At 59.0% G+C, this 57,671-nt stretch carries 41 protein-coding genes, 6 tRNA genes and 4 pseudogenes (1 of these 51 running past the window's edge); 5 read left to right on the top strand and 46 right to left on the bottom strand.

What is annotated here, in order from left to right; translation table 11 throughout:
- From tnpC to ACFO3A_RS13835, 32 genes and pseudogenes are all read right to left on the bottom strand, one after another.
- Window positions 1-581: pseudogene (gene tnpC, locus ACFO3A_RS13990) on the bottom strand (IS66 family transposase) (it extends 961 nt beyond the left edge of the window).
- A gap of 65 nt (window positions 582-646) precedes the next feature.
- Window positions 647-976, bottom strand: coding sequence for an IS66 family insertion sequence element accessory protein TnpB (gene tnpB / locus ACFO3A_RS13985; protein WP_377727542.1), 330 nt, complete (start codon window positions 974-976; stop codon window positions 647-649).
- Window positions 973-1,374: an IS66-like element accessory protein TnpA gene (gene tnpA, locus ACFO3A_RS13980; protein ID WP_377727540.1), complete on the bottom strand. Its 402-nt coding sequence runs from the start codon at window positions 1,372-1,374 to the stop codon at window positions 973-975. Before tnpA ends, tnpB begins: the two co-directional genes overlap by 4 nt.
- Before the next feature lie 263 nt (window positions 1,375-1,637).
- Window positions 1,638-1,799: a DUF3024 domain-containing protein gene (locus tag ACFO3A_RS13975; RefSeq protein ID WP_377727557.1), complete on the bottom strand. Its 162-nt coding sequence runs from the start codon at window positions 1,797-1,799 to the stop codon at window positions 1,638-1,640.
- 387 nt (window positions 1,800-2,186) lie between these two features.
- Window positions 2,187-3,365, bottom strand: coding sequence for a hypothetical protein (locus ACFO3A_RS13970; RefSeq protein WP_377727537.1), 1,179 nt, complete (start codon window positions 3,363-3,365; stop codon window positions 2,187-2,189).
- A gap of 444 nt (window positions 3,366-3,809) precedes the next feature.
- Window positions 3,810-5,648, bottom strand: coding sequence for a Z1 domain-containing protein (locus ACFO3A_RS13965; protein WP_377727534.1), 1,839 nt, complete (start codon window positions 5,646-5,648; stop codon window positions 3,810-3,812).
- Window positions 5,649-6,116: 468 nt separating this feature from the next.
- Window positions 6,117-6,296, bottom strand: coding sequence for an IS3 family transposase (locus tag ACFO3A_RS13960; RefSeq protein ID WP_377727532.1), 180 nt, complete (start codon window positions 6,294-6,296; stop codon window positions 6,117-6,119).
- A 29-nt stretch (window positions 6,297-6,325) separates the two neighbouring features.
- The gene (locus ACFO3A_RS13955; RefSeq protein WP_377727555.1) at window positions 6,326-6,541 is read right to left on the bottom strand and encodes a hypothetical protein; all 216 of its coding nucleotides are present in this window, start codon (window positions 6,539-6,541) and stop codon (window positions 6,326-6,328) included.
- Window positions 6,542-6,725: 184 nt separating this feature from the next.
- Window positions 6,726-7,885, bottom strand: a pseudogene (locus tag ACFO3A_RS13950) (IS30 family transposase).
- A gap of 106 nt (window positions 7,886-7,991) precedes the next feature.
- Window positions 7,992-9,851 (bottom strand): annotated as a pseudogene (locus ACFO3A_RS13945) (tyrosine-type recombinase/integrase).
- Between the two features lie 234 nt (window positions 9,852-10,085).
- Window positions 10,086-10,161, bottom strand: a tRNA-Gly gene (locus ACFO3A_RS13935).
- A 6-nt stretch (window positions 10,162-10,167) separates the two neighbouring features.
- Window positions 10,168-10,241 (bottom strand) — tRNA-Cys (locus ACFO3A_RS13930).
- 350 nt (window positions 10,242-10,591) lie between these two features.
- Window positions 10,592-11,464, bottom strand: a complete 873-nt coding sequence (locus ACFO3A_RS13925) for a nucleotidyl transferase AbiEii/AbiGii toxin family protein (protein ID WP_377727528.1) — start codon at window positions 11,462-11,464, stop codon at window positions 10,592-10,594.
- Window positions 11,457-12,068 carry a DUF6088 family protein gene (locus tag ACFO3A_RS13920; RefSeq protein WP_377727526.1) on the bottom strand — a complete coding sequence of 204 codons (612 nt, stop codon included), beginning with the start codon at window positions 12,066-12,068 and terminating at the stop codon, window positions 11,457-11,459. Before ACFO3A_RS13920 ends, ACFO3A_RS13925 begins: the two co-directional genes overlap by 8 nt.
- Window positions 12,069-12,387: 319 nt before the next feature.
- Window positions 12,388-12,576, bottom strand: coding sequence for an AbrB/MazE/SpoVT family DNA-binding domain-containing protein (locus ACFO3A_RS13915; RefSeq protein ID WP_377727524.1), 189 nt, complete (start codon window positions 12,574-12,576; stop codon window positions 12,388-12,390).
- Between the two features lie 24 nt (window positions 12,577-12,600).
- A complete protein-coding gene (locus tag ACFO3A_RS13910; protein ID WP_377727521.1) occupies window positions 12,601-13,233 on the bottom strand; it encodes an integrase in 633 nt (210 codons plus the stop codon).
- Window positions 13,234-13,767: 534 nt separating this feature from the next.
- A complete protein-coding gene (locus ACFO3A_RS13905) occupies window positions 13,768-17,286 on the bottom strand; it encodes a DEAD/DEAH box helicase (protein WP_377727519.1) in 3,519 nt (1,172 codons plus the stop codon).
- Window positions 17,286-18,050, bottom strand: a complete 765-nt coding sequence (locus ACFO3A_RS13900; RefSeq protein WP_377727516.1) for a Hachiman antiphage defense system protein HamA — start codon at window positions 18,048-18,050, stop codon at window positions 17,286-17,288. The genes ACFO3A_RS13905 and ACFO3A_RS13900 overlap by 1 nt, the downstream gene beginning before the upstream one ends.
- Window positions 18,051-18,556: 506 nt before the next feature.
- On the bottom strand, window positions 18,557-18,829 hold the full coding sequence (locus ACFO3A_RS13895) for a hypothetical protein (RefSeq protein WP_377727513.1): 273 nt from the start codon (window positions 18,827-18,829) through the stop codon (window positions 18,557-18,559).
- A 209-nt stretch (window positions 18,830-19,038) separates the two neighbouring features.
- Window positions 19,039-22,065 (bottom strand): NERD domain-containing protein, encoded by a 3,027-nt coding sequence (locus ACFO3A_RS13890; protein ID WP_377727511.1) that lies wholly within the window; start codon window positions 22,063-22,065, stop codon window positions 19,039-19,041.
- Window positions 22,065-22,925, bottom strand: a complete 861-nt coding sequence (locus tag ACFO3A_RS13885; protein ID WP_377727508.1) for a hypothetical protein — start codon at window positions 22,923-22,925, stop codon at window positions 22,065-22,067. Before ACFO3A_RS13885 ends, ACFO3A_RS13890 begins: the two co-directional genes overlap by 1 nt.
- A gap of 97 nt (window positions 22,926-23,022) precedes the next feature.
- Window positions 23,023-24,327 carry a rubredoxin gene (locus tag ACFO3A_RS13880; RefSeq protein WP_377727505.1) on the bottom strand — a complete coding sequence of 435 codons (1,305 nt, stop codon included), beginning with the start codon at window positions 24,325-24,327 and terminating at the stop codon, window positions 23,023-23,025.
- A 347-nt stretch (window positions 24,328-24,674) separates the two neighbouring features.
- Window positions 24,675-25,820 (bottom strand): hypothetical protein, encoded by a 1,146-nt coding sequence (locus ACFO3A_RS13875; RefSeq protein ID WP_377727502.1) that lies wholly within the window; start codon window positions 25,818-25,820, stop codon window positions 24,675-24,677.
- A complete protein-coding gene (locus ACFO3A_RS13870) occupies window positions 25,817-30,733 on the bottom strand; it encodes a hypothetical protein (protein WP_377727499.1) in 4,917 nt (1,638 codons plus the stop codon). Before ACFO3A_RS13870 ends, ACFO3A_RS13875 begins: the two co-directional genes overlap by 4 nt.
- Window positions 30,730-31,530 (bottom strand): hypothetical protein, encoded by an 801-nt coding sequence (locus tag ACFO3A_RS13865; RefSeq protein WP_377727496.1) that lies wholly within the window; start codon window positions 31,528-31,530, stop codon window positions 30,730-30,732. The genes ACFO3A_RS13870 and ACFO3A_RS13865 overlap by 4 nt, the downstream gene beginning before the upstream one ends.
- The gene (locus tag ACFO3A_RS13860) at window positions 31,527-32,888 is read right to left on the bottom strand and encodes a hypothetical protein (RefSeq protein WP_377727493.1); all 1,362 of its coding nucleotides are present in this window, start codon (window positions 32,886-32,888) and stop codon (window positions 31,527-31,529) included. The genes ACFO3A_RS13865 and ACFO3A_RS13860 overlap by 4 nt, the downstream gene beginning before the upstream one ends.
- A 364-nt stretch (window positions 32,889-33,252) precedes the next feature.
- Entirely contained in the window at window positions 33,253-34,686 is a 1,434-nt protein-coding gene (locus tag ACFO3A_RS13855; protein ID WP_377727491.1) for an SMODS domain-containing nucleotidyltransferase, read from the bottom strand.
- Window positions 34,686-35,609, bottom strand: coding sequence for an S-4TM family putative pore-forming effector (locus tag ACFO3A_RS13850; RefSeq protein WP_377727488.1), 924 nt, complete (start codon window positions 35,607-35,609; stop codon window positions 34,686-34,688). Before ACFO3A_RS13850 ends, ACFO3A_RS13855 begins: the two co-directional genes overlap by 1 nt.
- A 17-nt stretch (window positions 35,610-35,626) precedes the next feature.
- A complete protein-coding gene (locus ACFO3A_RS15675; protein WP_465251382.1) occupies window positions 35,627-36,073 on the bottom strand; it encodes a hypothetical protein in 447 nt (148 codons plus the stop codon).
- Window positions 36,074-36,117: 44 nt separating this feature from the next.
- A complete protein-coding gene (locus tag ACFO3A_RS13845; RefSeq protein ID WP_377727486.1) occupies window positions 36,118-37,383 on the bottom strand; it encodes a nucleotidyltransferase domain-containing protein in 1,266 nt (421 codons plus the stop codon).
- Window positions 37,384-37,421: 38 nt separating this feature from the next.
- Window positions 37,422-37,739 (bottom strand): hypothetical protein, encoded by a 318-nt coding sequence (locus tag ACFO3A_RS13840; RefSeq protein ID WP_377727483.1) that lies wholly within the window; start codon window positions 37,737-37,739, stop codon window positions 37,422-37,424.
- 7 nt (window positions 37,740-37,746) lie between these two features.
- Window positions 37,747-37,920 carry a hypothetical protein gene (locus ACFO3A_RS13835; RefSeq protein ID WP_377727481.1) on the bottom strand — a complete coding sequence of 58 codons (174 nt, stop codon included), beginning with the start codon at window positions 37,918-37,920 and terminating at the stop codon, window positions 37,747-37,749.
- Window positions 37,921-38,020: 100 nt separating this feature from the next.
- Here ACFO3A_RS13835 and ACFO3A_RS13830 point away from each other — a divergent pair, with 100 nt between their 5' ends.
- Window positions 38,021-38,965 (top strand): WYL domain-containing protein, encoded by a 945-nt coding sequence (locus ACFO3A_RS13830; RefSeq protein WP_377727479.1) that lies wholly within the window; start codon window positions 38,021-38,023, stop codon window positions 38,963-38,965.
- Between the two features lie 94 nt (window positions 38,966-39,059).
- On the opposite strand, the gene ACFO3A_RS13825 is transcribed toward ACFO3A_RS13830, so the two are convergent.
- The 11 genes from ACFO3A_RS13825 to ACFO3A_RS13775 all read right to left on the bottom strand — a co-directional run bounded on the left by ACFO3A_RS13825 (window position 39,060) and on the right by ACFO3A_RS13775 (window position 51,953).
- The gene (locus tag ACFO3A_RS13825; RefSeq protein WP_377727477.1) at window positions 39,060-40,859 is read right to left on the bottom strand and encodes a tyrosine-type recombinase/integrase; all 1,800 of its coding nucleotides are present in this window, start codon (window positions 40,857-40,859) and stop codon (window positions 39,060-39,062) included.
- A 231-nt stretch (window positions 40,860-41,090) separates the two neighbouring features.
- Window positions 41,091-41,166 (bottom strand) — tRNA-Gly (locus ACFO3A_RS13820).
- Window positions 41,167-41,197: 31 nt separating this feature from the next.
- A tRNA-Gly gene (locus tag ACFO3A_RS13815) sits at window positions 41,198-41,273 on the bottom strand.
- A gap of 32 nt (window positions 41,274-41,305) precedes the next feature.
- Window positions 41,306-41,381: transfer RNA gene (locus ACFO3A_RS13810), tRNA-Gly, on the bottom strand.
- A gap of 112 nt (window positions 41,382-41,493) precedes the next feature.
- Window positions 41,494-43,929 carry an endopeptidase La gene (gene lon / locus ACFO3A_RS13805; RefSeq protein ID WP_377727474.1) on the bottom strand — a complete coding sequence of 812 codons (2,436 nt, stop codon included), beginning with the start codon at window positions 43,927-43,929 and terminating at the stop codon, window positions 41,494-41,496.
- Between the two features lie 73 nt (window positions 43,930-44,002).
- The gene (gene clpX, locus ACFO3A_RS13800; RefSeq protein WP_377727471.1) at window positions 44,003-45,268 is read right to left on the bottom strand and encodes an ATP-dependent Clp protease ATP-binding subunit ClpX; all 1,266 of its coding nucleotides are present in this window, start codon (window positions 45,266-45,268) and stop codon (window positions 44,003-44,005) included.
- Between the two features lie 103 nt (window positions 45,269-45,371).
- Entirely contained in the window at window positions 45,372-45,980 is a 609-nt protein-coding gene (gene clpP, locus ACFO3A_RS13795) for an ATP-dependent Clp endopeptidase proteolytic subunit ClpP (protein WP_377727468.1), read from the bottom strand.
- Between the two features lie 98 nt (window positions 45,981-46,078).
- Entirely contained in the window at window positions 46,079-47,392 is a 1,314-nt protein-coding gene (tig, locus tag ACFO3A_RS13790) for a trigger factor (RefSeq protein WP_377727465.1), read from the bottom strand.
- A 79-nt stretch (window positions 47,393-47,471) separates the two neighbouring features.
- Window positions 47,472-47,558: transfer RNA gene (locus ACFO3A_RS13785), tRNA-Leu, on the bottom strand.
- 94 nt (window positions 47,559-47,652) lie between these two features.
- Window positions 47,653-50,829, bottom strand: coding sequence for an efflux RND transporter permease subunit (locus ACFO3A_RS13780; protein ID WP_377727463.1), 3,177 nt, complete (start codon window positions 50,827-50,829; stop codon window positions 47,653-47,655).
- A complete protein-coding gene (locus ACFO3A_RS13775) occupies window positions 50,826-51,953 on the bottom strand; it encodes an efflux RND transporter periplasmic adaptor subunit (RefSeq protein WP_377727461.1) in 1,128 nt (375 codons plus the stop codon). Before ACFO3A_RS13775 ends, ACFO3A_RS13780 begins: the two co-directional genes overlap by 4 nt.
- Window positions 51,954-52,024: 71 nt before the next feature.
- Between ACFO3A_RS13775 and hpnC the strand changes: the two genes are divergently transcribed.
- Complete coding sequence (gene hpnC / locus ACFO3A_RS13770; RefSeq protein ID WP_377727458.1) at window positions 52,025-52,882, top strand: squalene synthase HpnC; 858 nt, start codon at window positions 52,025-52,027, stop codon at window positions 52,880-52,882.
- 394 nt (window positions 52,883-53,276) lie between these two features.
- Here hpnC and ACFO3A_RS13765 read toward each other — a convergent pair whose 3' ends face one another.
- Window positions 53,277-53,993 (bottom strand): LrgB family protein, encoded by a 717-nt coding sequence (locus ACFO3A_RS13765; protein WP_377727454.1) that lies wholly within the window; start codon window positions 53,991-53,993, stop codon window positions 53,277-53,279.
- Entirely contained in the window at window positions 53,993-54,373 is a 381-nt protein-coding gene (locus tag ACFO3A_RS13760) for a CidA/LrgA family protein (RefSeq protein ID WP_377727549.1), read from the bottom strand. Before ACFO3A_RS13760 ends, ACFO3A_RS13765 begins: the two co-directional genes overlap by 1 nt.
- 310 nt (window positions 54,374-54,683) lie before the next feature.
- On the opposite strand from ACFO3A_RS13760, the gene ACFO3A_RS13755 reads away from it, so the two are divergent.
- The 3 genes from ACFO3A_RS13755 to hpnE are packed head-to-tail and all read left to right on the top strand — an operon-like array spanning window position 54,684 to window position 57,493.
- Complete coding sequence (locus ACFO3A_RS13755; protein ID WP_377727450.1) at window positions 54,684-55,373, top strand: DUF3334 family protein; 690 nt, start codon at window positions 54,684-54,686, stop codon at window positions 55,371-55,373.
- Window positions 55,374-55,388: 15 nt separating this feature from the next.
- Complete coding sequence (gene hpnD, locus ACFO3A_RS13750; protein WP_377727448.1) at window positions 55,389-56,231, top strand: presqualene diphosphate synthase HpnD; 843 nt, start codon at window positions 55,389-55,391, stop codon at window positions 56,229-56,231.
- On the top strand, window positions 56,228-57,493 hold the full coding sequence (hpnE, locus tag ACFO3A_RS13745; protein WP_377727446.1) for a hydroxysqualene dehydroxylase HpnE: 1,266 nt from the start codon (window positions 56,228-56,230) through the stop codon (window positions 57,491-57,493). Before hpnD ends, hpnE begins: the two co-directional genes overlap by 4 nt.
- 60 nt (window positions 57,494-57,553) lie before the next feature.
- On the opposite strand, the pseudogene ACFO3A_RS13740 reads toward hpnE, so the two are convergent.
- A pseudogene (locus ACFO3A_RS13740) lies at window positions 57,554-57,671 on the bottom strand (IS5/IS1182 family transposase); the annotation flags it as partial.

The raw sequence follows: 57,671 nt of genomic DNA, 5'->3' as shown, positions 1-57,671 counted from the left end.
GCGACCAGCACCTGGGCCAAGAGACCTGCGGTGGCCAGGCCTTTGTCGATCACCTGCGCAGACACGGGCGCCTGGCTGATGGTCTCGCATTGACGGCAGGCCCACTTGCCACGGATGTGGCGTTCCCCCGTAAACGTGCCTGGCACATAGTCCAGCTTCTCGCAGACGTCTTCGCCGATGCGTTGCATCTGGCAGCCGCACTGGCAGGTCGTGTTGTCCGGTTCGTGGCGGATCTCGGTGCGCGGCAGCGCCGGCGGCAACGCCTGACGCTTGGGTGCCGTAGCGGGTGTAGCGGACGGTTGCGTGCTGCTCAGTTGCAGCAGCTCCTGTTCTACCGCCGCGAGGTCGGCATCCACCGCATCATCGAGCAGGCTACCTTGCTCGCCTGTCAGGCGCTCACTCTTCTTGCCGTAGCGGTAACGCTTGAGGATCGCCAACTCGTGCGTCAGTTGCCCGATGCGCGTTTCTTTGTAGAGATTGTCCTGGCTCAGCCGCTCGACCTGGCCTGTCAACTGCTGAACCAACGCTTGCAAGGCGGCGTTATCCAGTCGGGTGAGGTCGGGAACGGGCAGGTCAGACATGGCTATCATGATGCCACGCAACATGCCATCGCACCATTGGCGATGCTCCCGATTGCGCACTGTGGCTACAGCACGCTCAGGCTGCCATCCGCATTCATGCGCTGCCATGGCAGACCCACCACCAGAGCACGTGCCTGTTCCACCGACAGGGTCACGTGGCTGCCCAGCGTCGGCCACGCGAACTGTCCCTGGTGCAAGCGGCGTACCGCCATCCAGACGCCGAAGCCATCGTGGATCAGCACCTTCATGCGGGTGCCTCGGCGATTGGCGAACAGGTACGCGTGATGCGGCTGTGCGCGACCGAACACCGCCACCACCTGCATCAGCAACCTGTCCATGCCGCTGCGCATATCCACCGGCTCCACACCCAGCCAGATGTGCTCGATGCGGATCATGTCAGCAACGCCTTCAGACACACTGCCAGGCGGTCGGCATGCTCGGCGGGCCAGTGAAGGCGAACAGGACCTTTGCTCGACGGCAGTTCTACTGTGATCTGCTCTCGGACTGAGGAGGCATGCATAGCAGCGAGCGATGGATCCGTCATCGCGGCAGGTTTCAACTCGATGAAGTCAGGCACCGGGCGGATCATTGTGACGTCCAGTCTCGACGCTGATGCCACTGCCGGATCCTGCTCCCGTATCCACTTGCGCAGCAGATTGGCATTGATGCCATGCGCCTGCGCTATCGCCGCTACCGAAACATGCGGCTGCTGGCATTGCGCCAACAATTCCGCCTTGTATTCGTCCGTGTACCGACGCCGACGGCCTATGGTTGCTTCTGGCATTAAGTGCATACGTGTCCACCTGGTTAAGTGGACACGTATGCTCTTCGATCCCTGGCTCTCACTCAAGGTGACTTCGCTGGACGCTTACAGTCCATCCTGCAGCGAGCGCAGCTCAAAAAATGGACTGAAAAAAATTGAACTGCCCCCCAGAAGTTGGACAGTTTAAAAGTCTAGTCGGCCAAGGCCTGAGTTCGGTATTGTGAGCTGTCGGTCGATCATCCGTAACCGTCCAAGCATCACACATTGACGCCTAGGCTGCACGGGCTAACAGATTAGCCCCAGAAGCAACCATAGGGATCTGCATCGACTCCCTCTAGCACTTTATCCGGAGTACGCACATGTGCCAGAGGCTCATAGCTGTGCCATCGAAGGTCAGCTCGTCTCCAGTAGACTTTCCAGGCCTTTTTCGTTCTGATCCACGTCGCCTTTGCGATGGGTATCGTAAGCGGTCGCCAAACGCACCCTTGACGTTCAATTCAGCGGCATCCAACGATGTGGCAGCAGTTCAGCAATTTGGCTATTGGACTTTTTGGGCGCTCCTCTGATAGAAAGAGCGTCCCACGTAACAAATAATTAACCTCGCTTCAATCAAGGGCAAGAAAGAGATATTCTAATACGCCGCAAAGCGGTTTATGCGCAGGCCAAGAAAGCCATGACTGATCGCTGGAAAGGCCGTCAAACACGCAATTGGCAGCCAGTCACAGAAGCCTGGTTAAATCCGCCGAAAGGCCAGGGTAATGACTCGAAATACTGGAGTCACGTTGCTTGAAAAAACGGACATCTTTGTTGACAAACACCGAGGTGTAGGGTTTGAAAAATTCCTAAAGGGGTTTCCTAAAGTCAATGATGTGCTCTGTGCGCATGCGGTTCGCCAAGCCATTTCCAACACCTACCGCCATAGGCATATACCGTCGGTGGTTAGGTATCTCACGCTCCGTTTCCCCCAAAACATCGAAACCAGCAAGCATCCCTGCACGCTTCAAAAACTCACTATTTGGTACATAGGTTCCACGGATTGTTGAGTTTCCAATCACATACGTTCCGGTGGCACCCTTTTTTAGGACTCTATACGCTTCTTTAGTTTGCTGCACTAGGTCATAAAAATATCGATCAAGCATATTTTTATTTTTGTCTTCAAGTTGGCCCAAGTCAAGTTTAGCAAGCATTTCTGTGAATTCTTTGCTGAACTCGCCGTTTAGGGCACGCTCAGCTCCTATAGACGTTCCACGAATTTCGCGAAGACTCTTAAGAGGATAGCCCAACCAAACAAGTGACATACGATGTCCTCGCATGTAATCAATTGCATTTAGGTAGGGAGGAGAGGTAACGATGCAGTCGATCGTATCGTTTGCAACCACTGTCAAATTCCGTGCGTCACCCAAATACGTCTTTGCCTTCGATTTTAATGACGTAGTATCTAGTGCATTTAATACATGATTCAAAGACGACTGCATTGCACTAATTACATCAAAGCTATTTTTCTTAATTGTCCGATGCGGCCGACTATGAGCGGTGTCCCTAGCCAACGAAGCCTTTGGCTCCTTCGTTATGATAAGGCGAGACAAAGCAACTTTTATAATATTCAATACATCATCCGACACGCTTATAGGTTGGGAAATTAAGAGGAACGAAAGTGTTCTTAATTGCTTCTTTTGCTTGGGGGCGTACCAGAAATCGATGAATTTTTTAGTTTCGATGTCTTCATCGATCCATGGCAGAAATACTGGGTCCGATATCTCCGAACAGTTCTCAAGCAGGACATTCAAACCCCTTTTGACTTCGTCCTCGTCTACTGCCGTAGTTCCAACACGTGAGATCAATTCCGCAAGCGGATCCAGATCAACGCCAATTGCATTGATTCCATTACGCACAGCTTGAGACAGCACCATGCCCGAACCGACCATAGGGTCTAAAACAGTTTGTCCCGGCTTTAGTGTCTTTATTTTTTCGAGCGCAATTTCAGGCGCCATCCGAGCCGGAAATGGGTGAATATGCTTCATTAGAGTGTCATTCCTTTAGTATCTCAGAAAGTCTATTCCGCGAGATTTTTCTATCCAAGACCCCATTACGCCCCCTGATCTGATACATGTGATTATGACGCCGTCGTATTGAGACTATCTCTTGCGGACCAAGGTTAGAATCGAGTATCGTCTGTAATTCGACATAAGGCAGTGTGGCTATGCCATCACGTCCACATACAAATGCTGTGACACACTCACTGTACCTGTCAAAAATATTTTTTAGTCGCTCTTGATGGGCCATCTGAAAATTAAAACTCCAAGGGCCAGTTCGACTCGTAGAATACTTAATGTAGAATGGCAGTTTGCTGTTTACCAGATAAAATCCTGGCACATCATCATCAAGAGAACATATGCTTACGTGTTGTTCAGATTGATCTATGATGTGGTGGAGCACACAGCCATAATACCTTGAAGCGTCCGTGATCATTTTCTATTCTGGATAAATTTAATGGAGCTCCCATTTATCTTATAAAATAGGCGAGCCTTACCGAATTTGTTATAGAACACCTTTAAGTGATGCCTTGCTTCTGGGCGCTCACTTCTAGCGAACTCGTTGTTTGCAAAAATTCCTTTTTTACGACGAATATCCCGAATTTCTTCATCGGTATAGTTGCTCAATGCAGTACCAAAGCTGCTGGCGTTATGGAATGAAATATTAGTTCCTGATGCGGTTAGATCTTGCGTCAGATACTCGTAGAGGTACGCAGGAAATTCGTTATCTGAAAAGTTATCGCGCAGTGCGTCTAGCATTTGTTGATCTGAGCGACCTTGCCTGGTCATCAGTAAATCATATTTGTTTTTATCAAACTCAAACAAACCGAATGACATTTCACCGCCTTCGAAGTCCACAGTTGATTTATCAATGGAATTGGCAGACGTTGGAATTGTCTTGTGATCAGACATCCATACAGGTGCGCCCGTCTTACTGCGCATGGCATGAATTGCGAGCTTGTGAAATGCAAAACATTTACTCCAGTTCTTCAGGAGCTCAGCAGGAATCCACAACTGAAAGTATTCCTTGTAGTCTTCCCGAGAACCAAACATTCGTGCTCTCTGGATATAAGTATCTTGTGCAAACTTCCCCTGCACCGCTCGCGTAAAGTACATTGACAATAAATTATCAAAAGTCACTCCTCTTGAAATGATATTTCCTCCAGCGCCGAAAGAGAATAAGCTAGTTGGCTTAGCAATATCAGATACTTTGCCGCTCTGGCCCTTGGAATTTATTTCAACGATGCTGTGTCTATCGATATTTCTGAGCACGAACTCTACGATGGAGTCAGAGTGGTCTTGAGAATATTCTTTTGCTATTTTTTCTAGCTTCTTGGTGATTCGCTTGAAACCAGAATGTGATGATGTGGAGAGAGTGGTGATTGTACTTTGCACTACGTCGATATCATTTTTATGTTCATCACGCTTTCCGCTGGTATGAATTAGCATCGTGAAATTCTTTTTATGGCCACGCTTATGCTGCTCTGCGACTCCACAAAGAAAATGAAGGATGGCATTCTCTAATTCACCTCTCTCCGATCCCTCATCTGCATTAAAGGTATGTAAGCGGTAATTGACCTTACCGTCCGTTGGAAAAAAGAAATCCTGACCGACGTAGTACGGATGAGGAAGAAAATCTACCCACAGCTCGCTGTCGTTCTCGAATGTATTGTTTAGATTGAGTCTGGCCGGTGTTGCCGTGACACCTATGTATTGGCCATCCTCACCCAAAAGATCGTGTATTAATTGATTGATCTTTGTTTTTTCGTCTTTGTTCACCTTCGCGTTGGGGGATGCAAAGTCGGCTTCGTCATCAATAACAATAAGATCTTTTCGAGCGCGAAGTAGCGTAATGAGTTTTTCTAAATCTCTGCCGTTCTTCTTTGAAAAAATGACCCACTTTTTTTTGCCAAGGTCTTTCGGCTGATGAGGCAGCTCACTAAATGGTTTGGGAGATGGGCTGAGACCTGAAGCGCGAAACCGGGACAAGCTTTGCTCTAAAAGGTCCACGCTGTCAGTAAGAAGATTAACAATGATGCCAGCTCCTTCATCGAGCAGCCTTGCATTCAGAGCTATCATCATCTCGGTTTTTCCGCTCTGAGGTTCTCCAAAAATAACAAACGACCTGCCGCAACCCTTTTTTAAATTATTTACAGTTTTCTCAACTGTATCTTCAATAGAGCGAGTATCGATATTGTTTGATGCAAGTTCTGCGAGACGGTTCTGATATTGATTCCCACCAACGTTTCCCACAATGCTACCCCAGTCCATCGTTGCCCTCCTATTTATTTAGGTAGAATCTTACACTTGTTAGCTGCAGTGCCCATTATATAGCGAATACATGGCTATACTCCTCGTTCTCATCCAGATTGGCTTCGAAGAGTCTTCAATTTGATCCGAAGATTATACTTTGAGTTCCTCCGTCATTAATCTGAAGGTGTAGCGGGTATTTCCCGCGTGCTTCTGAATAATATCGCCCATGCCGGTGCAAGCTTGAAACGCCGGCCGCGCATAATAGTTGTCATCAAGAAATTGGCGACACATCGGGAAATACAATGTTGGTGAATATCTAGCACATTGTCACTCGTCTCATCGTGACTTTAATTATCGCAAAATGTTTCAAGAAAAGATAGACAAAGCCCCTGCTTCCGTTGGCGATAAGGAGCCAGCTCTCACTGCATACCGAATCGCCCCGAAAATGAACTGACCCCAAAAGTTGGACGGTCAGGATATCGCCGATCAGGCGGTGCTTCTTACTCGGTACTCTACCTGACTGAGCTCATGCAGCCCGAGTTTGATGCGCTCGTGGTTGTAGTAGTGGACGTAATCATGCACACCCGCTTCGAGCGCATCAATGCTGTTGGGCGCGGCAAGATGGAAATACTCAGCCTTCAGGGTGCCGAAGAAGCTTTCAATCACCGCGTTGTCAAAGCAGTTGTCCTAGCGGCTCATGCTTTGCTTGACTCCACGTTTCTCGAGCATCGATACGGCTGCATCTTATAGTGCCAACCTTGGTCCGAGTGCACGATCAGTTCGGCTGCACATCTGGTCCGCGCAAGCGCTGCCTCATGCGTGCCGGAAACTAGCTCGAAGACCGGGCGTCTTGCCGTGCGGTACGCGACGATCTCGCCGTTGTACAAGTCCATGCAGGCCGACACAGGTATAGCTTGTGGCCCTTCACATTGAACTCGGTGACATCGGTCACCAACTTCTGGTTGGGCGCGGTTGCGCAGAAGTCGCGCTGCAGAATGTTAGGCACCTGCGCATCACTCATGCACGCAACATGCCCGGAGTGCCTTCACCGGACATCGGAATCAACCAAGCAAACGTCCGTTCCTGGCTGTGGATTCAACCGATCGATGCAACGCATTCGTTAAACATCTCAGCCGGAGTTCTGTACCCCAAGGTCTTTCTGGGCCGCTCGTTTAATTTTCTCGCAATCGCATCCAACTCCTCCTGCGAGTAGCCCGAGATGTCAATGCCCTTGGGCAGGTACTGCCTGAGTAGCCCGTTAGTGTTCTCGTTCGTTCCGCGCTGCCATGGGTTCTGCGGATCGCAGAAGTAGACTTGGATGTCGGTGGCCACGGTGAATCGCTTGTGTCCCGCCATCTCCGATCCCCGGTCCCAGGTCAAGGAACGGTAGAGCTCTTGCGGCAAGGTCTGTGCATGCCTGGCCAGCGCCGCAGCGACGGTGTAGGAGTCCTTGTCCACCAGTTTAACCAGCATCACGTAGCGGGTGTGTCGCTCCACCAGCGTGGCAATCTGGCTGTAGGCATCGCCGAACAACAGATCACCCTCCCAGTGCCCCGGAACGGCCCGATCCTCAATGCAGGCAGGCCGTTCGCTGATGGGCACGGCGTCAACGATTCGGCCATGGATGGGGGTCTTCTGGGTGTAGTGGCGTGAGCGACGCATCCCTTGGGTGCGCCGCAAGTGCTCCAGAAGCTCTTTCTTCAAGGCCCTGCGGGTTTGGACGAATAGCGTGCGGTAGATGGCTTCGTGAGACACCTGCAAATCCTTGTCGTCCGGGTAAGTTCGTTTGAGCCACCCTGCTATTTGCTCGGGCGACCATTGACTTTGTAATTTACCCGCCACGATCTGTGCCAGCGCAGGATTGCGGCCAACTTGCACATCTTTGGGCGACGTGCCCGCCCCCAGGCAGCCTCGTCTGCCTTTGTTGCTCGGTAGCCAGTCTTGCCGCCATTGCGCAGGAGCTCGCGGCTGATGGTCGACGCAGCTCGTTTCAAGCGGCCGGCAACGCAGCGGATAGATTCACCTGCGGCCAACGCCCTGGAGATTTCTTCTCGCTCAGACATGGTCAACGCCCAGCGAGACCGACGCCTCACTGGTGGCCGAATGCCACCCGTTGCACTCAAGATAGTATGAATGGAGGTGTGTGGTCGGTCAAACAGCTTGCCGATCTCGTGCAAGGTATCACCAGCTTTCCAGCGATCCCACATCAGGGCTTTCTGAGCTTCGGTGTAGTAAATCCGCGGTCTTTGCTTCATGCCAACACTCCTTGCGCCAGTGGCAGTCATTGTGTTGCATTGACCAGTTGAATCCACAGCCGAAAGCAGACATGTGGCAGTGCGGTAGGACTGTTGCGGCAATCTATTATTGCTGTGGCCGCTGCTTTGAATTCAATCTTCGCACCACCTCTTCTTCAGCATATCGACGATCTGTCTCTGCTACGCCATATGCAGCCACTCGCTCATTCAAACATATGCACGGCTGCAGCATCGCCCAGTACACATCCCAGGCATCAAACTCAGGCGCTCTTTGTCGAACTGATTGAATTAGTTTCCGCCGCACAGGATCCAATTGCCAATCGGGAACACGCCTTCCCCGATTTCCAAAACTCACAGCTAACAGTTGGCCTGACGCGATTTCTCGATTGATCTGATCCCGCGACTTCCCCGCAAGCTTCGCAAAGGCAGGGATAGGCAGATTGTGTGGCGCTTCGTACGCATCAATCTTTGCCTGACAGCTTCGCTGTATTGGTGTGCCCGCTCCAGCCTTCTGTACTTGATTGTCTCGGGTTACAGCCGATAGGCGATGGGGATGATCAGATACTTTGACTGGCTCGTCTGCCTCAAGGGCGATCAGCGTAGAAGCGGTTTCAGTCACACCACCGGTCATGAATCCAGTCATTGGCCGATTGAAATTCCCAAACGAATCCTCTGCCACCGTCGAGCTGACATGTATCTGTAGTGGCACCAGCGCCTGCTCCACATAGCCTTGCTCCAGCAGATCCAGCCTATCCGCCCAATCCTGCATCATCTGGCGTCGGGACGCGACGTAAGCGGCGTGGTTATACGCAGCACTGACTTTGCTGGGATCCACATGCGAAAGCTGCGCATCCACCCAAACACGTGGATACCCGATTTCATTCAAGGCCGTCGAGAGCGTGGCCCGGATGCCATGGCCAGTGAGCCGATTCTGATACCCCATCTTTTTCAAGGCACCGTTGAGCGTGTTTTCACTGATGCGCTTTCGTAAATCACTACGCTGCGGCAGCAGGTAGCGTTGTGCTGGCTTCACTCGCTCCAGCAGATAACGCACGATTTCGATGGCCTGTATGGATAGGGGAACGATATAGGCAGGAATATCCTGGGCTCGCCGGCTGCCTCGTCGCAACCCTACCTGCCATTGCTTGACGTTGTTCGGCGGTATGAGCCATAGCCCCTGGTCCAATTGAAACTGACAGGGTTCGGCCAGACGCAGTTCTCCTGTACGCACACCCGTCAGTAGCAGCAACCGAATGCCCAACTGGGTTGTGATGGATCTCCCATCGTAGTCTCGTAGGGCACGCAGAAACTCGGGTAGCTCACGTAAGGCCAGGAACGGATGATGTGCGACCGGTGGTTTGGGACGTGCCACGACATCCAGGTCAGCAGCAGGATTGTTGTCCAGCCCGTCAACAACGACCAATGCATAGCGGTATAGCTGGTTGAGCCAGGTACGCACCTTTTCTGCTGTCGTCAGGGCGCCCCGCATTTCGATTTTTCCGAGGAGATCCAGCAGATCAAACCGTTTGATTTCGTGGATGGGGAATCTGCCCACCTTGGGCAAGACGTCCTTGCTGAAAATCCGCCGCATCTGCGACAAGGTACTTTGTCGCCCGTCCTGCAGTTCGAGTCTGCGATGCGCCAGCCATTGTTGGTAGATCGCTTCGAAACTGTTGGCCTGCGCCAGATGAACAGCTTACCGTTTTCGTTTGCGGTCGAGCCTGGGATTGATGCCCTTGCTGAGCAGGGCACGGGCTTGGTCGCGCAGGTATCGAGCATCGCGCAGGGATACCTCAGGATAGGTGCCCAGTGACATGCGTTTCTGTCTGGCTTGCCAGTAGTAGCGGAAGTGCCACGACTTGCTGCCTTGGGCAGAAACCGCCAATGAGAGCCCATCCGAATCGGCCAGTGTATAGGGATGACCGGTGGCTTTTGCTTGTCGTGTCGCAGCATCCGTCAGGCTCATGATGTCTCCAGAAAAAGGCCTGGATTGAAACATCTCTGCGGGCAAGCTGTCTGAAAGTCAGTCCATCCTGCCGCGAGCGCGGCTCAAAAAATGGACTTAAGAATGGACTGAAATCGCGTGGATTTAGGTGGATGTCAGTAGATGTCGCTGGACGAAAAAAAATCCGAAACGCAAAGATTTCGGCCTTCTTTCAATTATCTATGGACGTTGGTGGATGTCCATGGACGAAAATTCTGGAGCGGGAAAACGGTCTCGAACCGTCGACCTCAACCTTGGCAAGGTTGCGCTCTACCAACTGAGCTATTCCCGCATTTTCTGGAGGCGCGATCCGGAGTCGAACCGGACTAGACGGATTTGCAATCCGTTGCATAACCGCTTTGCTATCGCGCCCAAGACTTTCGTCTTCAAGACGTTTGGAGCGGGAAATCAGACATGCACTAGGGCACTAAGTCGTTGTTTCCCAATCACTTTCTCCTCTGGGGTGATCAGCGGAGACCTTGATTATAGCCCCATTTTGCGCCCTCGACGGCAGAACTGTCCATCGACTTCCAAGCACGTCCAACGAGCGTCCATCTATCTGCTGCGAGCCGCGGTTCATTCTTGGCAATTGATCTCCCTCTCCAACGCGGTCAGGCGCTCGACGATGCGATCGAAGACCAGGGTCTCGCCGTAGAACATCTGGGCATCCAGCATGGCTTGGTAGTCTCGTTGCAGCGCATTGAGCAACGCGGCATCGGGAATCAGCCGCAGACCACCCCGGTCTGGCACAACTCGTAGTGACTGAACCCGCTGCGGTAGAAGGTCTCCTTGATGCGCAGCACGTCACACAGCAACTCGGTATCGGCCAGTGCCCTGCGCCCCACTTCGTGATCGGCCAGGCGTGCCAAGTCATACCAATGCCGCGACAGCCGCTCGGCGCCGGCACGCAGATCAGGACGATGGCACTCGACATGGATTAGCGTGGCTTTCTCCCAGAACGTTCGCATCGGTGACAGCACCGCCACCTGGGCAGTCGGGAACGCCAGCACCGGCACGTGGGCAGCCACATCCGGCACGATCGTCATGGTGTCCTGCGGCAGCGTGGCATTGCGCCCACCGAATTCGAGCAGGACGCTCGGCCGCAGGTAGGCATCCGTGTTCTCCACCGCGCTCGGGTAATACAGCCAGAGCTTCTCCGCGTCGTCGCTGACTTCGATGGTGACTTCATGCGCGGGGAGCGCTTGCGCCAGCGCTTCTCGCAGGGCCGGCACCAGTTCCTCGGTGACGTGCTTCACCAAAGCCACCCTGAGCGCATCGGACAGCTTCTTGCGCTGGGTGTTGGAAAGGCTTGCAAGGTCAGGCACATCGGCCACGAGACTCCGGTAGTCGATGGTGACGTCGATATCCTCGGAGAAACGTTCGATGGCCTGATAGACCTTGGACAGCGACGTGCCACCCTTGAACGCCATCGGCTTGCGAATCGGCAGCGCGAACAAGACACCCAGTACCTGGCACAGCCAGATGTCTTTTTCCAGGATTTCAGCGCGGCGGCCCAGCACCGGTGCCAGGCCATGCAACAACTCGGCCTGCTCGGCCAGGGAAAAATCGAAGTAGTGCGCCGTGGATTCAGGCATGGGCCGGTTCGCTTCGCTCGTAGCGGGCCAGGGCTTCCACCATCCAGGCCGGCATCAACGCCTTGGCTCCGCTCAGCGCCTCGAACTCGCCCACCGGCAGTTTCTTCGCGATCTGCTTGAACGTGTCCGGTGTGACCTGGCTGCGCCCCAGGTACCAGAGGGCCGACAGCGCCTGCCCCGCAGGCCGCCCAGCCAGCGCCAGTTTGCGCGGCGCCACGTGCTGTAGCCGGACGACCAGTTTGCCCAGCCGAAGCTGGTGCGAGGAGCCTGTGGTCTGAAAAACTACCTGTGCCGGCATCTGCGTGGACAGTCCCAGGCGCCGTGCGGCTTCCGCCCCATGAACCTCGATCGTCGCCCCTTCCGCCTCGGCCACGGTTCGCGCCACCTGCTCGGGCGCAGGCATCGACTTGATGCCGAACCGCCCGGCCTTGGGCACGATATACAGGCCATGACCGATGCGCTCGACGCTACCCACCTTCGCCAGCCGCATCAAAGCCTGATCGATGGCCGCACGCGAACCCAGCCCCGCGAACAATGCGGGGGTGAAGGGCTCGCCTGCGGGTTGCGAGGCGATGCGTTCACGGATAGCTTGGGACGTGCTCATGGCTGCATTGACCTTGATTGTTAGATATTTTAGTTAAAAATCTAACACCCGTCACCCATCTCGTTCAAGGGCAATACGGGCACCTGGTTTTTGCCGAGTTCTTCAGCAGGGCCGCGGGATCACAGCCTCGATGTGAGCGTGCGCTCAGGCCTAAAACGAGATCCTTGTAGATCTGCTGGCGCAACTTATTCGCCAGCCGGGCAAACTCCGGCAGTGGAAAGTTGTGCAGCTGGCCGAAGGATGCGCCAGCGTTCCGTCATCCGAATGGGATAAGTAACGCCGAACACGGCGCTGCTTTCCCTGACGTCAGCCTCGGTCATCAGAGCGCGAGATCGCCTTCGACGTCCTCGTCCAAGGCGGCTCCATGGCAAGCGAAGGTCCGCATGGCTTGGAGCAAGTCGTCCGGCAGCGGCTGGAGATGGCGTCCGGCATCAATATCCTTGTCCAGTAGTCCAAGGAATGCCTGGAGGGCTGGAGTTCCTTGCTCGATTTTTGTGCGATAGGACATTTCGCACCTCCGTACCATTGTTCATCAATACACGCCCAGCATGTTGAAGACAACTTTGGCAATTGCATCGATCGAACCCTCCGTCACGGCGTCGACCGGGGAGAGGCCATTCAGTCCTTCGAGCGGGTCGGACAAGGCCCGATAGAGCGTCCACGTATCGACTCCTGGCGCTCCCTTCAAAATGGCCTGGGTGAGTCGGTGTTTGACCGGATCGAGTTGCCAGTCGGGCAGTTTGCGCCCGCGGGGGCCAACGTTGAGTGCCAGCAGTCGTCTCGCGTCGATGTCCTTGTAGATCTGCTGGCGGACTTTGTTCGCCAGCCGGGCAAACTCCGGCAGCGGCAGGTTGTGCGGCTGGCCGTAGGCTTCCAGCATCGCCTCGCGGCCGCGCTGGATATCTGTCCTGCCGGGCGTCCAGCGGGGATCTGCCTTCAAGGCAGCGGCCTGGACAACCAAGGCATGCTTCGCTGCTTGTCGGGACAACGCCATCTCCAGAGACGCGGGCAATTCGACCCGCAGCAGCCATTCCTGCATGAACACCTCCAGTTCGGCGGCAAAGGCCTCAGCATCACGGACCTCCACGGTGCCGACAAATCGACGCACTTCATCCGGCGTTACTCGAGGCAAGCGACCGGCGATGAGTCTCATGGCGTTCGGCAAGAAAACTCTCCTTCAGAAAGCTGTCAGCTTGTTCTCCTTTGTCTCCTGTGTCAACGATGCAACCGGATCAGCGCCCACTCAATCAGCCACCTGGAATCGGTCAGAGAAAATGCCATGGGCAATGGTTCAAGAACGACAGGAGAAGCCTCGTGGCCGTCATCTTCCCAGTGACAACTTTGCAGCGATTGCTGACAGTTGCCATCCTCTCGACGTTGAGCTGCGTCGTCGAGGAGCCGTTGATCGCGGGTAGCCGAAGAGGCCGGCAGGTCTGTAGCGGAAGCGGAGATTGGACGGAACGGGCTGGCCGACACGTATCGACCCGGTGCGGCCAGCGATGTTCGCGAGTTGACTACCCGGAAGCGATCGGATGTGCCCCTATTAGCGGTGACCTTATGCGCTACGCCTCCGGTGCTCGTATGCAGCTCTAGCCGCACTGGCAGGTGAAACCGGGGCAAGTGTGACACCTTTGAGGCTCAGCTACTCATGGCTCATTGATGGCCGCGAGCGCCAGCGCTTAGATCCGGCGCGGGTACATCAGGACTGAATGAGGTCATTCGGTCCGGTATATTCAAACGAGATTCGGTCTGCCGCACCGTTCGACGTTGCCACTGTGAGGCCGATGGCCATCTGACTGAAGGGATAACGAACTCTGCCCAACTCTCGGTAGTCGCTGCTGTAGATGACGCCGGCCTTCGATCCGGAGCCGGCGATGCGCAAGGGTATCCCGGGCGGCATCGGCACGCCACTATTCCACTGAACCGGTCCGGTGTACCCCGTCGTAGTCCACGGTGCTACGTTGCCTACTCCATGCGGAGCAGTGAACTCCTTCCACAGCTCGTGCGAATTTTCGGTCGGCCAGGTGGGGGTGGCGCTCCAAGCCAGCACAGTGTCCGATGAAAGCCAAGCACGCAGGCCCTTGGTGTCGTCGAAATTCGCGGCTGTAGAAACTACTGCACTGATGGCGCCAAGCCTCGACGCGAAGCCGGCCTTGATCAGTACCGCAGCCGGAATGGACAACGTTCCCGTCTCGACAGCGGCAACGGCACTGCCGCTACCAGAATTCAGCAGCAGGTCGACGTCCAGGTCGAATGGATCCTGAACAGGCGCGTGGGCCTGCGCACGAACCCGCACGGCTTCCATTGCCCACGGCAAGTTGTAGACGAATGCATGCTCTATAAGGGATATCGCATCGTCGGCATCGTCCTCACCAAGTTCGGTAACAGGTGCTCCCCTCAGCCACTTATCCAGGATTTCTCGCCAATCGAGGGGTAGCGATCTCGGCTTGAATGGGGGGATCTCGAAAGCAATCTCGGCGAAAGTGATGATCGCTTGCACAGCTTCATCTGCCTCACCGTCATCTACAGCGGCATCCGCTCTGAGCAGCAAGAGCTCAAGTTCGTCGGCTTTCTCATCCAGCTTTCGCCCAGTCTCAAGGCCAACTCCGGCGAGAAAATAGCCGCGCCGTTGCGCGGCTGTGGAGCCAGACCAGATCAGCTTGGCACGAGCCTTTAAACCAGCGAGAAGCGCCGTTTGAACACCCTCGCTCTTTCGAGCGAGCCGGCGCATCAGAAGCGATGACGTCAGCACTTCATCGATTTTTGACTCAAGTTCTTCATCTGCAACTTGCACGTCCCCAAGCAAACTGAAAATGGCAGTGTCGAGGCTCGTGAGATGACGCGGCCAGTCTTCAATCGCGGCCTCCGCCAACCTCTTTCGCTCCCCAGGCACCGCTGCAAAGCTCCAAGCACCCTGACCTGCCACATACGCCAGCAAGGCATCGACGTCCCTGGTCCCAAGCTTCTTGGCCATGCGGTCCAGTAGCCAGTAAAGCAGTCGGAGGATGCCACTCTCCATCTCACGTTGTTTGTCGCCGCGGATCAGACGCTTCCAGGCGTCTCGCCGCTTCTCGTGTTCGTCGAACATCGGGTAGAGCACCAAACCTTCAATGTCGACATAGGCGCGGCCAGCTCGACCGACGACGTTGCGGAACTCCGACTCGTCGATCGCCTCGCCATGCCTGGAATGCCCGTGGAAGATGAGGCTGGTGGCCGCAAGATTAAGCCCCTGCGCGAGCGTGGGGGAAGACACCGTGAGCTTCAGGATACCTTCACGGAGCAGGCGTTCTACCTCCTTGCGGAACTGGGTGGGCAACTCGCCATGGTGGACCGCCACACCCATGCGAAGGCACTTCAAGATATCGTGATCCGGGCCGAACCACTCAGCACCGACGGCCAATGCGGCCGCGATAGCGGCGGCCGGAGGAGTCATGATCGGCGGGAGCAGCCCTCCTTGGCTTAGCTTGATGATGCGCTTGGCGAACGGCATGACCGACACGCGGATCGGACAGAAGACCAGCACCGACTGACCATCTTCAATCAGACGCCACGCCGTAAAAATGCACAGATCGGTCTGCGATCCGGGGACGATCGCCGCGTTTGCACGATTGGATGTCCTCTTGCCGACGACAAAATTGGGAATGAACGGGTGCTCGTCTCCCACCACCACGTTCAGCTGCGCGACCTTAGTCTCGGGATTCCAGTTAACTTCGCCGAATCGAAGCCGCGTTGGACGCCAACCGTTCTTGATGAGTCCGTCGGGCCGGTCGGCGGTGAGCCAATCAGTGAAGTCAGCGAGCTGATCACCATCAGGCAGGATGGCGGAAAGGCAGACGATGCGCCGGGAAGCTGCGTCAGACCTCCGAAGCAGCCGCTGAATCTGTGCTTCGTAGCGCACCTCCCGCTCGCCGAGCCCGATCATGTGGCCTTCGTCAAGGACCACCAACCCCACGTCATCCAAGAGTGTCGGGTCACTCCGAAGGGCGAAATCGAGTTTTTCGGGCGTAGACACCACGATGTCGCGCGACTTGAGCGTGTCGACATCGCTATTGCTGACACCGATGCTGCCATAGAGGCTCGAAACGCTTTTGCCGAGCGTGCTAAACGTGCGGCGCAGCGAGACCTCTGTTTGAGCAGACAGCGCACGCAAGGGCGTGACGAAAACGACTCGCTTGCCTGCTGCCAGGCACGCTAGGATGCAAAGCTCTGCGATGCGCGTCTTTCCTGCGCTTGTGGGCAGTGACAGTACAAGATTGGCGTCGTACTCCAGCACACGTTTCGCCGCTTCAATTTGAGACGGCCAGAGCTCAATCTCCGACCGACCTCGGCACAGCAGCGAGGTGATGAACAGTTTGCGCAACGAGGCCCAATCGCCGATCGCTGCACCATCGGGACCGGATAGGGGTAGGATCGCGTGGAAGCCGCTGGACCAGAGGCTGTCGACGATGTATAGCGCCAAGCGATGCACCCACCACTGGCCGACGAAATTCATGTCCCCCGCAACAGACAAGCCCTGCCTGAGACGCTCCTGTGCTTCACCGATGAGATGCTGTTCGCCCCGCTCTAGAGCGAGCAGTGTCTGAGACATCGCCGACATAAAGTTGCCCTCTAAGCCAAGCAAGAGGGCCTCAGCTACACCTTCGGCGTCTTCCAGGGTCGTCCCCTGACCGTTTACTTCGATTAGAGGCTCCAGCGCAGCCATGACGTTGTCGTCGGAACCGGCGCCCGACTCGAACCAGCCAGCGACCGCACGGCTCACCCCAGCAAGGTCCCGCAACACCAGTTGTGCGAGGCATCGCTCAACGACAGACAGGTTGGCCTGCTCGAAGTCAGCCCTCAGGAGTGAGTACGCGCGCGCCGAGAACCGCCCCAAGTGGTACGCGCTTCCTGCAACTAGACGGTGGAAATCTCGCGTCTCATCCAACTGCCCTCGCGCGACGACGGCCTCGATAGACTCCGCGGCAACCTCGAAGGCTTGTCGCGCAGTCTCGAAGTCGCCACCCAGATCCAGATACCGCAAACCATGGAGTAGCAGCGAGTAGCCGAACGAGAGTAGGTCCTCCGACAGAAGTGGGCTGAAATCCGGCGCATCGATCGGCAGCTCGCCCGCACGCCAGATCATGCCACGCGCCTGCCCCCTCGCTAGCAGCTGTTGACGGTAACCTGCCTCAACCGCTTCACGGATGTTGGAGCGCAGCTCCTCCAGTGTGGATGCCACTAGACCCCCACGGCCGTGAAGACGGCTTTGATGAACTTCTGATGCTCGGTGACCCGCAGCCCAACATAGTGTTGGGTTACGCGCCCGGTGTAGCCGCTCAAGTTTGTTTTCAACAGCGCGGTCGTGTCGTTGCCCGTGAAGGCGAAGAGCATGTGTGAGACATCGCTGGGTCTCAGAGACTTCTTCAATTGAGCGTCGTCGATTGCGTCCCGCAAGGGCTTGTCAGCAGGGTCTACCAGCCGGTCGGCGACGAATCCCATTGAATAGGGCGACGGCAGCTCGCCAAAGCCGGACAGCGCTTCTCGAGCCTTCGCGACGGTGGCCGCTGGCATGGTTGCATTGCTCTTGGACTCCGCCTTGAGCACAGTAAGCTTGCCAGTCACAGGGTTCAAGTTGAAGCCCAACATGTCGTCGCCCCGCATCGACATGTTTCGGTGGTCTTTGAACTGAAGACGTTTGATGCCCAGCGTGAACGGTGTCTTCTCACGAACGAAAGTAGTACATAACACCTCGCCGAGATCGCCTGACTTGAGCTGCGTGCTTTCCGGTAGCCTGTTCTGAATCAACTCCGCAACTTCGTGCCGCTGCAGGCGAGCGAACATCTCGGCCAGCCGGCTTGGCGGCAAGAAATGCTCGGGCATCACATCTGCCACGATAGCGACAGACGCATCAAACTTCGATGCATCTGCGGTCAGCATCGTGTGGCTATGGGGCGTGCTGCACCCAACAACGACCTCAGTGCACCATTCGGCGAAGCGCGTCATGCGATAGAACCTTAAACTATGGAGAGTCCTTGCACCCGCACGGCTAATACTCCCGATCTCAGCGCGGATGGCCTATGACGGCGAGGCGCATGCTGCCGCGCACGAGGTGCTCAAGGTAACAATAGTAACTTGCCAGATGTCCGGGTCTCCTGATTCAACTTCGCAGTTTGGATGCAATGCCTATCAATAGGCAGCTCGAAAGCCGCGCTTTGCGAACGTCAGCTCCTTGCCGACATAAGTCCGTCGCGAAGCGCAGAGGCGGTCATCCGAGCCCGGGCACGACGAGCCGCGCTGTCGAGCGCGCGCTTCAGAGAGTTGACCGTCCGTTCAGGATAGGTGACGCTCGACGGCTGGTGTTGGGGGTTACTGCCATTTTGACGCTGGATTGTGAATGACTCAGATCAGCCTTTGACCGGTCTCCAAGTAGTGGAAGGTGCTGTGCAGCGGTTGGCGGCTGCTGAGGTACTCACGCTGCACCGCGTGAAGCCGTCATGCGGAAGGAGGCTTCAGTTGAGTCTGGATGTGCCTGTTGACGCATTTACTGCCGGTAGCGGATACGGATCTTCAATCCTCTTGATCGCATCGAGAGCCTCACGACCCAGCCCCTCGTCATCGCAAAGAGTGCGCAACGTCGTAAAGTCGTCGACGTCTCCAAACTGCCCAATCACTTGAATGGAAAAAGAAGCAATACGTGCTCGATCATCCTTGAACCCGTGCTCTTGGTACGACTTCTGAGATTCACGATGCTTCAGTGCATCGCGACAGATGACGACGGCCATTTTCGGATAGCTCTTTGCAACGTTAGTTCTTGCATCATCCGAAGACAACATTCGAGATGTTGAAGACCACAGTGCTCCTGCACTGCTGGAAGCGGAGTGAGCCAGTAACGTAGTGCGCGCGCTAAGAACGTGTTTACGATCTCGGCGCGAAGGGGTACGGGAAGCGGATCGGGATGGGCTGCTAGACGCAAACCGCAGCCATAGCGGTGCTATGGCGAGGATTTGCAACGCCGCAGAGCGCCCGAGGCCGCGACGGCACACCCGCGCGGAGATCGTAAACACGTTCTAAGAGTATGGGACGAGGATTCGATTTCAGATTCGCTCAGCCGGCAAGCCCAGTAAGCTAACTCCCCGCAGGCTCGCATTGTTTCGTCGACATCGAGAGGAGACACCTGAGCAGCAGGAAGGGAAAGGCTCAAACTTCCCATCGCTTCGTGCGCTGCGAAAAATGCCTCGACCGCATCTTGTGGCATGACCGAGCGTTTGTCTGGCAACCTAAGCCATGGCTCAATGGCTTCGGAAACTACTGGGTCACCAAAGTCTGCGAGCTGGCGAATCAGAATTCCGACAAACGAAACATACTCGGAGCTCACCCCTTTGAGTGCCTTGAAAAGGAGTTGCTGCTTCTGCTCGCTAGCGAGATTGTCGACCTCCTCCCAATAGATGTTGTCATACGGGTGGTCGAACTGGCGTGAGAAGACATTCCAGGCTTCCGTATCGGCCTGCGGCCCCGGCTTGGACAAAGCGCTTTCGATCTCCGCTACGACCACCGCTCTGTAGTTTTCTTCTTCGGCGTCCAGTCCACCCAACCCCTTCAGCGCATCGAAGATCATGGAGTTCATGAGCCAGCCGAGCTTGTCCATGGAACCCTCAAGCGCTGCGATCATCTTGGCTTTGACCACGTCATCCACGTCTCTCACGTAAACACAAAAATCCATCGTGTCTAGCTGTAGGTGGTACGGCAAGGTCGTCAACCGCTCAAGAAGATTCAATACATATGGCGCGGCCCAAGATGCATGCTCCGTGAACTTGGTGATTCCCAGAAGGAAGTAAAACTCGCTATGCGTGTTTGCTTCGCTCCATGCATTTTTGAGGGCCGTACCAAACTCAAGCCCTGAATTGTGGCGCAAGCTAAGGCCGCCACTGTGGATAAAGCACACAAGCTGCGACAGCGCGATCTCGCGATTGAACACATAGGCTTGGCTAAAGATCTCATGCCGAAGCGGCACCTTCTTAGTCCTTGCTTCCTCATAGAGATCGCGGTTGGCTTCGACAAGCCTCCCTTCCATTGCACGACACGCCGTCATAACTTGATCAAAGTGGATACCCTGCATCAAAAGCCAGCCAATGGCAGGAAGAAAAGCTGCAAACGCCGAGAGGATTGGCCGATGTACGGCAGTCTCAATCGAACTGCTATGCCATCCCTCGCCATTCAGTAGGAAGTGCAAGTCAGAAGGTTCTGCAACCATTTCCGCGAGCAGCACGTCAAGCCTTGCGTTCACGATACGTCTGGCCGCGTCCCCGCACTCCCCTCTGACGCAAGACTCCAGGATGCCCTGGTCAGTATTCTTGTCGAGGACATCCCTTAGCGTCGAATCGTCCTCAATCGCCCCAACGATGAGAACCTTGGCGCCATGGAACCGCGGGGATCTCAACACAGCTTGCACACGCGCCGAATCTTTGCGTGCCGCGCGAACCACAGATTCCGCCATGAAGGCGGAGAAAAACATCTCGTGGGAGAAGCTGATTCTGTCGCCGCGCTGAGACACGAGCCGCGACTCAAGGATCACGTGCCGCGTCGCGTCTGTCACGCCCCTAGCATCGCAAAACCTGTCGAATTCTCGTACGGACAAGCTGAATGCAGTTTGAGAGATCAGTTCGTCAGCAAACCCGCACAGCGCACGTGTTCCCGCCGCTGCGGAATCGCCGAGGCGCCTTCGAGAGACCGTATCGAATATGAGGAATTTACTCGCACCGGCGGGCAACAATGCGGCGGCCTGCCCAATAAGTTCTGCTTCAAGCCCTGAGCGTGCTATTCCAAGGAGAGCTTGGCAGTTCGTGAAGTTCTCATCTTCCGGGCTAAGTTTTGCGAGCCGTGACTTCAGCGCGGATTGCGGCGGACTGACAAGAATCTCCTCGATTGACAGAAGCTCTTGCCTAGCCAGGGCGCCCTGTGAGGTCAGAACAATGCCCGCTCCATAGCGCAAGGAGAAAGCTTGAAGGGCTCGCGTCAAAACAGTGCGCAAAGGCTCCGGACACTCGTTGTAGCCATCAAGAAACAGAACGAGCTGCCTTCCAAGGTGTCGGCTCGCAAGGAGATCGCGTGCGGAAGTGCCGAGTAGTCCAAGTTCAGCGTCAATGATCTTCTGTAGCTTGCCCTCGAAATCTTTACCTTGGATGTGGATCGGCAGCACTCCGGCCTGTAGACATTCCGTGGCGATGCGTACACTCAGCAAAGACTTCCCACAGCCTGAAGGCCCCCGGATCAGGAGCGCAGATCGCGACAAAAGCGCCTTCTCCAGAACCTCAGATGCCGAAATCACTTTGTCGCCAAGGTTGTATTGATCGTCTTCGAGTCGCTTACCAGTTGGCCCGTGAAACCCCAAGAAGGAAGACTCATACCTCAACAGAGTTCGTTCTGATGCGAGCACAGCCTCGTGAATTGCTGCATCTCGTCCCGATACGCGTTCAAGGTCCAAATGTGCTGCCAAAGCTTCGCATCGCGCTTCACTCAACAACGCTCCTGACGTTGCGCTGAGCGCAGCCTCGACCGCATCCTGCCCACCAATGGACACCTTGAAATCACTCGGCGGCAACGAGGATCCGGAAGGAACTGCCGGAGCAATGGCGAGCAAGGCGTTGGGATAGCCGGGAAGAGGACCGAATAGCCCGGCCATGACATCACGCAATGCATTCTTGGCATCCAGAGCTTGCATGTACCCGTTGCGAAGCTTTCGGCTGCCATACGGTCCGACCTGAGTCCAACTGCCGTTCACTCCACCCTTGACGGGCTGGGTGTACCCTTTGGCCTCAATGACAAGCGTGGTCGTGGCAGAGAAGATCGCGACATCAACCTGACGCCCGCTAACGTTGAAGTTGGCAAATATGTAGCCCCATCCGGTGCCCTTGTTTAGAGCCTCGCAAACGGTGACTAGGATCTCGCGTTCCGAAACGTGTTCGATGCGCTCTCCGATGAAGAGACGAATGCCGCCACCGCGGTGAACTGCTGCGCTCATCAGCTTGTATTACCCACACGACGTGCCAAATTCCGACACAGCACAAGACGGAGTTCGCTGGGTGCGAGGCCGCACTGGTAGACAATGGAGACGACTGCGGCTCTCAGCGCTTCTGGAGATTCGTGACGGATGCTGATTTCTGCAGCCGGCCCTGGATAACCCTGTCGCGTGGAAAACGAGTCCATAGTTCCTCCGTAAGCCGAACCTATTGCCTTGATACATTTTCCATCAAAGTTTTCCGGCTGCTGAATCCGGTTGCCATATTGTTTCGCCTGCTCCGGCAGATGTTCATGCGGGTCATAGACCTGCCAAAACCCGGTCAGCGTGTACCCCCAGCATGATTGGCCGGCCTTCCCATGCTGGGGAGCGACCGGGCGCGGCCGCTGGTAGCTCGCCCCAGGGCCTCGCACGCTGCGCCGGACAGTGATCGACCCGAACAGCCGCCACTCGCCGGAAGGCAGCTTGTAGGCGCCAGGGATGCGGCCGGCCAGCAACAGACGGTTGACATGCTGGCGGGAAACGCCCAGCGCATTGGCGATCTGCTGGACGTGGCTTAGGGGTCTGCCGCGATGTGCCGCTCGGTGAGCGTTGAGGTGTTCGTTCAGAAAGGCGTCATCCCTCGTCTTCACTGTCGGCTTTTGATCGCAGCAACTGTTCGCCGGCGACTGTGTGAGAGGCAGCCATCGGCCTGAAGCCGACTGCAGGAAACCAGACAGGCCTGAGCCGCCCTGTTCCATCCGAAAATCAAGAACAATTTCCGTGCAGTACAAGCCTGTTCCACGCGGGTATCTGCGCGCTGTGCTGGATATCAACGAGTTCAAGCTCAAGCAGGAATTCCCATAGGCGGGCACGTCCGCCATGTGCGAAATGCTGGCTTCAACGCCCTTGAGTAGGACACGCCTCCCAGCGAATGCCCACAGGCTACCGGGGTGATGGAGCCAACGCGCAGCGAAACGTTCATGATTCTTCGGAAATGCGCCGAACGACCACTTCGAGCAATTCCTCGGCTCTTTCTTCGTCTATCAGATGAGGGGAGTGGGACCTGCCCGAGATGATGCTGCCCAGTTCTTCGGGCGTTACAAAGCTGTAGCTGTCGCGCGGCGGCTTGCCGGCCAGCGCGGCGGCTTCTCTTTTCAAGCTCATGCGCGTCGATTCGCAGTGGTTGCAAATCGTCTTGAGCGTGCTCCAGGGCCCCCGGCCGGTGACCAGCTTCAGCGCGAAGATGATCTTTCCCCGGTCTCCGACGTACACCAGTTCTGCTTTCTTCCGGTGGCACAGGGGACACCGCCAGTCTTCGGGCAGCGCATCCCAGTGGCGGCCATGCGACTCCTCGCTGCGCAGCATCGCGAGATAGTTCCCAGGTGGCGCTTTGCCCGGCCTCTGGGTGATCTGGCGCCAGCGCGACAGATTCGGTGTCGATACGTGCGTGCTGGCGCCCAGGGCCTTCAGCAGGGCCTCGTTCGGGTAGACCCATCGAGCGATTTCCAGTTCGACACCGTGCTTGTGAATGCCGAAGACAGGGATGGGTTCCGGTGGTCGAGCATGAGGCTCGTACCAGTGGGCATCCGTCGCCGCGGCTCGGGCCACGGCGCGGATGAGCTTCATGCGCAGTTCATAGGCTGGCATTGCTTCCAGCCAGGCCGCGTGCGCCAGCGGCTCCACGATCGCATGCGGGAGATGGTTCGCGGGATCAATGAACTGCCGAATCTGCCCGGGTGAAAACGAGAAATACGGCGGCGACCCCACCAGCTTCTTAGCTTCGGCGTCCACGTTGTTGCAGTCCTCGCAGACAAGGATTTCCTCATAAGCGGCAAAGGCGCTCCCCATGCGCTCCACCAGCTTGAGACCGGTGATCTGCTCGACGTCGGTCCCCTCGGCGGCGAAAGCTGCGTGGAACGCCTTCTTCATGGCGTCGCCGACGTGGTCATGGTGAACCACCAGCTTCGCGAGGACTTGCCCCTTTCTGCCAACACGGGAGATCTGGAACTTGGAACGCCCGCAGCAGGGACATGTCCAGGACTGGGATGTGCAGGCCCAGTTGCTGTTCATCTCGAATGCCGAGACCCGATGGTGGGCGGCGATGCGTCTGGACAAAGGAGACTCGATGCCGTCCAGGCTGGTGATGTCTCCCGCCCTGATGGATTCGACCAGCGCCGCCCGTGCCTCGCCGCGCAGATCCGCCTCCTCGAAAGGCGTGTAGGGGCCTTGGTGCTCGCGGCACCATTGCGCGAAGCGGCTGGTTTCGTAGCGGTCTGAGTTCATCTGGACTTTGATTGTCGGGTCAGATCAAGTTCACCTTGCCCAAAGATCCGAGCCTGCTCCGTGGCGCGAATCGCCTTGACCTCCTCCTAAGGGAACGGCGTCAAACGCTTTGAGGAAATCCGCCGCCAGCATGTGAGGGTCGGACAAGCCTATTGCGGCACGCAGAAGCGGTCCTTCAAGCCAGTACGTGGCGAACCGCGCAATCAAGCGTCCGGCGCAGCCGTTCAGGACCGGCGGCGTTCAACGGCTGGTGTTGGCTGTTACTGCCGCTCATGCACTGGCCCGTGGATGACTCAGATCAGCCTTAAAGTCGATTTGGCAGTGCAACCGAGCCACGCTCTATGTTCTTACATCAGGGGGTCTGGCGTTCGATTCACGCACAGCGGCTGCGCTCCCAATCGTCGGATGCTGCTCTCTTCGACTGCCTCCTGATCCACCGCTCGAGCAGAGCACGCGGCTTGCAGCATCGCTACGTCCTCTTCGTCAAAGCGCGAAGGCACCGCGCTGCCTCCCTGGTACCGCGAGAGCTGGCCGCTCTTGTCAAACAGCGCGGTATACGGATGCGACCGCGCGGGGTCCGAGAGCATCGGCACCATCTCCTCGTAGATCGCGCTCATCCGCAGCTGTGGGATGGCATCTTTGAGCGAGCGAAATATGTTCATCGCTGCCAGGTCCAGATCCGCCCAGAGGAACACCTTCTCCGCAGCTAATAGCTGGCCCAATGGTGGCGGTGTGCCGTCGCGCACGATCCGGATTGGGCGATCGTGCTGCGGCGCCTGGTCACCCGCCCACAGTTCGCTTCCCAAGTATGACAGCCCGAACCCGAAGGTGCACACGATGGCCACGTCATCGGTCAGGCCGCTGCGGATGGCGTTTTCAAAGGCGCAGGGGTTTTCGATCAACAGCGTGGCCACAGGCTCTGACGGCCCTGCGCATAGGATGTACCTCGGCGATGGTGCATGAAGGCGCCTGGGCAGGCCCGCAGTGGCGAGCATCTGGCGAGAGAGCTTGGCCAGCACCTTGGAGCTTCCCATCAGGTGACGAGCGCTCACGTTGAACCCAGCATCGTCGGTGGACTCGGCTGATAGGCCTTTCAGTGCCTGAAATGCGCGGGCTAGAACCTGCATGTCCGTCGCATTCATATCCGCGACCGCTGGCGCCAGTTGTGCGAAGATCACGGCAGCACCCGACTCCACCTGTGCATCCTCCAGCGCCTGCCTCCAGAAGATCTCGTGCGCCGCTGGCTCCACGGCTGCTGCTTGCACCGTGATGTACCCGGATGCAGGAAGTTGCTGTCCATCAGGCTGGTAACTTACCGATCCAGCGCGATACAGTTCCCGAAGCGCCTCATTGACGCTCACGCGCGGCAGACCCAGCGCCGTGCACAGCTTCGCGGTGGCAGACGATGTGCGCAATCTGCCGCTCTCACCCGCCATCCGACGCAGCGCGGCAAGCACTTGTGCACTTTCCTCCTGCAGGAACGCCTCACTCACGGGGCACCTTCGAGCGGCAGTGGTTGGGTGATTGCACTGACGAAACTGACCGTGCCAGGCTCGCGGCCGAGTTCGCGGAACGACACCAGGCCGTCGCCCTCCTGGTTCACGAGCTTCTTGCCCACGTGGTAGACCGGGAACACCGCAAAATCGTTGTTCCAGTTCGGAGAGTGCAGGAACCCGATGATCTGGAAGTTGCCCCCCAGGTCGCGCAACCCGTTCAGCGCCTCCTTGATGATGCGGCGGTCTGACAGCGTGCTGAAGATCCCGTCGATCAGGATCACCCGGTTTGCCTTGGCCCGAGACTTTGCGGCCTGCTTGCTGGTCATCTCCTGCAACCCGCGCTCGATCTCGTACTCGGCCTGGCGGACAATCCACATGAACTCCAGGGCAATCTTCTGCCCCGTCGAGAGCTTGCCCGAGACGTGGCTCTTTCGGCCTCCCCAGATGCCACCGTTCACGAACTGCACCTCGGTGTTCGTGAAGACGGACTCGATCAAACGCTCGCGCAGCATGGTTTTGAGCTGGGTGTCGTTGCCTCGGCGCATGCCCCGGGACTGACCATCCTGGTCCCGCAAGGCCCGCTCCACGTCCAGCTTCAGCTCGTTGAGGATGTCCTGGACGCCAGCCTTGCCGGTAATCTGCGTCTCGAAGAAGAATCGGCCCTGGGGATACCGTGCCATCACCTTGTTCAGGGTCGCCAGGTTGTCGGTGGCGCTCTGGATCAGGCCCGCCAGTTGCGTGAGGGTGTCCTCGGCGGTCTGGGTGGCGATGGTCATGGCCTGCTTGGCTTCGTCGCGCTCCTTGGACAGGCTCGCCTGCAACTGCGTGAAAAGAACCCCAAGCGCCTCAATGGTGTCCGGAGTTGCCCTGCCGATCTCCTCGATCTCCAGCGCGTTGAAAGCGCTGTCGCGGGATTGGGCCACCTCTAGAGCCGCACTGCAGAACCTGGTGTTCTGATCTCGGTACTGCTCGGCTGCTGTGGCCAGCTCGCTTGCGACGGCCTTGTGCTGCTGCAAGGCCTCATGGAGGTCCATCGCCTGCACGGTCTGGGCCAGCGCTTCGACGCTCTCGATGACAGCGCCATAGGACTCCAGCGCTGGATCCGAGAGAGCCTCAAAGACGGCCATTGCCTGCTTGTAGCCGGCATGTGCCTCGGGCACGGCCGCGCCCTCCTCCAGGTTCGCGGCCTGCGTGGCCACCGCCTTGGACCGTGCCACTCTGCTGCCCACCTCGAACGCAATCTCATGGATAGCCTTGGCAAGGCGCTGCCAGTTGGGGACGTCGGCACGGGCGATGCGTTCGGCTCCGGCCCGGGCGTCCTCAGCCTTGGCCTTTAACTGGTCCGCGTCCTGCTCCTTGCGCGCGATTTCTTCCAGCAGTGCCATGTCGCTCTTGCCCTGATGGGCCCGGAACGCATCGGCCCGCTCGAAGTTCACTGCGAGCGCGGCCGCAATCTTGCCGAGCGTCTCGGAGATTTCCTGGCTGGCCGCCTCAAAGCCACGCATGAATTGCAAGTCCTCAGCACATGCAGCAAAGCGCAGTACCCGCTGGTATAGGGACCGGACTTGCTCCCCGCCGTCCTCTTCAAAAGCCTGCTGCTTTCTGTTCAGTTCGGACTGCTCTTCATCGAGCCTGACGAGCTCCTCTTGGGCATCCGCGGCCTTAGCCGCTGCGATCTCTACTTCTTCGCAAGAGTTCGCGTACGCCGCCTTGGCGGCAGCGTAGGCGGCATCCCCGCCGAGCTTGCTGTGCCGCAGTGCATCGTCGCGTGCCGTCAGATTTTCGTGTGAGGCGCGCCCCTCAGCGGCCTCCTTTGCATCCGCGGCCTTCTGGAGCTCGGTTTCAGCCAGGGGGATCAACAAACTCAGCTCTGACAGCCGGGCCAAGCCGTCCAGCTTCTTGAACTCCTTGGTCGCTTCCAAGACCGCGCGGGCCTGCGGTTCGATCTGGCCCTTGAGCTGACTAAGCAGTTCCTCCAATCGATTCGCATCCGTAAGGCTCGTTTTGTATCGCTCGTCCGCACGAGCGTCCAAAGCAGCCTTGGCCTTCAGCGCCAGTTGGTAGCCATCGCCCTCCGGGGCGACTTCCGACAAACCCACCTCAGTTAGCGCGATGGCGCTTTGGCATAACAGAAGCTCCCTCGCCACGCGTTCAAGTTCAGTGCGGGCGAACTCGGGCTCCAGCAGGATGCGTACGCGGCGAGATGTCGCCCCGCCAATGAAACCCAGCGTGCGTACCCGGCCGCTGATCGCAACCCCCTTGGACAGCGCATTGGACAGCTCTTCCTTGAGGATCAAAGGTACCCACGCGCACGCGCCCTCCAGAAGCTGCGCAGCCTCATTGAGGTCTTCGATGGTCTCGAACACGGGCGCCGACAACATGCCCGACAAGGCGCTCATGGCGTCCAGGCGCTCTGCGGGGGACATCGCGGCCGACTGCAGCGCCTGGTGCAAGCGCACGGCCCGCACCGGCGAGGCGGCGAGAATTGCCCACGCCGCCTCGAAGCTGCCATCATCGACCGACCGCATCTGCTCAATGGCCTCGCCTTCCTTGCGCAGGCTCGTCTCCAGTTCCCGTTGGATCCGCAACTCCTCGCGCAGCCTGCCCAGCGTGCGTCCGGCCTCTTCCAGCCATACCTGCGGGGTGGCCTGCGGGAAACGGTCGTTGAACGCCTCTATCGCTTCCTTATGCGGAAGCAGCGCTCCGAGATCCTGGCGCACGGTAGACAGCTCTTCAAGGGTGTTCGTGTGCCGCTTGATTGGGTCGTACGTCAGGGCATCCGTGCCCGCACCAAAAATCTCCTCGAACGTGGCAGATTGGGCCTTGAGCCGCCACAGGTTGTCTCGCTCGTCAGTCACGGACCGGAGCGCTACCTGGGTCTCAGAATGGGCTTTGCTGGCTTTCGTCAAATCGCCTGTAGGGTTGACTGTGGACGGATCCACAGCGCCGAACACCGTCACGAACCGCTGGACGCCCGGCGAAAGTTGCTCGAACGTCTCGACCAACCTACTCGCCTTGTCGCGAGCGTCCGATAGTGGCTGGACGGCCAGCTGCAGCCTTCTGGCCAGCTTGCTGGCCTCGGTGATTGCAGGCAGGATGCGCCGGCTTTCCGTCTGGATGGTGTCGTGCAGGGTCTGCAGTGACTCCAACCGCTCCTGTGCCCCCTGCAAGCCCTCCAAGCCGTGGTGGTCGAGGACTTCCGTGTATTCGCGCCATACCCGATTCAATTCCCCGCGTCGGGTGTTGCGCTGCGCGGCCTCAGCCTGCAGGTCATCGAACTGCTCGGACAGCCAGGTTTTGGCGAGCATCGGCTCCGTACGCAGGTCTTCGGGTAGCAGTGCTCCCAACCCGACGAAATCGTCCCAGGCTCCCTGGTTCTCCGCACGGTCCTTGACCTGCAGCCGCAGCTTGTTGACATCGGACGCGAGCTGCGCCTGGGACGCCTCCCACGACTGCGCAGACTCCAGTAGGCCGTGTTTCTTGGCTTCCAGGGCACGCACTTGGCGGGAACCGGGGTTCGTGTCGATCTGGGCTTCCGCGATGGTGAAGGCGTGCAGGAGTACCTCTTTCAAGCCCGTCGTTTTCGCGCCGGAAATGTTGGCCAGCAGGTCGGGCAGCTTGACTGCGGCTTCCTTCGTATACCCCTTCCGATAGTGTCCGCCCTTGACGCTGCCGCTATTCAGATTTTCTAAATCACAAGCAAAATCAATGACTTGCGATTTTACCGAGAACGACATTATCTGCTTGCGGTCAGCCACCTGCGAGATCACACGCACCTCGACGCCGCTCAGTTCGCTCAGGGCCTTGTCCAGCAGCACGATCCCCTCGTCCGGCAGGATGGCCATGCCCTTGAGGGCCGTCAGGATCCGAGGGTCTTGTTCTCCCAGTCTGGGAAGGCTCCTGGGCAAACCCGGCAGCGCGTAGCGGCTTCCTTGGACCCCGAAGTAGCGCAGGAACGCGACATCACTCCGCAGCTTGCGCAGCAGACCATCGCACTCCTGCTGCAACTGGTGGGCTTTCCTCCCCGCTGCAAGGATGGGCTCCAGCTTGGCAATCCCCTCTTCGCGCACCACCAGGCGCTTGTTCTTGGCTGCGATCTCCTTATCGGCCCGCACGATCTGCGTGAGGCTCTTGAGGAGGGTGTCCTCCACCGCCGACTCATCCTCCTCGGCGAAGCTGCTGAGCAGGTTGCTCAGGAGGTCCGGCGCCACCACGGCGCGGAAGAATGCGCTGTCATGAGACTCGCCGCCCCTGGGCTTGAAATCGAAGAAGCTGGCGTTCTGGTCGTCGGAGCCCTTCAGCTGGTACACCACGTTGCGCCGGATCACCTCCACGGGAAGGAACAGACGGATGTGGTCTTCCCATTCCAGCCGGTTCGCGAAGCGGTTCCATTTGCACCCTCGCAGCGCCCTCGTCGCCGCCACGAAGGCATTGTCCTGCACCTGCGCGATGCTCTTGCGGTCGTAGAGGTAGCACGGCGAGTCTTCGAGCGTGCCGCTGTAGGAGTAGAAGATCGGCTGCTCGTTGATGTCGTCGTTGAGCGCGACGCCGACCACGTGCGTCTCGCCAGGGAGATTCTGGGGGTCGATCTCCAACAGGCTGGGGGCAGAGTAGTTGTCCTCCGGGGGTGTTCTGAACTCGATGCGCGCGTGGGTGTAGCCCCGGTTCTTGGGTGCCACCTTTTCGCGGATTTTCTTGAGCAGCCGCGCGTCCCTGCTCAACAGGTAGAGCAGGAGCTCCACCAGCGAGGTCTTGCCGCCGCCGTTGGTGATGTTCACGAGCGCCGACTTCCCGCCATCCGTGCGCAAAGTGATGCCGGTAAGCATCGGTTTCCAATCCGCCGACCGCCGGTTCGGGTTGATGCCTTCGGTGAGGTAGTTGGTCACCTCCACGCGCGAGATCAGGCTCATTGCTCGCCTCCTTCAGACAGTGCTTCCTGAGTGGTCGTCAGCAAGGCTCTAGCCACCTGTCCCATGGTGGTGCGCTGGCCAGTTTGCTCGGAGGCAAGCATGAGTGGCGCCAGCGACCGATCGAAGTTCTCCTTCATCTCCACCGCCGACAGCAGGGTCTGGCGGTAAACCCCCTCGCCCCTTTCTTCGAGCAGGCCTCCTTTGCACATCAGATCCAAGAACCGTTTGACGCGCTTGGAAATCTCTGTCCCCTTCTCTGCGCACAGGACGTCATACACCTCGCTGTCGCCCAGCTGGACCGCGTTGAGCTTGCGCACGTGGTCGTTAATGTGGGCGTGCACGGCGTCCTGCAGCATTTCTCGGGTAAAGGACGCGTTGATCCAGCGGCCACGCTCGGAGGGGCTGCGGTCGAGCTGCGTGTACAGGAGGTCCAAGTGCAGCAGCCAAATCTGCGTGAACCAGATCTTCGCTGCCGTTGGCTGCGTGTGCAGGCCCATGCCTTCGGGGACATGACTACCATCGACCAGGCAGGACGGCATGTCCGCACGGCGCGCGGCCAGGTACACGCGCGTGCCTGGCCCGATGCCCTCGATGTCGAAGCTGGTCAGCTGCACCAGCACGAACCCCTGCCCGCTCATCAGGTCTTCGAGGTCGTGCAACTCGTCGACCGTCGCTTCCCGCAGGAGGGCGCCAAGCTCTTTTTCGTCGGGCCGCATGCCCCGCTTGTCGGAGCGATCCTCTAACTTGCGGTGCAGTATGAGGAAGGCACTGATTCGGCCCATGTCGTAAGGAGTCATGATTCTTTCCTGGCGGTGTCCGCGCCGACCTTTTGCAGCTTCAAGCTGGAGAACATCACCTGAAGGCCTGGGAGGTCGGCCCTCTCCAAATCCCGCGCGAGTTCACCCTCAACGGGCTCGTTGACCCAATCGTCGGCCGCCGTAAGAGCGGTCACCAGGCAGTTGAAAGCGTGTGCATCGCCATCTCGGCCCAGGCCGTCACGCAGCGCGGCCCCTAGCGTCACGCCGCCGTGGAGTTGCCCCTCCAGGTACGGCAGGTTCCGCTGGAGCCAGTCGGTGAACTGGTCCTCGGGTGGGGCTTCGAAAGCGTCAAGCTGAAGTCTTTCGGTGGGCGCCCGCTCGGCAGCACGCCCCTTCACGAGCCCGGCGAAGTCCGACGCGATCGGCGCGACCTTGGGTGCGCAGCCTGGGCCCAGCATTTCCAGCATCCGGGCCACCTGCTGGCTGGACGCCGGTGCCTTCACCCACTGGAACGCGAGCCCGGCGAAGTCGGGAGCCTGCACGGAGGAGGGCTTGCTGGTAATGGACAGCTCGGCAAGGCGGGTCAGCTCCCTGCCGTATCGAACCACTCCACCGGCCAGTTCCTTGACCTTGACACGGATCAGGCCGATCGGCACGTCGTCGCCCGTATCGACTTCCTTGCGGATGATCTCGTCGATCGCAAAGCTGGCCTCCTGCACCAGGCTCACCGTGCGACGCATGGTTTCGCGGTGCAGCTCCATCTGCTCTAGGACCTCTTCCCGAGCGCGCCTGCCGCCCGTCGTTCGCTCGATCAGCGCCACCAGCTTGAGCTGCTCGGTGCGCAGCTGCTGGAGCAGGCGTTCCGCGAATCCCAGCGCCGGGCCCAGGCGTGCGGCCTGGATCGCGCGGATCAGCTTCGTTACGTCGCCCTCGATGTAGGCGATGTCCATGTGGTCAGATGCGATCACCAGCGCTGTCTTGCCTAGGCGGGAAAGCCGGTACTCCACGACGTGGGCGGCCTTCTCCACTAGGTTGGTTTCCTTATCCCCGATGACATAGGCGGGCCCTTCCTCCGGCGCGTGGAGGAGCTTCAGCTCTGAGGGACGGGAAAGCACGTTCAGCACGTACTCCACATCGATGTCTTCGGCCCAGTTGATCTGCTCACGCACGCCTTGCTGGACGGACTGCAAGGATGAAAACTCGTCGCCGGTGCGGGCATCCAGCCTTTGCAGAACGTCGAGCACCGCCTCCGCTAGCGCGATGTAGCGCCCGTCGCCGAGACCGGGACGGTCCTCTGTCTGGTACTGCGGCGACTCGCCGCTGCCACGCCTGGAATCGTGCAGGTCGAGCAATCTGGAGGATAGCTTCAACAGCGGGGTGAGGTCGATGCTTGGCATACAGGGAGCGAAGGTGGCTTCGGCGGACGGTACACCGCCTGTTGTAGATCAACGGATCGAATCGCTAGCTCGGAAATTTCATCAGAAGTAGGCCGGCAGCCTCGTGGTCAAGCCCATTGACATAGGTACGCTAATACTGGATGACGGCAGCCAGCCTCAAGCAGTCGGCCATACACCGAAGGGCAGCTATGCAGCGTGATTGGTCTTTCAGCTCTTCGATCTCGGCGCCTGATAGCTGTCGTTCTATGGTTCCTCCAAAATATCGGAAAGAGCGATTGGACGTCGGGAAACTTCAATCATGCAGACGTCCAGTGCAGCAACCCTCAATGAGCGGGTCTGGGAAACCTAGGAGCCGCATGCCTAACTACTCGATGACAACGTAGAAGGGGTCTGACTGCCCCACCAGCCGGTTGTCGCGCTTGCGAATCAAAAATGCCTCAACAAAATGAACGCCGCGGTACTCCAGCCTTTCCGAACGACTTGTGCCAGTATCGGAGGGATAGAACTCACCTCGAAGAGCACCCGCACGGGATGCGACCCTGTCAGTGTTCGTCACGCGCCATTGAACCTTGTAGTCAGCGGAGAACGGCATGCCGTGGGCGCCGCTAGCGTTAAACCGGACCCAATAGCTCGGCTGCAATGCCTCGGCCGACTGGATGGTCCGAACGATATTTCCATACTGCCCGGTCCGCAACTCTGCGACCACTCGTATAGCATGTTGTTCTGGAGCCTTGCGCCAGGTGGGCCTTCGTACATGGGGCAACTGGCGCAGCTTCGCAGGTACTGCGGCAGCACCCAGAGCCTTCACCTTTTCCACCAGATCCTGGAAATGATTGCCCAGAACTAACGCGCCCGTGATAGCAGCCTCGCTGACTTGCTCGGCGGCCCGCTTCGCTTCGCTCGCAGCAAAGTTGTCACCAAAGACACGTTGCCACTTGCCAATACTTTCATCGCGGTCCGCCTCTGCATACGCATCGTCAATCCAACCACGGTAGAGGTTCACCTTGTCGCGAAAATTTCCATACTGCGTTTGGTCCCAGCCACTTGCTTGGTCTTCCTGAGGCAGCTTTGGATTTGGCACGACTGGCACGTTCGGCCGAGCCTGCAGCCAATCATCCAGGCGGCCGACCAGCGTTTTGAGCGTAGTGGTCACGTCAGCAAACTGAGCACTGTCTCGGTCGCTTTCATAGACCTGCAGCCCCATCAGGGTGGTCAGCAAGAACGAGGGGCACGTGAAGTTGCCCTTGATGTCGCGCATGTACTTCAATAGCCGGGTGACCTTCTTTAAGTCATTACCGCCGGCGACACCATTCTTGCCTTTCACCCACTCCGTGTATGCAGACGGCGCAGAGGCCTCGAACTGGTCGGCATTGCGATTGCAGACCTCGTACTGACCCGCATAGAGCCGATTGACCACACAAGGCGCAACGTCAATCTTGCGCTCGCCCGCGTACTCAATCGTGGCGCAATGCGAGTAACGACGGATTTTCCCTTCATACTTGGAGAGCTGCCCGAGCTTGGTGGCAAGCTCGTTCACGTAGTCCTTCGGCGCCCAGCCCTCCTTCGCCTCGACGAACACCAACAAATCAGCATCGAATGGCTGTCCCAACTGTGGCTTGATGATGGTCTCATGGGCCCAGGAACCTTGCGGCGCGAACGAGATGATTTTCGGACCCCAGGCAAGGGCGCGTACTGCGTTTTCAATAGCAACAATGCTGTCCTCCAGCAAGCCGAGACGCGTGCTGTTCAGGTTGACATGGTCGTCGAGGAAAGTCTTGAAGTGTTCGTGCAGCTTCATCAGACCCCCGATAGGTTCAGCTTGCTCACGGCTTCGGCAACAAGCTTCTCAACTGCATGTTTAGCCTGCGCTTCTGTCTTCTTGCGAAGTCGGTTGTAGAGCCAGTCGAACACCAGCGGATTGCTCGCGCGGTGCCGATAAATGGCGTCCTGCAATGCACGCGAGTTCAGCGTCAGGTCCTCCGCCGATGCACCGGCGAGAGCTTTGTCCCAAATCTTTTCGATTTCCCCCTTCAGCGTCGTTAACGATTCGATGGTGTCCTCTTGCTTGCGGTATTCCCGCAGGACAAAACTGACCAGCGGCAGGACTGGAAGAGCTACCGAGATGATGAGCTCGTCGAGCTTGAGCCCCTGATAAAGACCAACGGCAAACAGCGCAACACCAAGAACTCCAGCGATGGAGAAAAGTGCTGCTGAATACTTTCGCCGCACTCGCAAGTCGTAGACCACGTTCGTTCGCTGGCATAGAAGCCGTCCCAATGGCAATGGCAGTCTGCTGATGGCGCCTTCGTACCAGGCTTCCAGTCCCTTCTTCTCCTTGTCGGACATCTCGTCTGGCGCAATAGCACGCAGCTCTTCAGGGTCCATTCGGTTACCAGCGACCAACTTGTTCCAGTCCAGCTTCAAGACCTCGGTGTCGAATTGCTCCTGAACCTTGGCTCCCGCCTTGCTACTAGCACGCTGCTTCGGCGAGAGGATCGCCACGTCGAGAAGCAGTAGGGCAATAGATGCGAAGCCAAGATAGGATCGAATAGTTGGGAACTCAGCACCGAAAAGCAGCCCCAACACCGGCAGCATCAGGGCTGTGATGGCCACGAAGTTCTGATAGTTCTTCGCACGGGAATAGAAGCATCGCTGCGCGTGCAGTAGTTCCAGTCGTTCGGGCTTGTTTTGCTCGATGTCGATTCGATGTTCCGTTGTCATTGGTGGTTCTTCCCTTTTCAATGTTTTGTAGAGGTAGCTACGGCGTTTTGGATGAACGGTGGTCGCCGTCCCCACCTCCGCGTCTTGGGTTCTGGATGCTCTCCGCCGCCAGCCCAAACATCAGTCACGAGCCATTCCTCGAAGTAATCGAGCCACTCAGCGGCCCAGGGCAGATAGGTCTCGCGAAAACGCATCTGCGGCACCCATTCGTGCGTCCGCGGGAGCCAAAGACACAACTTGATACCCAGCCCTTTATGTGGATAGACGTGCGGCAACGTTCGCCCTGCAGCGAGCTCTTTCAGGTCCGGATCCATCACCAACAGCTCAGGGAAATTGGAGGGATAGACCTTCAGAAGACATTGATAGACCCGAGCCATTGGTGTTGGAGCCACCTTGAATCCGAATCTGAGCTCTCGGCCCTGGACGAACTCCAGCGTCGACTCTGGCCACCGGAGTGACTTCAATTCAGCGTGGCGCTGGGCAATGCTCGGAAGACGCAGCGGTGGCCTCAATTGGAAGGCCCTCCGAAATAGGTGTGCACGCGGGCCGGAGTAACGACCGACGCCGCACCGGCAACCACAAAACTCGCCTGCTTTAACGTCCGGTGGCTCTCACGTCGTTGCGTGCTCTGCTGCAGCACGGCCTGCTTTGCTTGTGGGCCGAACGCGTTCTCCACTGCCTTCGAGACAGCACCGAGTCCCTGGTTGCCTTCGATGGCAGCCAGCAATCCGTCCAGGTCGGCCACGAACTTCTGTTGCCATTGAGAAAACGCTTGCTGGCGTTTCGACTCGTTCATGGAGGCAGCAAGGTTGTCAGACTGCGTGCACGGATTCATCAAAATCCAGATTTCCTTACCGGACTGAAGAATCTCCCGCTCAAACAGCTCCGGCAGGAGTTCCACGATGTCGAAGAACAAGTCCAGAGGACCATCGTGCGGCTTCGGCGCCAAGATGGCGTATGCCTTCGCGAACAAGCTCGTCAAAAACACCGAGGTCGGCGCAATGTCGGAACCTGCCTCCAGCTCTCCGAATGAAATGTTCCGGTGCACCTTCCCCAACTGGACGAACCTGCTCAGAAGACGGGCAAATACCTCGTCCGCCACCGGCAGTGGCACGAGGTCGGCCTTGCGTGCCTCCGCAAATTCCGCTGTCAGAGCCTCCGAAAGCCGAAAAACTGGCGACACCTCTGCAGCCACATCAAATCCCAGGCAGTATCCCTTCGGATTGGTAGAAAGGTAGTTCTTGCGCTCGCGGTCAGGGATGCGCCCGTGGTGCTCGCCATAAGGAAGCACATGCCGCGGGTCGTCAATGACTGGGGCAAAGTCGGCTTGCATGCCACCCGAGTAGATAAGCGTCACGCACCGCTCCCATCGCTCGATGCCAAGTCCATGCCGCTCGGCATAGCGCTTCAATACGACATACAAGTGCTCGAGCAACAGCGCCGCACCGCCGGGGCCGCCATATCTGACGAGTGCCGCCTTGGACAATCGCACCACCAGGTCAATGTCGAAGCCCTCGCGGTTCGCTTCCATAGGCCGGACGATGGTTCCCATTTGGCGGGAACCCTGTGCGTGTACCTGTTCCACTAACCCATCGAATTCAACGCAGTCGATGAGGTACTCGCCAGTCGCTTTATAGGCCCGCTCAAGCTCCTGGAGCTGTGTGACCGTGGGTTCGAAGGCCCTCGCAATGGCTTCCGCCAGGTACGTAAAGCGAGCCGACGCTGAGGCAGTGACTTTGCGAGTAGCGCGAGGGAAATAGCCGGTTCGGTTCATGGGGAGGTCTGGCTGTAAGGCTGTCGTTCAAAAAGGCGTCAGTTGCCCAGGTAGCGCTCGTAGACGCGTCCTGTGCGAACCGCAATCAAGCCTGCAATTAGCAACAGCATCGCCACTGCAAAGCCCAGCGCACTCTCCGGCATCCAGACGCTGAGGTAGCCGGGCAGCACATCTGACAGTGCGACCTCGGCTTGCATGCCGCCGCCCAGCCCTTTCACGGCCGATGCACCTGTGGTTGCTACCCGCCCTACGAGGCCAGCGACCACGAGGAAACCGCCTGCACGCACCAGCCCAGCCCCAAGCGTGACGAGGCGCCTTGGCTTGGCGATGAAGTAATCGGTCAGACGTTCGAGCATGGTCGGCCTACTTTTTTTCGCGCCGGACGCCCTTGAAAGGGGTCTTGTCCGACTTCACGTCCATGAAGCGCCCCGTCTGCGTATCACGCTTGACGTAGTGCCCCGAGGGCGTGATGGTCTGGCTGCGCTCGCATACAGCGCCGATTCGGTGCCCGTCGCCGGGCGGGTTGTTCTTTGCCATTGCGACCTCATATTTCATTTGAGTTTAGTATATCTAATCATTTTGATGATGTCGCAATATTTTTTTGTTGTCGTTATTTCACGTCATCTATGATGCGGAGATGGCAGAAAACCTTGACCGGCGAACGCAGCGCCTCGCTGACTTGACCAAGACACAGCGGGAGCGGCTGTCGCACATTGACTTCAAGCTGTACTTCCTGGGCGAGCTACGGCGAGCCGACGTTGTTGACCGCTTCGGCACCGGCCCCGCCGGCGCTACGCGGGACATTGCGCTCTATCGAGAAATCGCACCTGAAAACCTCGAACTGGACAGTTCCGATAAGGTCTACCGGCCGACCCCCGCGTTCAAACCGCTGTTCAAGCACAACCCTCGTCGAGTCCTTACTGCCCTGACGCAGGGCTACGGTGAAGGGTTGGGGGAGCTCCTAGGCGACGAGGCGCAACCCATGCTGAGGTGCGAGGTGCCGAACGCACTGAGCCTGCCGAAGATGTCGGTGCTGGCCCCCATTACTCGAGCCATCAACCGCGGCAAAGCTGTGCGCCTCGGCTACACGTCCATTGATAGCGGTCACACAGAACGCGAGCTGGTTCCTCTGGCGCTGGTAGACATCGGCATTCGCTGGCACGTCCGGGCCTTCGACCGGAGACGCAAGCAGTTCCGCGACTTCGTCTTCACGCGAATGGACGAACCTGTAGTTCTTGAGGACAGCTCCGTTCAGCGCGAAGAAACGGCTGAGTTCGATATGCAATGGAGCCGCATCATTGAACTGGAGCTAGTGCCCCACCCCGAGCATCCCAGCCCGGAAATCGTGAAAATGGATTACGAGTTCCCGGAGGAAGGCGTGCTTCGAGTCCGCGTCAGAGCGGCCAATGCCGGGTATATGCTTCGTCGCTGGTCCGTGGACTGTTCGTCGGACCACCACCTGCGTGGTCTTGAGTACGCCCTATGGCTGCGCGACCCGCTCGCGCTCTACGGGGCAAGCAACGCACTGCTGGCTCCAGGATATCAGGCCCCACGCTCAGACCGAGAAATCAAGGCTCTCTGAACGTACTACCGGCAAATCTCTCAATCCATCGAACTAATGCCAGCATTGCGCATCATGCCAACCAATGCCGAGCACCCGCCAATTTCCCTTACCCTCATTCTTGCCCCATCAACGACCCGCAGACCATGCCTCCAACCTCCAGGATCGTCCCCGCCGTCACGATCTCCAAAGGGGAGTGACCCGACAGCCGAGCCGTTGGTGTGGAGAGGGATCGATAGACCGCCCAGGCGTCTGCCCCTTCCGCGTGGGTCAGAACGACCAGGGTCAGCAAATACTGAGTAGGATTCAACTGCCAGTCAGGGATGCGATACCCCCGATCGCTCAAATGCAAAGCCAGTAGCCGGCCAGCATGGATGTCCCGGAGGATCTGCTCCTCAGACTTTTGTGCCAGAGCAGCGAATATCGACAGCGGAAGGTTGTCCGGGCATTCATAGATACTCCGTTGCTCGCTCTCTGACAGGCAGGATGCCCTCGTTGGTGGATTCGGTATGCAAGCCTGCACCCCGGCTTTGTTTTGCGCATGTCCTGCAGAGATGGTGATGGTCACTGTGGTACCGCCATCCAACTCGACCACATTGGTAGAAGCAGATCCGGCTTCTTTCCACTGGAGCAATTCTGCAGGTACGCCCCGCGCAGGCGCACGAGCAGCGTCCACATTACCCCGTTCCAACAGATCCAGGCGATCCGCCCAGTCCTGCATCATTCGGCGACGCTGTTCGATGTGCTCTGCATGGTTGTAGGCATCCTGGTCTCCTTGGGGAGTCGCATGCGACAGTTGAGCTGCCACCCAGGCACTCGGATATCCGAATTCATTCAGAGCGGTCGAGATGGTGGCTCGGATACCGTGTCCGGTCAGCAACCCGTCAAACCCAAGTGTCTTGAGACCTTGATTCAGGGTGCTTTCACTGATGGGTAGCCTAAGATCGCCGCGATGTGGCAGCAGGTAACGTTGAGCTGGGCGCATCGCATCCCACAACTGGCGGACGACCGCCATCGCCTGTGTTGACAAGGGCACCAAGTACGACGGGATGTCCTGGGGGCCAAGGCCTTCCTTGCGGATCTTGGCCTGCAGTTGCTTCACATGTACCGCCGGGATTGTCCAGAGCCCTTGAGTCAGATCAAACTGGTCTTGCGTTGCCTGCCTCAGCTCGCCAGTCCGAACACCTGTCAGCAGCAGCAGGTGAAGTCCCATTTGAACGGCCCTGGTTCCTCGATAGCTGTGTAGTGCCTGAAGCAGCTCCGGCAGATCCTCGATCTGCAAGAAAGGGTTGTGGGCAACCGGTGGTCTGGGAATGGCCGCCACGACCAGATCCCGTGCCGGGTTCTTGTCCAACCCGGGAACCTTGACCATGGCGAACCGGAAGAGTTGCCGGAACCATGAGCGGCATTTTTCGGCGGTGGTGAGTGCCTCGCGTTTCTCGATCCTGGACAGCACCTGCAGCAGGTCGGCCTGCGTGATCTCGTAGATCGACCGTTTGGCAAGGGCAGGCAGGATGTCCTTGCGGAAGATCCGCTGGATCTGTTCGAGTGTGCTTTGGCGCCCCGGTTGCAGGACAAGACTGCGGTGTGCGAGCCATTGATCGTAGACGCTCTGGAACAACCGATCTGCAGCCAAGTGCTTGACCAGGATCTCCTGCTGTCGATGCTTGAGTGGGTCGATTCCCTGTGCAACCAAGGTACGGGCGGCTTCGCAGCGACCGCGCGCCTCTTTCAGGCTGATCTCCGGGTACTTACCCAGCGCGATGCGTTTTTGTTTACCTACCCAGTAGTAGCGGAAATGCCAGCTCTTGCCGCCACCCGGCTTCACACACAAGCCCAGTCCGCGACCATCGGTGAGGGTGTAGACCCTGTCCTTGGGCCGGGCCTGCCGGACTGCGATGTCCGTGAGTGGCATGGCATTCCTCCTCTCGGGACGAAAGCTCGGTTCTTGGCCCGGTGGCCAGCGCAACCTCTATAAGTACTGCGCCGATGTGAGGCGGACGATGGCCTCAAAACGTGCCTTAAAAAGGCTGGCTGCAGATGGACGTCTCTAGAGCTCAGTGGACGGTCCAGAAACGAAAAAAGGAGCCAAAGCTCCTTTTCTCTGCACTCCATGGATCTCCGTGGATGTCTATGGACAAATACTTGGAGCGGGAAAACGGTCTCGAACCGTCGACCTCAACCTTGGCAAGGTTGCGCTCTACCAACTGAGCTATTCCCGCAAAACCTGACTTGCGCCAGATCTTTGAAACCTGGAGCGGGAAAACGGTCTCGAACCGTCGACCTCAACCTTGGCAAGGTTGCGCTCTACCAACTGAGCTATTCCCGCAAAAACCTGACTTGCGCCAGATCTTTGAAACCTGGAGCGGGAAAACGGTCTCGAACCGTCGACCTCAACCTTGGCAAGGTTGCGCTCTACCAACTGAGCTATTCCCGCTAATTTACCGAAGCCCTAGATTGTATAACCAAAGCTAGCAGCATGGAAAGGATTGTAGCGCAGAAATCCTAGAAAATTTTCTCCGAAACATGTTCTCTACCGGCAAAAGCACTCAGTGCTTCACCGCACGGGCCTTCTTGCTGGGTGTCTTGGCTGTAGCAAGCACCTCCTGCGTACCCGCCTCGGCCAGCTCATCCCCCGTAATGGGAGCCGGCAAATGTTCCAGCGCAATCTTCAACACCTCATCCACCCACCGCACCGGAGTGATGTTCAGGCCTTTTTTCACGTTCTCCGGGATATCCTGCAAGTCTTTGACGTTCTCTTGCGGGATCAATACGGTTTTGATGCCTCCGCGCAAGGCTGCCAACAGTTTTTCCTTGAGCCCTCCAATGGCGGTAACTTCCCCACGCAGGGTGATTTCCCCAGTCATTGCCACATCTGCCCTGACGGGAATGCCTGTCAGGGCAGACACCAAAGCAGTTGCCATGGCGGCACCTGCGCTCGGCCCGTCCTTCGGTGTCGCACCGTCCGGAACGTGGATGTGGACGTCTTTTTTCTCGAAAGCGCTGTCCTCAATTCCCAGCGAGCGGGCACGGCTCCGAACGACAGTACGGGCGGCTTCCACCGACTCCTTCATCACGTCACCCAAAGAGCCCGTGCGCAGGATATTGCCCTTGCCAGGCATCGTGGCGGCTTCGATCGTCAATAGATCACCGCCCACTTCGGTCCATGCCAAGCCTACGACCTGACCGATATGGTTCTGCTTTTCTGCCCTGCCAAAAGTGAACTTCTGCACGCCCAGGTATTCGCTCAGGTTGGCAGCCTTGACGGTGACCTTGGGTTTTAATTTTTTCAGCTGCAGACCCTTCACAACCTTACGGCAGATTTTGGAAAGTTCGCGCTCCAGCGAGCGCACCCCTGCTTCGCGGGTGTAGTAGCGCACGATGTCGCGGATGGCATCGTCCTTGACAAGCAGTTCATCCTCTTTGACGCCGTTGTTTTCCATTTGCTTGGGCAAAAGGTAGCGCTTGGCGATATTGAGTTTTTCGTCTTCGGTATACCCGGAAAGACGAATCACCTCCATGCGATCCAACAACGCCGAAGGAATGTTCAACGAATTGGAAGTGGCCACAAACATTACGTCACTCAAATCGAAGTCGACTTCGACATAGTGGTCGGAAAAAGCGTGGTTCTGCTCAGGATCGAGTACCTCCAGCAAGGCGCTGGACGGGTCACCACGGAAATCCATCCCCAGCTTGTCGATCTCGTCCAGCAAGAACAGGGGATTGCGAGTGCCGACCTTTTCCAGGCTTTGCAGAACCTTGCCGGGCATGGCCCCAATATAAGTACGCCGATGGCCGCGGATTTCCGCTTCATCGCGCATCCCTCCAAGAGCCATGCGCACGTACTTACGCCCGGTAGCCTTGGCAATGGATTGTCCCAAGGATGTTTTCCCGACGCCCGGCGGCCCGACCAGGCACAGAATCGGCGCCTTAACCTTATCCACACGCTGCTGCACGGCCAGATATTCGAGAATGCGGTCTTTCACGCGCTCCAGACCAAAATGGTCTGCATTCAGCACCTGCTCCGCACCGACCAGATCGTGTTTTATTTTTGTCTTCTTGCTCCACGGCAGGCCCGTCAGAACGTCGATGTAGTTGCGTACCACCGCTGCCTCGGCAGACATCGGGGACATGAGCTTGAGCTTCTTCAGCTCCCCTTCGGCTTTTTTGCGAGCAGCGGCAGGCATTCTGGCTGCGGTGATTTTCTTCTCCAACTCCTCCAGGTCTGCACCATCTTCACCTTCGCCCAACTCTTTCTGAATGGCCTTCACCTGCTCGTTCAAATAGAAATCTCGCTGGTTCTTTTCAATTTGGCGCTTGACGCGACCCCTGATTTTTTTATCAACGTTCAGGATTTCTACTTCCCGTTCAATCTGGTGCAGCAGGTTTTCCAGGCGCTCACGCACATCGGCCAAGTCCAGCACGGCTTGTTTGTGTTCCAGCTTGAACGGCAAATGTGCAGTGATCGTATCGGCCAAACGTCCAGCATCCTCAATGCTGGCAATCGAGGTCAGTATCTCGGAAGGAATCTTCTTGTTCAGCTTCACATACTGGTCAAACAGTTGCGAAACTGCACGGCGCAGCGCCTCGACCTCGTTCACCGACTGTGCTTCAGCAGGCGATTGGACTACTTGGCAATGCGCCCTGAAACAGTCATCCTGCTCCACCACTTCCGTGAGCAAGGCCCGCTGCTGCCCCTCGACCAACACCTTGACCGTACCATCGGGCAGTTTGAGCATCTGCAAAATAGTGGCCAAGCAGCCGACATCAAACAGGTCACCGATTTCCGGTTCGTCCTTGGCTGCCGTTTTTTGTGCAACCAGCAAAATCCGACGATCCGCCTCCATGGCCAATTCCAGTGCCTTGATGCTTTTGGCACGGCCAACAAACAGCGGAATGACCATATGGGGGAAAACCACCACATCACGCAACGGCAATAAAGGGATATTGAGGGCTGTGGAATGCCCGGCATCGGCTTGAGTCATGAAAATCCTCCATTGAACCGCGTGCCCTTAGGCAACACCGGTCATATCAATTCACTGTGCGCTCAATGCGCCATCAGGCTTTCTTCGCAACTTCACGGTAAACAAGCAGTGGCGGCTTGCCATCAACGATGGTGCCCTCTTCCACAACGACCTTGGCCACATTGTCTATATTGGGCAAATCAAACATGACACCCAACAAGGATTGCTCCAGAATAGAGCGTAATCCGCGTGCCCCGGTTTTTCGGGCAATGGCCTTCTTGGCAATGGCGGCCAATGCGGCCGGACGAACTTCCAATTCGACACCTTCCATCGACAGCAACTTGCTGTACTGCTTGATCAGGGCATTCTTGGGTTCGGTCAGAATCTTCACCAATGCCGGCTCATCCAGCTCGGCCAATGCGGTGACAACCGGCAAACGTCCCACCAATTCAGGGATCAGACCAAACTTGATCAGGTCTTCCGGCTCAATTTCCTGGAAAGTTTCAGAAAGCGAGCGGTTTTGCTTGCTCCGCACGGTAGCACCAAAACCAATTCCGGAGGTTTCCGTACGACCCTCAATCACTTTTTCCAGACCTTGGAATGCACCACCGCAAATAAACAGGATATTTGTTGTATCTACTTGCAGAAAATCCTGATTCGGGTGCTTACGGCCGCCTTGCGGGGGAATGCTGGCCATGGTGCCTTCAATCAACTTGAGCAAGGCCTGCTGCACCCCTTCGCCAGAAACGTCGCGGGTAATGCTGGGGTTATCGGACTTACGGGAAATCTTGTCGATTTCGTCGATATAGATAATTCCACGCTGGGCTTTCTCGACGTTGTATTCACAACTCTGCAAAAGCTTGCTGATGATGTTTTCAACATCCTCGCCCACATAACCTGCTTCCGTCAACGTCGTGGCGTCAGCCATGACAAAGGGCACATCCAGCTGACGAGCCAGGGTCTGCGCCAACAAAGTCTTGCCCGAACCAGTGGGGCCAATCAGCAAGATGTTGCTTTTGGCCAGTTCGACCTCGTCCTTGCCGGCCCCATCCTTATGATTGAGGCGCTTGTAATGGTTGTAAACCGCCACGGCCAGGGTACGTTTGGCTTGCTCCTGGCCAATGACGTAATTGTCCAGATTGTCCTTAATCTGCCCCGGTGTTGGCAGCCCAGCCTGGGGATCATCACGCCCACCCACTGCAGGGGCATCGTCATGGATGATGTCGTTGCACAGATCAATACATTCATCACAAATAAAAACCGATGGGCCAGAAACCAGCTTCTTCACCTCGTGCTGACTTTTGCCGCAAAAGGAACAATACAAATTTTTCTCGTTAGAGGTGCCTTTATTCTCGGCCATAGGTCTTCGGTGCCTTAACTACTCAAAGGAGGGGATGATAGCAATAGAAAAAACGGCGCCTCCCGAGTAGGGATAGCGCCGCAGCAGTGCAAGAACCGCCAACTTACGGACGCTTGTCGATCACCTGATCGACCAGACCGTATTCCTGGGCTTCCAGGGCCGACAGGAAGTAGTCGCGCTCGGTGTCGTGCTGGATCTTTTCCAGGGACTGTCCGGTGCGCTCTGCCAGAATTTTGTTCAACCGCTCGCGGGTCTTGAGGATTTCACGGGCATGGATTTCAATCTCCGTCGCCTGCCCCTGTGTGCCACCCAGCGGCTGGTGGATCATCACCTGGGCATTGGGCAGTGCAAAGCGCTTGCCCTTGGCCCCCGAGGCCAGCAGAAATGCCCCCATGCTGGCGGCCATGCCGCAGCACAGTGTGGAAACGTCCGGCTTGATGAAGTTCATGGTGTCAAAGATCGCCATGCCGGCGCTGACCGAACCACCAGGGCTGTTGATGTAGAAGGAAATGTCCTTCTCGGGGTTCTCGCTTTCAAGGAACAACAACTGGGCAACGACCAGGTTGGCCGTTTGATCGTTCACCGGCCCGACGAGGAAAATGACCCGTTCCTTGAGCAAACGCGAATAAATATCGTAAGAGCGCTCGCCACGACCCGACTGCTCGATGACCATGGGGATCATGCCCAAACCCTGTGTATCCAATGCGCTCATGTCTTCTCCAAATTTTCGCCAGTAAATGAAATGGGGCCTATGCCTCAAAGCACAAGCCCCTGAACCAGGCTAAAACAGCCCATATCCAACCAAGACGGTCAAGCCTGACCCATCAGCTCTTCAAAAGAAACCTGCTTGTCATTGATCTTGGCTTTGCCCAACACGAAGTCGGTAACGTTGTTTTCCACCACGATGGCTTCCACCTCAGCCAAGCGTTGGCGGTTGCCGAAGTACCAGCGCACCACCTCTTCAGGCTTCTCGTAGGAGGCAGCCAACTCGTCCACGTGGGCCTTGAGCTGCTCGGGTGTGGCTTCCAGGTTATTGGCCTTGACCAGCTCGGCCACCACCAGGCCCAGGCGCACACGACGCTCTGCCTGAGGCAGGAAGATGTCCAGAGGAATGTCGGCGCTGTCTGCATCCTTGATGCCGCGCTGTTTCAAATCGGCACGGGCACCTTCGAGCAGGCGCTGCACTTCAGCCTGCACCACAGCATTGGGCAAATCCAGCTCGGCCACGGAAATCAGGGCATCCATCACCGCCTGCTTGTTGCGAGCCTGCAGACGGAACTTCACCTCGCGTTCAAGGTTTTTCTTGATGTCGGCACGCAGGGCTTCAACCGTACCGGCTTCGATACCCAGGGACTTGACCAAGGCTTCATCCACTTCGGGCAGGTTGGCCGCTTCGATTTTCTTTACGGTCACGAGGAAGTCGGCGGTTTTGCCGGCAACGTCCTTGCCGTGGTAATCCTCGGGGAAAGCCAGGGGGAAGGTTTTGGATTCCCCAACCTTCATGCCGCGCACGGCATCCTCGAATTCCTTGAGCATCTGGCCTTCGCCCACCAGGAACTGGAAGTCATCGGCCTTGCCGCCAGCAAAGGGCTCGCCATCGATCTTGCCTTCGAAGTCCACGGTCACGCGGTCACCATCAATCGCGGCTTCCTCGGCCGGACGCTGGGCAAACGTACGGCGCTGCTTGCGCAGGATGTCCAGGGTCTTGTCAATGGCAGCTTCGTCCACTTCAGCGGAGAGCTTTTCCACTTCAGCGACAGTCAGATCGCCCAGGGTCACTTCGGGGAAGACTTCGAAGATGGCATCAAATTCGGCATGGCCTTCAGCAGCTGAACCTTCTTTTTCCGAGATACGGGGCTGACCGGCAACACGCAAACCGATTTCCTGCACGGCCTGGGCAAAAGCCTCGCCGACCTTGTCGTTAAGGACTTCGTATTGCACCGAGTAGCCATAGCGCTGGGCAACCACGCTCATCGGCACCTTGCCGGGACGAAAGCCGTCCATCTTGACGGTACGTGCCACTTTCTTCAGGCGGGCATCCACTTCCGATTGAATGCTCTGCAGCGGCAGACTCAAGGTGATCTTGCGCTCCAGTTTTTCCAGAGTTTCAACAGTTACAGCCATGGTGGTTCCTAAATCTTGGAGGAATAAAACCATGCCGGCTGCAAACCCCAGCTTGCACCGGCATCACAAAGTCTTTAGATGGTGCGCGGGGGGGGACTCGAACCCCCACACCATTGCTGGCGTCAGGACCTAAACCTGGTGCGTCTACCAATTTCGCCACCCGCGCCTCAGAAGGATGAAAGCATGTATTTCTACTGCTTTTTCCCACTGATCAACCGGCTATTCTAACTGGGAAAACAAAACGGCTTGGGTTGATACCATCATTTTTCATGCCCGGCTGCCGTTTCCGGACGCTGTACCCGGAACCAGGCCGCGTACATCGCCGGCAGCGTCAGCAGCGTCAGCACCGTGGCCAGAATCAGCCCCCCCATGATGGCCACGGCCATCGGCCCCCAGAATACGCTGCGCGACAGCGGAATCATGGCCAGCACGGCGGCGGCGGCGGTCAGGGCAATCGGGCGCAAACGCCGCACGGCGGCTTCGACAATGGCATCCCAGGTTGGCACGCCACAGGCGCGGTCGGTTTCGATCTGGTCGATCAGGATCACCGAGTTGCGCTGGATCATCCCCATCAGCGCCACCACCCCCAGCAGGGCGACGAAGCCGAAGGGGCGATCCAGCAGCAGCAGGGCGGCAGCCACCCCGGCGATACCCAGCGGCCCCGTCAGAAACACCAGCACGGCGCGGCTGAAGCTGTGCAGTTGCAGCATCAGCAGGGTAAAGACGAAGAACAGCATGACCGGCAGCCCTGCGGCAATGGCAACCGCCCCTTTGGCGCTTTCCTCCACTGCGCCGGCCACTTCGATGCGGTAGCCCTGCCTGCCTTCGGCCTGCCAGCGCTGCTCCATTGCCCGCAACTGCGGCAGCAGCGCGTTCGTCACCGTTGCGCCCTGCATGCCGGCACGCACATCGCCCTGCACGGTAATGGCGTATTCGCGCCCGTAGCGCCACAGCACGCCCGGCTCCCAGGTCAAGGCGGGCTGGGCGATCTGCGTCAGGGGAATGGCCCTGCCGGTTGCCGTGGGCACATACGCCTGCTCGACGTCGTCGATCCGGCTGCGCTCCTGCGCAGGCTGGCGCAGCATGATGTCAATGAGCTTGTCCCCCTCGCGGTACTGGCCGATCGTGGTGCCGCTGAACAAAATCTTGCTGGACTGGGCAATCGACTGGCTGCTCACGCCCAGGGCCCGGGCCTTGGTCTGGTCCACATCCATCTGCACGGCCTTGACGGACTCGTTCCAGTTGTCGTTCACGCCCCGCATGTCGGGATGCTCGCGCAGCACCTGCTTGACCTCATCGCCCAGCAAACGCAGTTGTTGCGGGTCGCTGCCCATGACCCGGAACTGCACCGGATACGGCACGGGCGGTCCGTTGGAGAGCAGCTTGACCCGCGCCCGCGCCTGCGGAAACTGCTGCGCCAGCGCCTGCGGCAATTGTTCCTGCAAGGCTTTGCGGGCCTTCAGGCCGGACGTCATCAACACGAATTGCGAGACATTGGGCTGCGGAAAGATCTGGTCCATCGGCAGGTAAAAGCGCGGCAGCCCGGAGCCGACCCAGGCTGTCACGCTCTCGACACCGGGCATGGCAGCGAATGCCGTTTCCATCTCCTGCACCACCGATTCGTTATAGGCCAGGGCCGTGCCCTCGGGGAACCACACGTCCACCATGATTTCCGGGCGGCTGGAGTCCGGGAAGAACTGCTGCTGCACCTGCGTCATGCCCACCAGTCCCAGCGCAAAGATCAGCGCGGTGGCGCCGATGGTGCGCCAGCGGTGTTCCACGCAGGAATACACCAGACGGCGGAAACGGTTGTAGAACGGCGTATCGAAAACCTCGTGCGGATGCGGTGCAAACCCTTCTGTCACATGTGGCGCACGCTCCTTCAAAAAGAGCATGCCCAGGTAGGGTACGAAATACACCGACGCCAGCCAGCTGAGTACCAGCGCGATCACCGTCACGGCAAAAATCGCAAAGGTGTATTCCCCCGTCATGGACTTGGCAATGCCGATGGGCAGGAAACCCGCCGCCGTGATCAGGGTGCCGGTCAGCATGGGGATGGCGGTGATCTCGTAGGCAAAGGTGGCCGAGCGCATCTTGTCATGCCCTTCCTCCATCTTGCGCACCATCATCTCCACGGCAATGATGGCGTCATCCACCAGCAGGCCCAGGGCGATGATGAGCGACCCCAGGGACACCTTGTGCAGCCCGATGTTCCAGTACCACATGGCCAGAAAGGTGGCCGCCAGCACCAGGGGAATCGTCACCCCCACCACCAGCCCCGGGCGCGGGTCGATGTACCAGCGCCGCCACCACACGGGCGCATCCTTGCGGGTATGCAGGCCCAGGCTGATGAAGCTCACCGCCAGCACCACCACCACGGCTTCGATCAGCACCTGGATAAACTCGTTCACCGAGGCCGACACGGCCTGGGGCTGGTCCTGCACGTTCTTCAGCTCCACCCCGGCGGGCAGACGGGCCGCAATCGCATCGGCAGCCTGGTGCAAGGCCTTGCCCAGGGCGATGATGTCGCCCCCCTTGGTCATGGAAACACCCAGAGCCACCACCTGCTGGCCCTGGAAGCGCACCTTGACCCGGGCCGGATCGGCATAGCCGCGCGTAACCTGGGCAATGTCGCCCAGCTGGAACTGCCGCCCGGTCGGGCCGCGCAGCGGCAAGGCCCGCAAATCCTCCACGGCATCGAATTGCCCGCCCACGCGCAACTGCACCTGCTCCAGGTCGGTGGTGATGACGCCCGCGCCCTCCACCGCATTTTGCTGGTTGAGCTGGCCGATGACCTGCTGCATGTCCAGCCCCATCTGGGCCAGGCGTTTCTGGGAAATCTCGACGTACAGCTTTTCGTCCTGCACGCCGAACAGTTCGACCTTGGCCACGTCCTTGACGCGCAGCAACTGCTGGCGCACGTCATCGGCCAGGTCTTTCAGTTCTGCCGGGGTGAAGCCGTCGCCGCTCAGGGCGTAGATCACGCCGTAGACATCGCCGAATTCATCGTTGAAAAACGGCCCCTGCACGCCCTGGGGCAGGGTGTAGCGGATGTCGCCGATCTTCTTGCGCACCGTGTACCACAACTGCTGCACATCCCCGGGGCGCGAGGTATCGCGCAGCTGGAAGATGACGTGCGACTCGCCGGGTTTGGAATAGCTGGAAATCTTGTCCGCGTAGGGCACCTCCTGCAGCACCCGCTCCACCTTGTCCGTCACCTGCTCGGCCATCTGCTGGGCCGTCGATCCTGGCCAGTAGGTACTCACCACCATCGCGCGGAAGGTGAATGGCGGGTCTTCGTCCTGGCCCAGCTGGAAGTAGGCCAGCGCCCCCAGCACCAGGATCACGACCATCAAATAGCGGGTCAGCGGAATATGTTCCAGCGCCCAGCGCGAGATATTGAAGCGCCGGCGGGGTTCCTCGGGCGCGGCGCTCATGGCTGCGCTCCTGCGCCCTTGGTCTGGCCCTTGCCCTGGTACACCGTGACTTTCTGCCCCTGCGCCAGCACATGGGTGCCGGCAGCCACCACCTGCTGGCCGGGCGTCAGCCCGCTGCGCACGATGAAGGCATTGCCCTGCACCGCACCCAGCTCCACCGGCTGGGCACGCACGGTGGAACTGTCTGCATCAAACAGCCACACCGCCGCCCCGCCCTGGGTCTGCTGCCAGACCGCGCTGGTCGGCAAGAGCAGCACGCTTGCAGCGGCATCCTGCGCAGCGCCCGCCGCTGCGGGCACGTGGACTTGCGCCGTCGCCCCCAGGGCAGGCGCCGGCTCGGACAGCGCCACCTTGGCCAGGAAGGTGCGCGTCACGGGGTCTGCGCTGGCCGCCACCTCCCGCACCGTACCGGGCAGCATCCGATCGCTGCCCCAAAGCTGCACCTGCACCGCCTGCCCCAGGGCCAGCTGGCCGCGCACGTCTTCCGGCACGGCAAACACGGCATCGCGGGGGCCATCCAGCGCCACCGTCACCACCGGGGTGCCGGCGGCCACCACCTGCCCAGGCTCGGCATGCACGCCCGTGACCACCCCGGCGGCCTCGGTGCGCAGCCGGGTATAGCCGCTTTGGTTGCCTTGCACCGTGGCCTGGGCCTGGGCCTGCTGCAACTGGGCCTGGGCCGCTTGCAGGCTGGCGCGGCGGCGGTCCAGCTCCACCGGGCTGATGAAGCCTTCGGACTGCAGGGCCGAAAAGCGCTGCCAGTCAGCCTGCGCCAAATCCCTTTGGGTTTGCGCGGCCTGCACCTGGGCCTGCGCTGCCTGTGCGCCCAGGGCGTAATCCTGGGCATCGAGCTGCGCCAGCACCTGGCCCGCCTGCACGGTCTGCCCCAGCTCCACGTTGCGCTGCAACAGCTTGCCCGCCACCCGAAAGCCCAGATGTGCCTCCGTGCGGGCGCGGATGTCTGCGGCATACACGCGCTGCGGCTGCGTGCCGTGCAACTGCACTTGCAGCAGCTTGACCGAGCGCACCGGCTCCGGCGCCACCGGCTGGCGCGAGCAGCCGCCGACCAGCAGACATAAGAAAACCGCTGCCGCCAGGGGGCGCAAGGGAGGTAAAAAATTCATGGCAACTCACATTTCAAAATCGCGCGGCAATCTAGGAGGCCCCGCCCGGCTTGTCAAGCGACAATGCGACAGTGAACACTCTAGCTTCTGCCCAGGCGCTGGCCGCCACCCATTACGAGAATTTTCCCGTCGCCTCCTGGCTCTGCCCGCCCCGGCTGCGCCCGCCGATTGCCGCCATCTATGCCTTTGCCCGCACCGCCGACGATCTGGCCGACGAGGGCGACGCCGCACCGGCCCAGCGCCTGGCCGACCTGGCCGCCTACCGCCAGGACCTGCACGCCTGCGCCCAGGGTTGGACCACGGGCCCCCGCTGGCGCAGCGTATTCCTGCCGCTGCAACAGGCCATCCACACCCACCAGTTGCCCGTGCCGCTGCTGGACGACCTGCTCAGCGCCTTTGTCCAGGACGTGCAAAAAACCGCCAGTAGCGCCGGCTACGCCGACCGCGCCGAACTGCTGGACTACTGCCGTCGCTCCGCCAACCCCGTGGGGCGCCTGCTGCTGCACCTGTACGGCATGGCAGACGCGCAGGCGCTGGAGCGCAGCGACGCCATCTGCACCGCCTTGCAGCTCATCAACTTCTGGCAAGACCTGAGCCAGGACCTGCCACGCGGGCGCTTCTACCTGACCGAGGCCGACTGCGCCCGCTTTGGCGTCACCCGCCAGGACTTGCTGGCCGGCGAAGTGACACCATCCATCCGGCACCTGATCGCCGACAGCGCCGACTGGGCCGACGCAACGATGCAGGCCGGCCTGCCGCTGGTTCACCAGCTCCCCGGCCGCATCGGCTGGGAGCTGCGACTGGTCGTGCAAGGCGGCCTGACCATCCTGCGCAAGCTGCGCACCCAGCAAGGCGGCAACCTGCACACCCGGCAAACCCTGAAAAAACGCGACTTCCCCCCCATGCTCTGGCAAGCCATCCAGATGTAGCCCCCCCTTGAAGCTGCGCAGCAAGCGAAAAGGCCCAGCCTCACAGCGCATCCGTCAGAGCGCAGCCCCAAGAACCGGCAAGCCGCATCCAGTCTGACCCGCCGTGGCTGCCCGAGCGCAGCGCCCAAAGGGCGCAAAGCGAGTTCCACGGCGCAAAGCTGCGCAGCACGCCTTCTTTGCCTCCTTTCTTGCGCGTGCAAGAAAGGAGGTCGCCCGCCGGGGCGAGTCCCGGCCAGCAGAACCAAAATCAAGCAAACAAGAATTAAGAATAGCTGCCACCGCTTGAAAACAAAGGAATTCAGATACAAAAACACCTGAAACCATTTATTCACCAGCGGAACCAGCTATTTTTTTATAGATACCCAGAGAAGCATCTGCACGATGCAGAACCGCCCTAACGCAACCACTCAAACAAAACCACCACCAACGGCATCGCCACCGCCGTAGCCACCCCATTCAACCCCATCGCCAGCGCCGCAAACGCCCCCATCGTCGGATGAATCTGCAAGCCCCGCGCCGTGCCGATGGCATGGGCCGTCAGCCCCAGCGCAAAGCCATGCACCGCCGGGTCGGTGATCCGCAGCAGCCGCATGCAGGCGACGCTCAGCATCACCCCGGCCACCCCCGTCACCGCCACGGCCACCGCTGCCAGCGACGGCTCCCCGCCGAAGCGCTCGGCCATCGGCAGCGCAATTGGAATGGTGGCGGACTTGGGCGCCAGGGACACCAGCGTCTCCCAACTCCCGCCCAGCGCCCAGCCGATGCCCATGGCGCCGACCAGCCCGACCACGCAGCCCACCAGCAGCGCCACCGAGATGGGCCGCCACAGCGCCACGATGCGCTGGCGCTGGCTGTATAGCGGCACGCCCAGCGCCACCGTGGCCGGGCCGATCAGAAAGGTGAGCCACTGCACCCCCTCGCGGTAGCGGGCATACGGCGTGCCGGTGGCCAGCAGCACCGCCACCACCAGCGCCACGGCGGTAAACACCGGCACCAGCAGCGGATGGAAGTTGCTGCGCTTGTAGACATGCACCCCCAGCAGGTAAGCGCCCACGGTCAGCGCCAGCCAGGGCAGGCTGCCCTGGCCCAGGACAGTCAGGAAACGCTCCATCACGGCTGCTCCGGGGTATCCGTGCCGGCCTGGGCCTGCTGCCCGGTGCGGGCCAGCATGTGCCGAAAGACCAGGGCGGTGACGACCAGCGTCAGCACCGCGCCGCCGATGCCCGAGGCGATGAACGGCAGCCACTCGCTGGCGATGCGCTCGAAGTGCAGCATCACGCCCGCCACGATGGGGATGAACAGCAGCATCATGTTCTGCAACAGCGCCCCGGCCGTCTGCTCCAGCTCCCTGGGCAAGCGCCCCAGCGCCAGCAGCCCCACCAGCAGCAGCAAAGCGCCCACCAGGGCGCCCGGCAGGGGCAGGCCCAGCAACTGCACCAGCACCTCCCCCACCCACTGCAACACGAACAAGGCCAGCACGGCATACAGCACAGGCATCCCCTTCAACTTGAAAAAGCAAAAAAAGGGCGCCAGTCTAGGCGGGCACGGACAGCGGCACAGGCAGCGCGGCCTAATCCGCAATCCCCGGCCCGGCTTCTGCTGCCTGCTTTCTAGGCAAGCCTGGCAGCGATTTGCAAAAACAATGGCTTATGCACACAAATCTGGAAAAATACCGAGTTATCCACAAAGTTGCACAGAGATTCCGGGGACAAACCCAGGGTTAGCCCCAGGTCAACACCCCCAGAAGTTCCAGCGGCCACGTCCCGCCGATAATCGGCCCTGCCTTTTTCAGGAAAACCGCATGACCATCACCACCGACAACACCCTGGGCACCAACGACCTTCTGGTCAGCCTGTGCAGCTCCGTCACCCGCGTCCTCAGCGTCGCCACCAACAGCCAGGTGCAGTATTCGGCGATGGTGCAGCGCATCAAGAAAACCTATCTCAAACCCGACATCGGCTGCTTCGTGCTGTTCGACGGCGGTTTTTCCGGGCTGGTCATCATCAATTTTTCCGCCGATGCGGCGATGGAGCTGTACCGCAGCTACCTGCTCAACATGGGCCTGAGCAAGGACGACCTGGCCAGCTCGCACACCTCGGACGAGGTGAGCAACGTCATGGGCGAGCTGATGAACCAGGTGGTGGGCGACTTCACCGGCAAGGTGCGCCGCGAAATGCAGACCCACATCACGCAGAACCAGCCCAAGATGCTGGTGCTGAACAAGCAGGTGCAGCTGAGCGTGGACGCCAACCTGGACAACCCCGAGGCGCGGCGCGTGACCTTCTACACCGCCGGCGGCAACATCTTCTACCTGGAGCTGGCCGTGGACAGCACCGAGTTCATCAAGCTGCACGACTTCGACGCCGCCGAAGAACTCGATCCCGACGCCATCATGGCGCAGGCCGGACAAGACAGCCCCGCCCCCAAGAACGCTGCCGCCGCCGGGGACGACGACGAAACCGCCGCCCTGCTCAAATCCCTTGGCATGTAAGTACCTGCCCCAGCAATGACGACTCCCGAAACCTACGTTCAGCAAAAAGCTGCTGCCTCGGGCAGCAGTTTTTATTACGCCTTCATGTTCCTGCCGCAGCCCAGGCGCCAGGCCATCACCGCCTTCTACGCCTTTTGCCGCGAAGTGGACGATGTCGTCGACGAGGTGCACGACGCCGAAGTCGCCACCCGCAAGCTGCAATGGTGGCGCCAGGAAGTGAGCGCCGCCTTCGCGGGCAACCCCAGCCATCCGGTGCTGCAGGCGCTGATGCCGCACACCGGCGCCTACGGCATCCAGGCGCAGCACCTGCACGCCATCATCGAAGGCTGCGAAATGGACCTGGCCTACAGCCGCTATACCGACTTTGCCGGGCTGCAACGCTACTGCCACCTGGTCGCCGGTGTCGTGGGCGAAGTCGCCGCCAAAATTTTCGGCCAGACGCAGCAGGCCACCACCGCCTACGCGCACCGGCTCGGGCTGGCCCTGCAACTGACCAACATCCTGCGCGACGTGGGCGAGGACGCCCTGCGCGGGCGCATCTACCTGCCGATTCAGGAGTTGCAGCGCTTCGACGTCAAGGCCAGCGAAATCCTCGACCGCCAGTACTCCGAACGCTTCATCGCGCTGATGCAGTTCCAGGCCGAACGCGCCCACCGGCTGTACGACGAGGCGCTGGCCCTGCTGCCCGCCGCCGACAAGCGCACGCAAAAGCCCGGGCTGATGATGGCCAGCATCTACCGCACCCTGCTGCGCGAGATCGAGGCCAGCCAGTTCCAGGTGCTGCACCAGCGCATCGGCCTGACGCCGCTGCGCAAGCTCTGGCTGGCCTGGAAGATGCAGGCCCTGGGCCGGATGTGAGCGTGCAGAAGGTTGCCGTCATCGGCGCAGGCTGGGCGGGCATGGCCGCCGCCGTCGCACATGCGCAAGCCGGGCGGCAGGTCACCGTGTTCGAGGCGGCCCGCACCGTAGGCGGCAGGGCGCGGGCCGTGCAGGCAACGCTGCCGGACGGTACGCCCGTCACGCTGGACAACGGCCAGCACATCCTCATCGGTGCCTATGCCGAGAGCCTGCGCCTGATGCGGCTGGTGGACGCGGATGCGGCCCTGCTGCGCCTGCCGCTGGCGCTGTGCTTTCCCGACGGGCAGGGTCTACAACTGCCCGACCTGCCCCCGCCGTGGGATGCCCTGCTGGGCATTGCCCGCGCCCGGGGCTGGGGCTGGCGCGACAAGCTGGCGCTGCTACGCGCGGCGGCGGCATGGCGGGTGGCGGGCTTTCGCTGCACGCCGCACGCTTCGGTGGCCGATGTGTGCGCCGCCCTCACGCCGCGCCTGCTGGCCGAGTTCATCGACCCGCTGTGCGTATCGGCCCTGAACACCCCGGCGCACGAGGCCAGCGGGCAGGTGTTTTTGCGCGTGCTGCGCGACAGCCTGTTCAGCGGGCGCGGCGGCTCCAACCTGCTGCTGCCGCGCACCGACCTGGGCGCGTTGTTCCCCCAGGCCGCCGCGCAGTGGCTGGCCCGCCAGGGCGGCAAGGTCGTCCCCGGCCAGCGCGTGCAACAACTCGTGCAGCGGGCAGAGGGTTGGCAGCTTGACGACAGCAGCGGCGGCACCTTCCACCACGTCACCCTCGCCTGCCCGCCGTGGGAGGCCAGCCGCCTCGTTGCGGACATCGCACCGCAGTGGAGCGCCGTGGCCGACGACCTGCGCTTTGGCGCCATCACCACCGTCTATGCCCACGCCAGCGGCGCATACCTGCCCCGGCCCATGCTGGCGCTGCGCAGCACGGCGCAGCACCCCGCGCAGTTCGTATTCGACCGGGGCCAACTCGACGGCATCCACGGGCTGCTGGCCTTCGTGGTCAGCACCAGCCAGGGCGACCGCGCCGAGGTGGAGCAACAGGTGCTGGCGCAGGCCGCCACGCAACTCGCCCTGCCGGCCTTGACGCTGGTGCAGACCGTGGTGGAAAAGCGTGCCACCTTCGCCTGCACGCCGGGGCTGCACAGGCCGCCGATGCGGGTGCTGCCGGGGCTGTCGGCCTGCGGCGACTATGTGGAAGGTCCCTACCCCGCCACGCTGGAAGGGGCGGTACTCAGCGGCACAGCCACCGCAGCCAACTACTAAAAGAATAGTTATTAGCGCTTTCCACATAAGGATTTCAGACCAAAAACACTAAGAACGTGTTTACGATCTCCTGAGTAGCAGTGCCAGAAACGCCAAGTGGACGAACTGCAAGCTGGTATTGAGCCAGCGCTCGCAGTTCTTCCATAGCCTGCGGTTCTTCTCCAGCCACGCAAAGCTG

Source organism: Comamonas nitrativorans, from assembly GCF_042654765.1.
Lineage (GTDB): Bacteria > Pseudomonadota > Gammaproteobacteria > Burkholderiales > Burkholderiaceae_C > Comamonas > Comamonas nitrativorans.
The sequence above is the reverse complement of the archived record's forward strand: the minus strand, read 5'-3'. Positions and strand labels throughout refer to the sequence as shown.

Excerpts from the sequence above, each read along its gene's own strand:
- tnpB (WP_377727542.1), bottom strand. The coding sequence starts at position 976 with ATGATCCGCATCGAGCACATCTGGCTGGGTGTGGAGCCGGTGGATATG.
- tnpA (WP_377727540.1), bottom strand. The coding sequence starts at position 1,374 with ATGCACTTAATGCCAGAAGCAACCATAGGCCGTCGGCGTCGGTACACG.
- ACFO3A_RS13970 (WP_377727537.1), bottom strand. The coding sequence starts at position 3,365 with ATGAAGCATATTCACCCATTTCCGGCTCGGATGGCGCCTGAAATTGCG.
- ACFO3A_RS13965 (WP_377727534.1), bottom strand. The coding sequence starts at position 5,648 with ATGGACTGGGGTAGCATTGTGGGAAACGTTGGTGGGAATCAATATCAG.
- ACFO3A_RS13925 (WP_377727528.1), bottom strand. The coding sequence starts at position 11,464 with ATGCCTGAATCCACGGCGCACTACTTCGATTTTTCCCTGGCCGAGCAG.
- ACFO3A_RS13920 (WP_377727526.1), bottom strand. The coding sequence starts at position 12,068 with ATGAGCACGTCCCAAGCTATCCGTGAACGCATCGCCTCGCAACCCGCA.
- ACFO3A_RS13915 (WP_377727524.1), bottom strand. The coding sequence starts at position 12,576 with ATGTCCTATCGCACAAAAATCGAGCAAGGAACTCCAGCCCTCCAGGCA.
- ACFO3A_RS13900 (WP_377727516.1), bottom strand. The coding sequence starts at position 18,050 with ATGACGCGCTTCGCCGAATGGTGCACTGAGGTCGTTGTTGGGTGCAGC.
- ACFO3A_RS13895 (WP_377727513.1), bottom strand. The coding sequence starts at position 18,829 with ATGGCCGTCGTCATCTGTCGCGATGCACTGAAGCATCGTGAATCTCAG.
- ACFO3A_RS13890 (WP_377727511.1), bottom strand. The coding sequence starts at position 22,065 with ATGAGCGCAGCAGTTCACCGCGGTGGCGGCATTCGTCTCTTCATCGGA.
- ACFO3A_RS13885 (WP_377727508.1), bottom strand. The coding sequence starts at position 22,925 with ATGGCGGACGTGCCCGCCTATGGGAATTCCTGCTTGAGCTTGAACTCG.
- ACFO3A_RS13880 (WP_377727505.1), bottom strand. The coding sequence starts at position 24,327 with ATGAACTCAGACCGCTACGAAACCAGCCGCTTCGCGCAATGGTGCCGC.
- ACFO3A_RS13870 (WP_377727499.1), bottom strand. The coding sequence starts at position 30,733 with ATGAGCCTGATCTCGCGCGTGGAGGTGACCAACTACCTCACCGAAGGC.
- ACFO3A_RS13865 (WP_377727496.1), bottom strand. The coding sequence starts at position 31,530 with ATGACTCCTTACGACATGGGCCGAATCAGTGCCTTCCTCATACTGCAC.
- ACFO3A_RS13860 (WP_377727493.1), bottom strand. The coding sequence starts at position 32,888 with ATGCCAAGCATCGACCTCACCCCGCTGTTGAAGCTATCCTCCAGATTG.
- ACFO3A_RS13855 (WP_377727491.1), bottom strand. The coding sequence starts at position 34,686 with ATGAAGCTGCACGAACACTTCAAGACTTTCCTCGACGACCATGTCAAC.
- ACFO3A_RS13850 (WP_377727488.1), bottom strand. The coding sequence starts at position 35,609 with ATGACAACGGAACATCGAATCGACATCGAGCAAAACAAGCCCGAACGA.
- ACFO3A_RS13845 (WP_377727486.1), bottom strand. The coding sequence starts at position 37,383 with ATGAACCGAACCGGCTATTTCCCTCGCGCTACTCGCAAAGTCACTGCC.
- ACFO3A_RS13840 (WP_377727483.1), bottom strand. The coding sequence starts at position 37,739 with ATGCTCGAACGTCTGACCGATTACTTCATCGCCAAGCCAAGGCGCCTC.
- ACFO3A_RS13835 (WP_377727481.1), bottom strand. The coding sequence starts at position 37,920 with ATGGCAAAGAACAACCCGCCCGGCGACGGGCACCGAATCGGCGCTGTA.
- ACFO3A_RS13830 (WP_377727479.1), top strand. The coding sequence starts at position 38,021 with ATGGCAGAAAACCTTGACCGGCGAACGCAGCGCCTCGCTGACTTGACC.
- ACFO3A_RS13825 (WP_377727477.1), bottom strand. The coding sequence starts at position 40,859 with ATGCCACTCACGGACATCGCAGTCCGGCAGGCCCGGCCCAAGGACAGG.
- lon (WP_377727474.1), bottom strand. The coding sequence starts at position 43,929 with ATGACTCAAGCCGATGCCGGGCATTCCACAGCCCTCAATATCCCTTTA.
- clpX (WP_377727471.1), bottom strand. The coding sequence starts at position 45,268 with ATGGCCGAGAATAAAGGCACCTCTAACGAGAAAAATTTGTATTGTTCC.
- clpP (WP_377727468.1), bottom strand. The coding sequence starts at position 45,980 with ATGAGCGCATTGGATACACAGGGTTTGGGCATGATCCCCATGGTCATC.
- tig (WP_377727465.1), bottom strand. The coding sequence starts at position 47,392 with ATGGCTGTAACTGTTGAAACTCTGGAAAAACTGGAGCGCAAGATCACC.
- ACFO3A_RS13780 (WP_377727463.1), bottom strand. The coding sequence starts at position 50,829 with ATGAGCGCCGCGCCCGAGGAACCCCGCCGGCGCTTCAATATCTCGCGC.
- ACFO3A_RS13775 (WP_377727461.1), bottom strand. The coding sequence starts at position 51,953 with ATGAATTTTTTACCTCCCTTGCGCCCCCTGGCGGCAGCGGTTTTCTTA.
- ACFO3A_RS13765 (WP_377727454.1), bottom strand. The coding sequence starts at position 53,993 with ATGGAGCGTTTCCTGACTGTCCTGGGCCAGGGCAGCCTGCCCTGGCTG.
- ACFO3A_RS13755 (WP_377727450.1), top strand. The coding sequence starts at position 54,684 with ATGACCATCACCACCGACAACACCCTGGGCACCAACGACCTTCTGGTC.
- hpnD (WP_377727448.1), top strand. The coding sequence starts at position 55,389 with ATGACGACTCCCGAAACCTACGTTCAGCAAAAAGCTGCTGCCTCGGGC.